Source organism: Pseudomonas sp. GW821-FHT09C10 (genome assembly GCF_059418085.1).
Genome location: NZ_JBWKPE010000004.1, coordinates 286,400 through 344,070 on the forward strand (window position 1 = coordinate 286,400; position 57,671 = coordinate 344,070).

Annotated in this window: 50 protein-coding genes (2 of these 50 running past the window's edge); 20 read left to right on the forward strand and 30 right to left on the reverse strand. The window is 60.9% G+C overall.

The window, feature by feature from the left end; translation table 11 throughout:
• Positions 1-373 carry the beginning of an N-acetylmuramoyl-L-alanine amidase gene (locus AC07OT_RS10585; RefSeq protein WP_495108029.1) on the reverse strand. Its footprint begins 845 nt before the window's first position, so the window shows 373 of its 1,218 coding nt (coding positions 1-373); the start codon lies at positions 371-373; the stop codon falls past the left edge of the window.
• A 128-nt stretch (positions 374-501) separates the two neighbouring features.
• On the opposite strand from AC07OT_RS10585, the gene folE2 reads away from it, so the two are divergent.
• Genes folE2 through AC07OT_RS10620 form a run of 7 tightly spaced genes read left to right on the forward strand, consistent with a single transcriptional unit; the run spans position 502 to position 6,121 of the window.
• Entirely contained in the window at positions 502-1,392 is an 891-nt protein-coding gene (gene folE2 / locus AC07OT_RS10590; protein WP_495100784.1) for a GTP cyclohydrolase FolE2, read from the forward strand.
• Positions 1,389-2,057, forward strand: a complete 669-nt coding sequence (locus tag AC07OT_RS10595; protein WP_495108030.1) for a metal ABC transporter ATP-binding protein — start codon at positions 1,389-1,391, stop codon at positions 2,055-2,057. Before folE2 ends, AC07OT_RS10595 begins: the two co-directional genes overlap by 4 nt.
• Positions 2,057-2,923 (forward strand): metal ABC transporter permease, encoded by an 867-nt coding sequence (locus tag AC07OT_RS10600; protein ID WP_027608205.1) that lies wholly within the window; start codon positions 2,057-2,059, stop codon positions 2,921-2,923. The genes AC07OT_RS10595 and AC07OT_RS10600 overlap by 1 nt, the downstream gene beginning before the upstream one ends.
• An 11-nt stretch (positions 2,924-2,934) precedes the next feature.
• The gene (locus AC07OT_RS10605; protein WP_108573487.1) at positions 2,935-3,813 is read left to right on the forward strand and encodes a metal ABC transporter substrate-binding protein; all 879 of its coding nucleotides are present in this window, start codon (positions 2,935-2,937) and stop codon (positions 3,811-3,813) included.
• Complete coding sequence (gene hisI / locus AC07OT_RS10610; RefSeq protein ID WP_495100782.1) at positions 3,810-4,223, forward strand: phosphoribosyl-AMP cyclohydrolase; 414 nt, start codon at positions 3,810-3,812, stop codon at positions 4,221-4,223. Before AC07OT_RS10605 ends, hisI begins: the two co-directional genes overlap by 4 nt.
• Entirely contained in the window at positions 4,220-4,780 is a 561-nt protein-coding gene (locus AC07OT_RS10615) for a gamma carbonic anhydrase family protein (RefSeq protein WP_027608202.1), read from the forward strand. The genes hisI and AC07OT_RS10615 overlap by 4 nt, the downstream gene beginning before the upstream one ends.
• A 3-nt stretch (positions 4,781-4,783) precedes the next feature.
• On the forward strand, positions 4,784-6,121 hold the full coding sequence (locus AC07OT_RS10620; RefSeq protein WP_495108031.1) for a dihydroorotase: 1,338 nt from the start codon (positions 4,784-4,786) through the stop codon (positions 6,119-6,121).
• Here AC07OT_RS10620 and AC07OT_RS10625 read toward each other — a convergent pair.
• Complete coding sequence (locus AC07OT_RS10625) at positions 6,118-6,639, reverse strand: DUF3617 domain-containing protein (protein WP_495108032.1); 522 nt, start codon at positions 6,637-6,639, stop codon at positions 6,118-6,120. The two genes, AC07OT_RS10620 and AC07OT_RS10625, sit on opposite strands and share 4 nt — an antisense overlap.
• A 130-nt stretch (positions 6,640-6,769) precedes the next feature.
• Here AC07OT_RS10625 and cls point away from each other — a divergent pair, with 130 nt between their 5' ends.
• On the forward strand, positions 6,770-8,209 hold the full coding sequence (cls, locus tag AC07OT_RS10630; protein ID WP_495108033.1) for a cardiolipin synthase: 1,440 nt from the start codon (positions 6,770-6,772) through the stop codon (positions 8,207-8,209).
• A 77-nt stretch (positions 8,210-8,286) separates the two neighbouring features.
• On the opposite strand, the gene cfaB is transcribed toward cls, so the two are convergent.
• From cfaB to hflK (AC07OT_RS10670), 8 genes are all read right to left on the reverse strand, one after another.
• Complete coding sequence (gene cfaB / locus AC07OT_RS10635) at positions 8,287-9,471, reverse strand: C17 cyclopropane fatty acid synthase CfaB (RefSeq protein ID WP_495108034.1); 1,185 nt, start codon at positions 9,469-9,471, stop codon at positions 8,287-8,289.
• An 87-nt stretch (positions 9,472-9,558) separates the two neighbouring features.
• Positions 9,559-10,347, reverse strand: coding sequence for an HvfC/BufC family peptide modification chaperone (locus AC07OT_RS10640; protein ID WP_495108035.1), 789 nt, complete (start codon positions 10,345-10,347; stop codon positions 9,559-9,561).
• Positions 10,338-11,183: an MNIO family bufferin maturase gene (bufB, locus tag AC07OT_RS10645; RefSeq protein ID WP_495108036.1), complete on the reverse strand. Its 846-nt coding sequence runs from the start codon at positions 11,181-11,183 to the stop codon at positions 10,338-10,340. Before bufB ends, AC07OT_RS10640 begins: the two co-directional genes overlap by 10 nt.
• Before the next feature lie 60 nt (positions 11,184-11,243).
• Positions 11,244-11,495, reverse strand: a complete 252-nt coding sequence (gene bufA2 / locus AC07OT_RS10650) for a BufA2 family periplasmic bufferin-type metallophore (protein WP_027608195.1) — start codon at positions 11,493-11,495, stop codon at positions 11,244-11,246.
• A 116-nt stretch (positions 11,496-11,611) separates the two neighbouring features.
• Positions 11,612-13,498 carry a cation-translocating P-type ATPase gene (locus AC07OT_RS10655; RefSeq protein ID WP_092355971.1) on the reverse strand — a complete coding sequence of 629 codons (1,887 nt, stop codon included), beginning with the start codon at positions 13,496-13,498 and terminating at the stop codon, positions 11,612-11,614.
• On the reverse strand, positions 13,495-14,529 hold the full coding sequence (gene hflK, locus AC07OT_RS10660) for a protease modulator HflK (RefSeq protein ID WP_495108037.1): 1,035 nt from the start codon (positions 14,527-14,529) through the stop codon (positions 13,495-13,497). The genes AC07OT_RS10655 and hflK (AC07OT_RS10660) overlap by 4 nt, the downstream gene beginning before the upstream one ends.
• Positions 14,526-15,512 carry a protease modulator HflC gene (gene hflC, locus AC07OT_RS10665; protein ID WP_027608192.1) on the reverse strand — a complete coding sequence of 329 codons (987 nt, stop codon included), beginning with the start codon at positions 15,510-15,512 and terminating at the stop codon, positions 14,526-14,528. Before hflC ends, hflK (AC07OT_RS10660) begins: the two co-directional genes overlap by 4 nt.
• A gap of 12 nt (positions 15,513-15,524) precedes the next feature.
• A complete protein-coding gene (gene hflK, locus AC07OT_RS10670; protein WP_495108038.1) occupies positions 15,525-17,429 on the reverse strand; it encodes a protease modulator HflK in 1,905 nt (634 codons plus the stop codon).
• A gap of 318 nt (positions 17,430-17,747) precedes the next feature.
• Between hflK (AC07OT_RS10670) and AC07OT_RS10675 the strand changes: the two genes are divergently transcribed.
• From AC07OT_RS10675 to pbpC, 9 genes are all read left to right on the forward strand, one after another.
• Complete coding sequence (locus tag AC07OT_RS10675) at positions 17,748-18,371, forward strand: CDP-alcohol phosphatidyltransferase family protein (RefSeq protein WP_495100778.1); 624 nt, start codon at positions 17,748-17,750, stop codon at positions 18,369-18,371.
• Positions 18,372-18,381: 10 nt separating this feature from the next.
• The gene (locus AC07OT_RS10680; RefSeq protein WP_495108039.1) at positions 18,382-20,136 is read left to right on the forward strand and encodes a bifunctional alpha/beta hydrolase/class I SAM-dependent methyltransferase; all 1,755 of its coding nucleotides are present in this window, start codon (positions 18,382-18,384) and stop codon (positions 20,134-20,136) included.
• Positions 20,137-20,138: 2 nt separating this feature from the next.
• On the forward strand, positions 20,139-21,437 hold the full coding sequence (locus tag AC07OT_RS10685; protein WP_495108040.1) for a phosphatase PAP2/dual specificity phosphatase family protein: 1,299 nt from the start codon (positions 20,139-20,141) through the stop codon (positions 21,435-21,437).
• Positions 21,427-21,870 (forward strand): hypothetical protein, encoded by a 444-nt coding sequence (locus tag AC07OT_RS10690; protein WP_495108041.1) that lies wholly within the window; start codon positions 21,427-21,429, stop codon positions 21,868-21,870. Before AC07OT_RS10685 ends, AC07OT_RS10690 begins: the two co-directional genes overlap by 11 nt.
• 9 nt (positions 21,871-21,879) lie before the next feature.
• Positions 21,880-22,500 carry a lysophospholipid acyltransferase family protein gene (locus AC07OT_RS10695; protein ID WP_027608186.1) on the forward strand — a complete coding sequence of 207 codons (621 nt, stop codon included), beginning with the start codon at positions 21,880-21,882 and terminating at the stop codon, positions 22,498-22,500.
• A gap of 1 nt (position 22,501) precedes the next feature.
• Positions 22,502-23,434, forward strand: a complete 933-nt coding sequence (locus tag AC07OT_RS10700; RefSeq protein ID WP_017528659.1) for a phosphatidate cytidylyltransferase — start codon at positions 22,502-22,504, stop codon at positions 23,432-23,434.
• Positions 23,435-23,948: 514 nt separating this feature from the next.
• Complete coding sequence (locus tag AC07OT_RS10705; RefSeq protein WP_065937920.1) at positions 23,949-24,149, forward strand: DUF3077 domain-containing protein; 201 nt, start codon at positions 23,949-23,951, stop codon at positions 24,147-24,149.
• A gap of 93 nt (positions 24,150-24,242) precedes the next feature.
• Positions 24,243-30,047 (forward strand): alpha-2-macroglobulin, encoded by a 5,805-nt coding sequence (locus tag AC07OT_RS10710; RefSeq protein ID WP_495108042.1) that lies wholly within the window; start codon positions 24,243-24,245, stop codon positions 30,045-30,047.
• The gene (pbpC, locus tag AC07OT_RS10715; protein WP_495108043.1) at positions 30,028-32,325 is read left to right on the forward strand and encodes a penicillin-binding protein 1C; all 2,298 of its coding nucleotides are present in this window, start codon (positions 30,028-30,030) and stop codon (positions 32,323-32,325) included. The genes AC07OT_RS10710 and pbpC overlap by 20 nt, the downstream gene beginning before the upstream one ends.
• A 22-nt stretch (positions 32,326-32,347) precedes the next feature.
• Here the strand turns inward: pbpC and AC07OT_RS10720 are convergent, their stop codons facing one another.
• From AC07OT_RS10720 to mnmG, 18 genes are all read right to left on the reverse strand, one after another.
• Positions 32,348-33,550 (reverse strand): Fic family protein, encoded by a 1,203-nt coding sequence (locus AC07OT_RS10720; RefSeq protein ID WP_495108044.1) that lies wholly within the window; start codon positions 33,548-33,550, stop codon positions 32,348-32,350.
• Positions 33,551-33,682: 132 nt separating this feature from the next.
• Positions 33,683-34,045 carry an avidin-fold protein gene (locus AC07OT_RS10725; RefSeq protein WP_495108045.1) on the reverse strand — a complete coding sequence of 121 codons (363 nt, stop codon included), beginning with the start codon at positions 34,043-34,045 and terminating at the stop codon, positions 33,683-33,685.
• Between the two features lie 58 nt (positions 34,046-34,103).
• The gene (gene glmS, locus AC07OT_RS10730; protein WP_027608179.1) at positions 34,104-35,936 is read right to left on the reverse strand and encodes a glutamine--fructose-6-phosphate transaminase (isomerizing); all 1,833 of its coding nucleotides are present in this window, start codon (positions 35,934-35,936) and stop codon (positions 34,104-34,106) included.
• Between the two features lie 10 nt (positions 35,937-35,946).
• Positions 35,947-36,714: a DeoR/GlpR family DNA-binding transcription regulator gene (locus tag AC07OT_RS10735; RefSeq protein WP_027608178.1), complete on the reverse strand. Its 768-nt coding sequence runs from the start codon at positions 36,712-36,714 to the stop codon at positions 35,947-35,949.
• Between the two features lie 228 nt (positions 36,715-36,942).
• Positions 36,943-38,310, reverse strand: coding sequence for a bifunctional UDP-N-acetylglucosamine diphosphorylase/glucosamine-1-phosphate N-acetyltransferase GlmU (gene glmU, locus AC07OT_RS10740; protein WP_495108046.1), 1,368 nt, complete (start codon positions 38,308-38,310; stop codon positions 36,943-36,945).
• A 122-nt stretch (positions 38,311-38,432) separates the two neighbouring features.
• Complete coding sequence (locus tag AC07OT_RS10745) at positions 38,433-38,849, reverse strand: F0F1 ATP synthase subunit epsilon (protein WP_003177061.1); 417 nt, start codon at positions 38,847-38,849, stop codon at positions 38,433-38,435.
• 44 nt (positions 38,850-38,893) lie between these two features.
• On the reverse strand, positions 38,894-40,270 hold the full coding sequence (gene atpD, locus AC07OT_RS10750) for a F0F1 ATP synthase subunit beta (protein WP_003177062.1): 1,377 nt from the start codon (positions 40,268-40,270) through the stop codon (positions 38,894-38,896).
• A gap of 27 nt (positions 40,271-40,297) precedes the next feature.
• The gene (atpG, locus tag AC07OT_RS10755; RefSeq protein ID WP_003195829.1) at positions 40,298-41,158 is read right to left on the reverse strand and encodes a F0F1 ATP synthase subunit gamma; all 861 of its coding nucleotides are present in this window, start codon (positions 41,156-41,158) and stop codon (positions 40,298-40,300) included.
• A gap of 50 nt (positions 41,159-41,208) precedes the next feature.
• Entirely contained in the window at positions 41,209-42,753 is a 1,545-nt protein-coding gene (gene atpA, locus AC07OT_RS10760) for a F0F1 ATP synthase subunit alpha (RefSeq protein ID WP_003177064.1), read from the reverse strand.
• A 21-nt stretch (positions 42,754-42,774) separates the two neighbouring features.
• A complete protein-coding gene (locus AC07OT_RS10765; RefSeq protein ID WP_027608176.1) occupies positions 42,775-43,311 on the reverse strand; it encodes a F0F1 ATP synthase subunit delta in 537 nt (178 codons plus the stop codon).
• 12 nt (positions 43,312-43,323) lie between these two features.
• Positions 43,324-43,794: a F0F1 ATP synthase subunit B gene (locus AC07OT_RS10770; protein ID WP_008439543.1), complete on the reverse strand. Its 471-nt coding sequence runs from the start codon at positions 43,792-43,794 to the stop codon at positions 43,324-43,326.
• 55 nt (positions 43,795-43,849) lie between these two features.
• Complete coding sequence (gene atpE / locus AC07OT_RS10775; RefSeq protein WP_002555987.1) at positions 43,850-44,107, reverse strand: F0F1 ATP synthase subunit C; 258 nt, start codon at positions 44,105-44,107, stop codon at positions 43,850-43,852.
• A 133-nt stretch (positions 44,108-44,240) separates the two neighbouring features.
• Positions 44,241-45,110, reverse strand: coding sequence for a F0F1 ATP synthase subunit A (gene atpB, locus AC07OT_RS10780; protein WP_017736231.1), 870 nt, complete (start codon positions 45,108-45,110; stop codon positions 44,241-44,243).
• 16 nt (positions 45,111-45,126) lie between these two features.
• The gene (locus AC07OT_RS10785; protein WP_010565865.1) at positions 45,127-45,534 is read right to left on the reverse strand and encodes a F0F1 ATP synthase subunit I; all 408 of its coding nucleotides are present in this window, start codon (positions 45,532-45,534) and stop codon (positions 45,127-45,129) included.
• A 148-nt stretch (positions 45,535-45,682) separates the two neighbouring features.
• Positions 45,683-46,555: a ParB/RepB/Spo0J family partition protein gene (locus tag AC07OT_RS10790; RefSeq protein ID WP_015886650.1), complete on the reverse strand. Its 873-nt coding sequence runs from the start codon at positions 46,553-46,555 to the stop codon at positions 45,683-45,685.
• 9 nt (positions 46,556-46,564) lie between these two features.
• Positions 46,565-47,362, reverse strand: coding sequence for a ParA family protein (locus AC07OT_RS10795; protein WP_016978715.1), 798 nt, complete (start codon positions 47,360-47,362; stop codon positions 46,565-46,567).
• 18 nt (positions 47,363-47,380) lie between these two features.
• Positions 47,381-48,025 carry a 16S rRNA (guanine(527)-N(7))-methyltransferase RsmG gene (rsmG, locus tag AC07OT_RS10800; protein ID WP_495108047.1) on the reverse strand — a complete coding sequence of 215 codons (645 nt, stop codon included), beginning with the start codon at positions 48,023-48,025 and terminating at the stop codon, positions 47,381-47,383.
• Complete coding sequence (gene mnmG / locus AC07OT_RS10805) at positions 48,022-49,914, reverse strand: tRNA uridine-5-carboxymethylaminomethyl(34) synthesis enzyme MnmG (protein WP_495108048.1); 1,893 nt, start codon at positions 49,912-49,914, stop codon at positions 48,022-48,024. The genes rsmG and mnmG overlap by 4 nt, the downstream gene beginning before the upstream one ends.
• A gap of 563 nt (positions 49,915-50,477) precedes the next feature.
• On the opposite strand from mnmG, the gene AC07OT_RS10810 reads away from it, so the two are divergent.
• The 3 genes from AC07OT_RS10810 to AC07OT_RS10820 all read left to right on the forward strand — a co-directional run bounded on the left by AC07OT_RS10810 (position 50,478) and on the right by AC07OT_RS10820 (position 54,459).
• On the forward strand, positions 50,478-50,984 hold the full coding sequence (locus tag AC07OT_RS10810) for a sigma-70 family RNA polymerase sigma factor (RefSeq protein ID WP_495108049.1): 507 nt from the start codon (positions 50,478-50,480) through the stop codon (positions 50,982-50,984).
• Positions 50,984-51,928, forward strand: a complete 945-nt coding sequence (locus AC07OT_RS10815; RefSeq protein ID WP_495108050.1) for a FecR domain-containing protein — start codon at positions 50,984-50,986, stop codon at positions 51,926-51,928. Before AC07OT_RS10810 ends, AC07OT_RS10815 begins: the two co-directional genes overlap by 1 nt.
• A gap of 92 nt (positions 51,929-52,020) precedes the next feature.
• The gene (locus AC07OT_RS10820) at positions 52,021-54,459 is read left to right on the forward strand and encodes a TonB-dependent siderophore receptor (protein WP_495108051.1); all 2,439 of its coding nucleotides are present in this window, start codon (positions 52,021-52,023) and stop codon (positions 54,457-54,459) included.
• Positions 54,460-54,520: 61 nt separating this feature from the next.
• Here AC07OT_RS10820 and mnmE read toward each other — a convergent pair whose 3' ends face one another.
• Both mnmE and yidC read right to left on the reverse strand, forming a co-directional pair.
• Positions 54,521-55,891, reverse strand: a complete 1,371-nt coding sequence (mnmE, locus tag AC07OT_RS10825) for a tRNA uridine-5-carboxymethylaminomethyl(34) synthesis GTPase MnmE (RefSeq protein WP_495108052.1) — start codon at positions 55,889-55,891, stop codon at positions 54,521-54,523.
• A gap of 79 nt (positions 55,892-55,970) precedes the next feature.
• A protein-coding gene (gene yidC, locus AC07OT_RS10830; protein WP_027608166.1) for a membrane protein insertase YidC crosses the window boundary here: on the reverse strand, positions 55,971-57,671 show its 3' portion. Its footprint extends 3 nt past the window's final position; only the last 1,701 of its 1,704 coding nucleotides appear in the window; its start codon lies beyond the right edge, outside the window; the stop codon is at positions 55,971-55,973.

Genomic DNA, 57,671 nt, shown 5'->3' on the forward strand with positions numbered 1-57,671 from the left:
GGCGATGGCCCTGCCCGTCCTGAGGCGGCAATACAAAGCTGTTGAGCTGCATCGGCGCGGCCAGGTCGAGCACGATGCGCGTATCCGCCTTGCCGAAATGCCCCGATCGAATCGAGGTGATCCCGCTGTTCTTCAGCTCAAGTTGAGAAAAGTCACCACTGAGGCCTGCGCCGCTCAGGTCGATGATCAGGCGTTCCGGAGCAGTCAGGGAGAAGGTCTTGTATTGCACTGGGCCGCTAAGATCAAACACCAGGCGCAGCTTGTCGTCCGAGCGCCATAGGCGTGCATTGCGGATCTGGGTCGCGTGGGCGGCGAACGGCAAAGCAAACAAAGGGCTGGCCAGGAGCAGGTTGAGGAGCTGACGTCTGTGCATGACAAATACCGCAAATGGAGGAGCGTCCGTACTCCACATGAGTGAAAAAAGGCCGGGGCAGAAAATTCATCGTCGACTCTATTGTTATACTATAACATGTCGAATTATTTCCAACGATGGACCTGCTTATGAATGCGCTGACTCTGCCGGATATTGCCGCGCAGGCTTCACGCCAAGCCTTGCCACTCGACTGGGTGGGCATGTGCGGCATCGCCCTGCCGATCCTCATTGACGGCCAACGCCTGAGCGCCAGCGCCGATGCCGGCGTCAGCCTGGACGACGGCACCGCCCGTGGCATTCATATGTCACGCCTGTACCTGGCACTGGAGATGCTCGAACAGCAGCCCGTTACGCCTGCACTTCTGCGCAATGTACTGCAGCGGTTTCTCGACAGTCATGAAGATTTATCTAAGAACGCCTACCTGCGTCTGCACACGAATTTGCTGCTGAAACGCCCAGCACTGGTCAGCCCACTGGCCGGCTGGAAGGCCTACCCGGTGAGCATCGAAGCGCGCCTTGAAAACCAGATGTTCCACGTGGAACTAAAAATTGACGTTACCTATTCTTCAACCTGCCCCTGTTCCGCCGCCCTCGCCAGGCAGTTGATTCAGCAGCAATTTCTCCAAGACTTCGGTAACACGCCGTTGCAGCATGAAGACGTGCTGTCCTGGCTCGGCAGCGCCAACGGTATCGTCGCCACGCCCCACAGCCAGCGCAGCAGCGCGCAGTTGCACGTGCACCTGCAAGGCGAGCATCTGGCGCTGACCGAGCTGATCAACGCTGCCGAAGCCGCACTCGGCACCGCCGTACAAACCGCCGTAAAACGCGCGGACGAACAAGCCTTCGCCTTGGCCAACGGGCAGAACCTGATGTTCTGCGAAGACGCCGCCCGCCGCCTTAACCTCGCCTTGAAACGCTCGGATGCGGTCAAAGCCTTCCACCTCAAAGTGATCCACGCCGAAAGCCTGCACGCGCACGATGCCGTGGCTGAAAGCCGCTGGACGAGAAACCCTGCATGATCACCTGCACCGCTTTACGCTGGGGCGCCCCTGGCCAACCGCTCACTCCCGCCGTGGATTTCACCCTGGAAAAAGGCAGCCTCACCGGCGTGATCGGCCCCAACGGCTGCGGCAAAAGCAGCCTGCTCAAAGTCATCGCCGGCCTGCAAAAACCGTTGGCGGGCAAAGTGACCGTGGATGTTCCACGCCGAGGTGGCCTGTCGTTCCTGCCCCAGCAACAGCACCTTGATCGTCAGTTCCCCATCAGCCTGCAAGAACTGGTCGCCGCCGGTTTCTGGGGCACGCGCCTCACCCCGCAGCAAAGAAGCGAGCGCCTGCAAAAAGTGTTGGACGACTGGTGCCTCAGTGGCCTGGAACAGCGCCCGCTGATGGCGTTGTCAGGCGGCCAACTACAACGCGCATTGCTCGCTCGCATGAGCCTTGCCGAGTCGCCAGTGTTACTGCTTGACGAGCCCCATGCCGCTCTGGACGAAGAAGGCCAGGCGCTGTGCTGGAGCCATATCCACGCCTGGCACGCCGAAGGCCGGACGTTGGTGGTGGTGTGCCATGACTTGGCCTCCGTACGCCAACACACCCAGCAAGTGGTGCAAATCAAAAGCAGTGGCTGTGTATTCGGTTCCAGCAAAGAGTTGATCCGCCCGCAGCCGCACATGCAGGTGGCCTGATGCACTTCGCCGCCCACCTGTGGATGCCCTTCCTCGACTTCGTCTTCATGCGTCGCGCCCTGATCGGGGGGCTGGTGCTCGCCTGCAGCACCGCTCCGCTCGGCGTATTTCTGATCCTGCGCCGCATGAGCCTGATCGGTGACGCCGTCGCCCACGGCATATTGCCCGGCGCCGCTCTGGGCTTCTGGTTCGCGGGCTTGAGCCTGCCCGCGCTGACCATCGGCGGCCTGGGCGCTGGCCTGGGCATGGCCGGCCTGTCGGCGTGGATCACCCGCCGCACCGGCCTGCGCGAAGATGCCAGCCTGGCGGCCATCTACCCCATCTCCCTCGCCGCCGGCGTGTTGATCCTGGGGCTGGCCGGCAAGCGCCTGGACCTGCTGCACCTGCTGTTCGGCTCGGCCCTGGCCGTCGACGAAACTACCCTGACCGGCATGCTCTGGGTTTCCGGGTTCAGCCTGATCGCCATGGCGCTGATCTACAAACCGCTGCTGCTGGACACCCTCGACCCGCTGTTCCTGCAAACCGTCAGCCGCCTTGGCCCACTGGCCCACGGCTTGTTCCTGACCCTGGTGGTCCTGAACCTGGTGATTGGCTTCCAGGCCATCGGCGCCTTGATGGTGGTGGGTTTGATGATGCTGCCGGCCATCGCTTCACGCTTTTGGAGCCGGCGCCTGCCGGTGTTGATCGCGGTATCGGCGGTGCTGGGATGCCTGTCGGTGTGGTTGGGTTTATTGCTGTCGTTCTACTTCTCGCTGCCCAGCGGCCCGGCGATTGTGCTGGTGGCTGGCGGTGGGTACCTGCTGTCCGTGGTCTTCGGTCCGGTGCACGGCTTGCTGCGCCGCCCGCCTTTGCTTACATCCCAATGAGGTGTTTCCCGATGCGCGCTCTACTCGTGCTGTTCAGTCTGCTGCTGCCGTTGTCGATGGCCCAGGCCGCCGACAAACTCCAGGTGGTTACCAGCTTCAGTATTCTCGATGACATCACCCACCAGATCGGTGGCGATCACATCCAGATCAGCAACATGGTCGGCCCCGACGCCGATGCCCATACCTACGAGCCAACCCCGGACGACGCCAAGGCGCTGCTCAAGGCCAAGCTGATCATCAAGAACGGCCTGGGCTTCGAGCCGTGGCTGGACCGTCTGGTGACCAGCACCGAAACCAAGGCCACGGTGGTCACCGCCAGCAAAGGTGTGATTTCCCACACCATGGAGGAAGACGGCGAAACCATCCCCGACCCGCACGCCTGGCACAACCTGGCCAACGCCGAAATCTATGTGAACAACATCACCAAGGCGCTGGTGGCTGCCGACCCGGCCAACAAGGCCGACTACCTGCGCAACAGCCAGGCCTACCTGAAAGAAATCTACCGCCTGCTGGCCGAAGCCAAGACCAAGTTCGGCGCGCTGCCACCGGGTAACCGTCGCATCGTCACCTCCCATGACGCCTTCGGTTACCTGGGCCAGGCCTATGGCATCCAGTTCCTCGCACCGCAAGGCCTGTCCACCGAACGTGAACCTTCGGCCGCCGAAGTCGCCGCGCTCATCACCCAGATCCGCAAGGACAAGGTCAAGGCCGTATTCATGGAAAACATCAAGGACTCGCGCCTGCTCAAGCAGATCGCCGATGAAAGCGGCGCGCAGATTGGCGGCACGCTGTACTCCGACGCCCTGGCCGCAGAAGGGCCGGCGAGCACCTTCACCGGGCTGTTCGAGTACAACCTCAACACCCTGTGCGCAGCATTGAGCAAGCCATGACCCTGAGCATGCTCGAACTGGAAGGGGCTGCCGTCGGCAGCCGCTTTCCACTCGCCGCCGTGCTCGACGCCCTGCCGTGGAACAGCGACGGCCTGATCGCCGCCATCGCCCAGCAACACGGCAGCGGCGAAGTGCTGATGCTGGCCTGGATGAATCGCCAGGCCCTCAACGAAACACTGGCTACCGGGCAGGTTTGTTATTGGTCGCGCTCGCGCCGACAGCTGTGGCGCAAAGGCGAAAGCTCCGGCTACTGGCAACAGTTGGTGGAAGCGCGCCTGGATTGTGATGGCGACGCAGTACTGCTGATCGTCGACCAGCAAGGCCCGGCCTGCCACACCGGCCGCCCCACCTGTTTCTACAACGCCATCGACGGCGCCTACGTTCACATCATGACGGAGCCAGTTGCATGATCCGCAAGAACCCTTCCGGCGATCTGCCGGTGATTGCCGAATCGGCCTACGTCGACAAGACCGCGATCATCTGCGGCAAAGTCATCATCGGCGAGAACGTGTTTGTCGGCCCCTACGCCGTGATCCGCGCCGACGAAGTCGACGCCGGCGGCGCCATGGACCCGATCACCATCGGCGCCAATTCCAACATCCAGGACGGCGTGGTCATCCACTCCAAGTCCGGCGCCGCCGTGACCATCGGCGAATTCACATCCATCGCCCACCGCTCCATCGTCCACGGCCCCTGCACCGTCGGCGACCGGGTGTTCATCGGTTTCAACAGCGTGCTGTTCAACTGCGCCGTCGGCGATGGCTGCGTGGTACGCCATAACTCGGTGGTCGACGGCCGTGATTTGCCCGCCGCCTTCTACGTACCCTCCACCACCCGCATCGGGCCGAATACCGACCTGTCGCAATTCCCGCCGGTGAGTGTCAGCGCCTCGGAGTTTTCCGAAGACGTGGCACGTACCAACGTCGACCTAGTGCGCGGTTACAAAGCCCTGCAAAACGAGTTCTAAGCCATGAGCCGCCTGCTGATCCGCAACGCCCGCCTGGTGAACGAAGGCGAGGAATTCGACGCCGACGTGCTGGTCGCCAATGGCCGTATCGAAAAGATCGCCAGCAGCATCGGCGGGAACGCCGCGCCCGTGTCCATCGACGCCCAAGGCCAGTGGTTGCTGCCGGGCATGATTGACGACCAGGTGCACTTTCGCGACCCCGGCGCGCCGGACAAGGGCAGCTTCTACAGCGAGTCCCGCGCAGCGGTAGCCGGCGGCATCACCAGCGTCATGGACATGCCCAACACCAACCCGGCCACGCTGAACCTGGAAGCCCTGGCCGATAAAAAGCGCCGCGCGGCCCTGCACTCGGTGGCCAACTACGGCTTTCACTTCGGGGTCAGCAACGACAACCTCGACACCGTCGCCGCCCTCGACCCGCGCGAAGTGGCCGGGGTCAAAGTGTTCATGGGCGCTTCTACCGGCAATATGCTGGTGGACGACCCACGGATCCTGGAACGGCTGTTTGCCGAAGTGCCGACCATTCTGCTGGCCCACTGCGAACACACGCCGAGCATCCAAGCCAACGAGCAGCGCATGCGTGAGCGCTTTGGTGACAGGATCCCCGCCGTCGCCCACCCGCTGATCCGCGATGCCGAAGCCTGCTATCGCTCATCCTCCTTCGCGGTGGAATTGGCCAAGCGTCACGGCACACGCCTACATGTACTGCACCTGACCAGCGCCCGCGAGTTGGCATTGTTCGAAGACAAACCCCTGGCACAAAAACGCATTACTGCTGAGGTCTGCGTGCATCACCTGCTGTTCGATGACCGTGACTATCACCGCCTCGGCCACCAGATCAAATGCAACCCGGCGATCAAGACCCGCGCCGACCGCGACGCCCTGCGCCAGGCCTTGCTGAGTGATCGTCTGGATGTGATTGGCACCGACCATGCGCCGCATACCTGGGCGCAAAAACAGTTGGGGTATCGTGAAGCGCCCGCGGGTCTGCCCCTGGTGCAACACGCGCTGCCGGCGTTGTTGGAGTTGGTGGCCGATGAGCTGCTGCCCCTGACCACCCTGGTGGCCAAGACCAGCCACCGTGTCGCCGACCTGTTTGCCATCCCGGACCGAGGTTACCTGCGCGAAGGGTATTGGGCCGACCTGGTGCTGATCAAACCGGAGCCCGAAGGAAAACCGGTCAGGGACGAGCCGATTCTTGCCCGCTGCGGCTGGACGCCGTTCGCCGAACGCAGCTTTCGCCACAGCGTGAGCACCACCCTGGTCTCCGGCCACCTGGCCTGGCACAACGGCCAGGTGGTCGACAGCTGCCAGGGTTTACCGCTGTACTTTCTGCGTTAAGCGCGAGGCTTGACCGTACCGCAATCGGTGCCCAGCCATTGGGCGTGGGTATCCAGGCTGCCCTTCTGCTGAACGCCGGTGGCATTGAAGGTGCCGTTGACGGTGGTGGTGAACTCTTTCTGGCTCTGGAAGGTAGCGACGCCGGTGCCCTGGGCTTTCGGGCAACTGAAACGGAATTTCCACTGGTTACCGGTCTTGTCGGTCACTTCCTGCCTGCAGCCCGATTGCGGGTCGGTCAGGGGGATCGAATCAGAGGCGACTTGTGCCGGGGTGAGACACACCTGCACGCCTTTGCCGGCCATGGTGATGCCTTGTTTTTCCAGCATGGCGCGCTGTTCGGGGGTCATCTGTTGCTTGAGCTGACCGAGGATCAGCGACAGGTCCGGCAGGTCCTGGTTATCGACTTTCATATTGCTGGTGGTCAATTCCCACAAGCCCGGCGCCAGCATCTGCGCCTGCGCTGCCACCGGCAACGACAAACCAACAACCATGGCCAAACCAAGCAGACGAGCATTCATCGGGTAACTCCTGGGCAATTGTGGGCGTTAGACGCCGCAAAAGTGCCAGTGTTGCACGGCAAATAAAATAGCGACATTCGCAGCCGTTCATGGTCTGTTAGGCATTGGATTGTCTGGAGTACCGTCGTCCATGGATTTCTTTGGCCCGCACCTGCTCGCCTACTTCATCGCCACGCTGCACTTGCTCGGGACTCTCGCCGCGATCCACGCGGTGCTGACCGTCAGGACCGCTCAAGGCTCGATCGCCTGGGCCCTGTCACTGATGTTCATGCCCTATCTCACCCTGATCCCCTACCTGATCTTTGGCCGCAGCACCTTTGACGCGTATATCCAGGCCCGTCGCCAGGCCAACCAGGAAATGCACACCGCGATCACCGAGCTGAACTGGCGCCCCTGGGTCGAGGAGGCTCTCGCCGCGCGCAACTCCAGTGCCTACGCGTCGTTGCGTGCCATGCCCAAGCTGGGCCGCATGCCGTGCCTGGCAAACAATGAAGTGCACTTGCTGATCAACGGCGAGGCCACTTTCAGTGCAATCTTCGACGCCATTCGCAATGCCAAAACCGCCGTGCTGTTCCAGTTCTTCATCATTCATGACGATGAACTCGGTCGTCAGTTACAGGCGCTGTTGAAGGAAAAGGCTGCCCAAGGCGTGGGCATCTACGTCATGTACGACCGCATCGGCAGCCATGCCCTGCCCCATCAGTACGTGCAATCGCTGCGCGACGCCGGGGTGCAGGTCAAGGCATTCGCCACCCGGAGCGGTTGGCTCAACCGTTTCCAGGTCAACTTCCGCAACCACCGCAAGATCGTGGTGGTGGACGGTGTCACCGGGTTTGTCGGTGGGCACAATGTGGGCGATGAATACCTGGGCAAAAAACCGCCATTGGCGCCATGGCGCGATACCCATGTGCAAGTTACCGGCCCGGTGGTGGCGTGTTTGCAGGAGTCGTTTGCCGAGGACTGGTTCTGGGCCGCGCGCGAGCTGCCGCCGCTGATCCTGCCGGACGCCTACCCCGAAGACGGCGTGCTCTGCCAATTGCTCGCCAGCGGCCCGGCCGATCCCTATGAAACCTGTTCGCTGTTTTTCGTCGAGGCCATCCATGCGGCCACCGAGCGCGTGTGGATCACCAGCCCATATTTCATCCCCGACGAAGCGGTGTTCGCCGCCCTGCGCCTGGCGGTCCTGCGGGGCGTGGACGTGCGCCTGTTGCTGCCATCGCGGCCCGACCACCGCATCGTGTACGCCGCGTCCAGCCTGTATGCGATCGAGGCGGTGCGCGCTGGTGTCCAGGTGTTCCGCTATACGCCGGGCTTTCTGCATCAGAAGGTGGTGCTGGTGGACAACGAGATCAGCGCCATCGGCAGTGCGAACATGGACAACCGTTCATTCCGGCTGAATTTCGAAGTGATGTTGCTGACGGTCGACGAAGCCTTCGCCAAGCAGGTGGAACAGATGCTGCTGGACGACTTCGCCCAGGCCCATGAAGTGAGCCAGGAAGAAAGCCGCGAGACCCGCCGCCTGCAGCAACTGGGCATGCGGGTGGCGCGCTTGATCTCACCGATTCTCTAACGGCCGATGCGGTAAAAAATGTGGGAGGGAGCAAGCCCCCTCCCACATTTAGATCTCCACCTTTCTGGAACATCAGCTCAGCGATAAATGTCTTCCCGCGTCCACGGCAGTTCATGACTGCCATCCGCGTGAGGCTTCACCGCGAGGATCTGGTGCAGGTTGATCCAGCCCCGCGCAAACGCATAGGCACACCCGGCCAGGTACAGCCGCCAGATGCGCAACGCCTGCTCCGGCACCAGCTTCGCCGCCGCTTCCAGGTTGTCTTCCAGGCGCTCGCTCCAATGGTCCAGGGTCCGCGCGTAATGCAGGCGCAGGCTTTCGACGTCGACCACTTCAAGCCCGACTTCGCTGATCTCGGCAGTCATCATCGCCAGGTGCGGCAGTTCGCCGTTGGGGAACACATAACGCTCGATAAACTCCCCGGCGCCACGGCCCACGGGCCGGCCGTCGGTGTGCTTGGCGGTAATGCCATGGTTCATCACCAGGCCGCCTTCGCGCACGGCACCAAACAGGGTCTTGCAGTATTGCGCCAGGTTGGCGTGGCCGACGTGTTCGAACATACCCACGCTCACCACTTTGTCGAAACGACCATCCTGGGGCAGATCGCGGTAGTCGAGCAGTTGCAGGTCGATCTGGTCTTCCAGGCCCTCGGCTTTGACCCGCTCCTTGGCCAATGCCAGCTGTTCCTTGCTCAGGGTGATACCAAACACTTTCACCCCGAACTCACGCGCCGCAAAACGTGCCAGCCCGCCCCAGCCACAGCCTACGTCGAGCAGGTACTCGCCGGGCTGCAAGCGCAGTTTGCGGCACAGGTGGCGGAATTTGTCTTGCTGGGCCTGGTCGATGGATTCGCTGCCGGTTTCGAAATAACCGCAGGAGTACGCCATGTCCTGGTCCAGCCATAGCTGGTAGAACGCGTTGGACAGGTCGTAATGGTAGGAAATAGCCGCGGCGTCGGTGGCCTTGTCGTGGATCGATCGCACCGGCAGACTCGCGCCGTCGTCCTCGACCAAGGCATGACTCAGCTCATCACACACCCGGATCACTTCGCTGATGGAACCTTCCAGCTCCAGTTTGCCCTCGACGAAGGCTCCGCCCAACGAGTCGAGTGTGGGATGGGTCAGTTGGGGCACGACCGTGGGGTCCTTCACCACGATGGTCACACTGGGCTCGGGGCCCAAGTTGAATTCATGGCCATCCCAGAGTCGAAGACGCAGCGGCAGCTGAAGATTCTGTAAGGCCGGTGGAAGTTGCGCGAGCATGAGTAGTCCCCCCTTGTTTCAGACGTCTGGAATGAGGGTAGACCATCCCGAGAAAAAGTAGGAGGCTATCGATTTGATAGCGTTCTTCTATGGGGCTCGGCGCTGGAGCAAACCGTCCTGGATCCACTGTTTCAGCCATGTCACCGCTTGCAGTGGTGCACCCTCTCCATAAGTGACTGCCAGTTGCGCACACAGTTCTGCGAAGCGCCAACCGGTCGTCACCATCCCCGCCAGCGCAAACGCCTCGGCCGGTTCCAGGCTGCGATAACGGCACACATTCTGATCGCGCCATACCAGGCAGATCTGTGCGAAGTCCAAGGTGTGACTGTCGGGGAAATCCGCGCCATCCTTGCTGGCACGCCAGATGGCCACGGTGTTGAAGTGGCAAAGTCGCTGCTGTACGGATGGTGTCAGGGAGACCTGCAAACCGGGCCAATCCTCGGGCGGCAGCACCGCCATATCATCCTGGGTCAGCGGCTCACCCTGCGGCGCATCGAACGCCAGGGTGAAGGCCCACTCCAACTGGGCCAGTTCAACCAGCGGCGCACTTTGCTCGGCCACCAGGTGCTCGTGGATAAACGCCGGAAACCGTTCCCCCAGCCAGCGCAGGCTGTAGTGGGACGACGGATAGCGACGCACATAGGCTTGCGTCAGCAGCGCAAACTCATCATCCCCCAGCCAATACCGGATGGCGCTGAAGTCGTGCCGCAACACCTCCAGCAACCGTGCCAGATAAGCGTTGTGGTAGATCGCCAGGCCGGTGTCTACATCCAGCGTCGGCCCACCCAATAACGTGGCGGCAAAGCCATTGGTGGTATCTGGCGTCTGCGCTGACAAGTGCTGTTCAAAGGCCAACTGCCAGTCGGTCAGGCGCATAACGACCTCCGGGCCAAGGCTGCGGCGCCCAGCTTGCGGGCCTTTTCCAGCTCGGTGAGGAGCTCTTCGAACGGCGGGAAATGGTCATCGCGCTCCAACAGCGTCGAGACCGGGCCCAAATGCTCCAGGGTCTGTTGATACAACGCCCACACCGGGTCGCACACCGGATGGTCGTGGGTATCGACCACGTAGTCGCCGTAATCCATATGCCCTGCCAGATGCAGTTGGCGGATGCTGTCGGGCGGCAGGTTGCGGATAAAGGTCCAGGCATCGAAGCCATGGTTGCGCGCACTGACATACACATTGTTAACGTCCAGTAGCAACTGGCAGCCCGACAGGTGGGCCAGGGCATTGAGGAATTCCCATTCGGTGAATTCATCCGCCTTGGCACGCACATAACTGGAGACGTTTTCCAGCACCAGCGGGCGCTGCAACACATCCTGCACTTGGCGAACGCGAGCAGCTACGTAGTAGAGGCTTTCTTCGGTGTAAGGCAGGGGCAGCAGGTCATGCAACTGGTGCGCGCTGCCACGGCTCCAGCACAAATGATCGGAAATCCACGCGGGCTGGATGCGCTCCGCGAGCTGCTTGAGGTGTTTCAGGTAGTCCATGTCGACGGGGTGGGGGCCGCCGATGGACAGGGACACACCGTGCATCACCAACGGGTAACGCTCGGCTATCGCATCCAGGTAGTACAAGGCTTTACCGCCCTGCACCAGATAGTTCTCGGAGATCACTTCGAACCAATCCACGGCCGGCGCTTGTTCAAGGATCTGCTGGTAGTACTCACTGCGTAAACCCAGGCCGTAACCCAGACTTGGAAGGGACGCGGACATGACTCGCTCCTGGGCAAAGTGTCCGCAGCGGTGGGGGCTGCCGCTGCGGTTGTTTGCCGGTTATTCGCCGACTTTGCCGCCCGCTGCGTCACAGGCGGCTTTGGTCATGGCCTTGAAGCCGTGGCCCTTGCACACCGCCTGGCCTTTGCAGGCGTTTTCAGCGGTTTTGCAGTCGTTCATGCCTTTGCAGGACGTCACGCCGTAGCAATGCACTTGCGCATCGGCGGCTTGTACCTGGGTCGCAACACCAGCAAACATGGTGGCGGCGGCCATCGCCAGGGCAGCACCAGCAGCAGCGGATTTAATCTTCATTCTCGTATTCCTCATGATCGGTAGTGGCGTCGGTCTGAACGGATTGCCCAGTCTCGACACAGCACTAGAGTGAGGCCCCTTATCGGCGTTACAGCCGTGTGAAAATATTTCTGAAATTAATCCTCAAGCTTCGACAGCGGCTCCTGAAACCGCAGCAAACGCCCGGCATTGCCCAGTACCAGCAAGGTGCTGAGGTTATGCAGCACCGCCGCAATCATCGCCCCCGCAGCACCCAACCAGCCAAAGGCGGCAAATACCACGATGGCCAAGGTCCAGCCCAGGCCTATGACCACGTTGACCTGCAACGTACGCCGGCACTGGCGACTCAAGCGCACACAGGTGCCCAGGCGCCGCAGGTCGCTGCCGATCAACACCACATCCGCCGAGGCCAGCGCAATGTCCGCCCCGCCCGCGCCCATGGCCACCCCAACCACGCCAGCCTTGAGCGCCAGGGAATCGTTGATCCCATCACCGACCACCATGGGCCGGAAGCCGCTGCCGATTTCCCCCAGCACGCGGTTGAGCTTGTCTTCCGGCAACGCCTGGGCTTCGACATCGCTGATGCCCACGTCCAGCGCCAGGCTGTCGGCCACGCTTTGACGGTCGCCAGTCAGCAGCAGTTGGCGACCCAGGCCCAAATCCCGCAACTCTTGCAGGGCCTGGCGCGCCTCCGGCTTGACACTGTCGGCCAGCAGCAGCCAGGCCAGAAACTGCCCGTTCAGGGCCAGCCCGGCAATCGGGCCGTCATGGTTCGGCACCGTCGTCGTGACAATACCCAATTGCTCGAACAACTCGGGACGGCCCAACGCCGCTTCGCCCTGCTCGGTCTGTGCCACCACGCCCAGGCCCTGGCGCTCGCGAATATCCGTGAGCGCCAGCAGTTGCGCCTGAGTCGCCAACCCCGCCAACGCACGGCTGACCGGGTGGCTACTGGCCGAACCGAGGCTGGCCGCCAGGTTGAGCAGCGCCTGGCGGTCGGTCGACGAGGTCTCGATGGACTGCAAACGCAGGGTGCCAAAAGTCAGGGTGCCGGTCTTGTCCACCACCAGCGAGGTCAGGTCCGCCAACTCTTCGAGGAACGCCGAGCTGCGAATCAGGATCCCATGCCGGGCCGCCACGGCGATCCCGGCAATCGCCGTTGCCGGTGCCGACAGCACCAGGGCGCAGGGGCACGCCGCCACCAGCACCGCGAGCATCGCCTGGGCGTCATTGGTCACAAACCAGGTCACTGCCGCCAGCAGCAACACCAACACCATATAGCTGCCCGCGTAACGCTCCAGCAGCCGCGTGATCGGCGGCTTGGAACGTTCGGCGTTCTGCATCAGCGCGATGACTTTGCCCAGGGTCGACTCGTTGCCGGTGCGCGTCACTTGCAGGCGCAACAGCCCATCAAGGTTGATCGCCCCGCCAAACACCTGCACACCCACACTGGCTTCCAACGGCACCGACTCACCGGTGATCGGCGCCGTGTCCAGGCTCGCCTGGCCCGACAGCACCACGCCATCGGCGGGCACCCGATCACCGGCGCGCACCTCGACGATATCGCCGGTGCTCAGCGTGCCGTTATCCACTTCGATGATGCTGCCGTCGGCCTGCACCCGCCGCGCATGGCTGCGGGTCAGTTTGCCCAGGGCATGAATCGCCTCCTGGGAGCCGATCACGCTGCGCTCTTCCAATACGTGGCCGAAGATCATGATGATCGGCAGCAGCGCGGCGGTCAGCAGATCGCCGGTGGCCCAGGCGCCGAGCATCGCCAGGGCGATCAGTTGGTCGGTAATGCCATGCAGGCTGGGAAAACGCAGGCTGTACCAGGCCGAGCGCATCACCGGCACCGCCACCAGCAACGAGGCGACACCGAGCAGCAACTGGCTGACGCCCGTCTGGTCCGGCGCCAGCCAGCGCCATACCAGGCCCAGCGTCAGCAAGCCCAGGGCGAGCATGGCCAGGGTCAATTGTCGGGCAGCGCTGCGCTGTTCGGCGGAGGTCAGCATGGGTGCGCTCATTGTTCGGCTCCCTGGATGATCAAGCGGGAGTCGTCTTTAGGATCGACCGTGGTCACCGAACCGGCCTGGCCGAGAATCTTCGGCATACGCTCGCGGTACAGGCGCAACAGCAAGCCCGGGTCCTTGACCTGGGCCAGGCTGGCGACCGTGGCCGTTTGCGCCTGGGCATTGGCCAGGCGTTCACTGGCCTGGGCGTGGGCAACCTGCACCAGGCGGTCGGCCTGCTGGTTGGCGGTCTGGGTGAGTTTTTCCGCTTCGGTCCGGGCGTTTGCCACGGCTTTGTCGGCTTGTTGACTGGCGGTGAGTACGGCGTTGAATGCGTTCACCGCCGGGCCCGGCAGGCTCGATTGCACATCGACCCGCGTCACCTCGATGCCCAGCCCCAGACCGGTGGCGGCCAACTCGGCCAGGCGCTTGTTGATGCCTTGCACCAAGTCACCCCGCAGCCGCTCGCGACGCTCGGCGGCGCCGTTGTCGGTACCGATCAATTCGGGGCGCGCCACCAGGATCGTGTCCAGATCGCGCGCCGCCGTCAGCGCCACGGCGCTGCGGGTCACCAGGCGATCCAGGGCCGGCAGCACATGCGCGCCCTGCAATACAAAGGCGTAGGGTTCGGTAACCTTGAAGAACACCCGCACATCCAACTGCACCACTCCGGCATCGCCGGTCAGCAAATAGCCGGAGCCGGCCAGGGCGTCGCTCAAGGGCGTGGCGAAACTGGCCACGCGATCAGCCTGCACCGCCGCATCGGAACGCAACAGGTTCTCCACCCGACGCTCGATCACCCGGTCGGCCGCCGGCAATAACACCACCTGCTCGAACGGCTGCGGCCAGGCCAGCAGCAGCCCGGCATTCTGGATGCGGTCGAGGGCGCCGAAGTGCAGCACCACCGCACGGTTCTGCGGGTCGATCTGCCGCACATTGGAAAACGCCCACGCCAATGCCGCCAACACCGTCACCGCGTACAACGCCAGGAACGTCAGGCGCCCGGCCTGGATCCAGGGGCTGTCCGGGCTGTCACGCTCGGTCATGGCTGAACGTCCTTGGGTCCGTCCACCAACGCGCGAAAGGGCGCGGCGTCGGTGCGCAGGATGATTTTGGTGCCAGGGGTCACGACCGTGCCCAGGGTATCCAGGGAGCGCAGCAGGTTATACAGCTGCGGATTGCCGGCGTAGGCACGCCCATAAATCTGCGCGGCTTCGACCCGTGACTGGGCTTCGATGTCGGCGGCTTTCACCGTGGCATCGGCCTGCACGATGCGCGCGTCACGCTCAGCCGCGGAGCGAATCTGCGCGGCCTCGCGCTTGCCCACGGCCGTGCGTTCGGTGGCGATGGTTTCACGCTCGGCACGCATGCGGTCGACGGTGGCGGTGAGCGTGACCGACGGCAACGTCAGGCGCTCGATCCCCACCTGCGCCACGCGCACGCCATAGGTGGTGAGCAATTGTTGATCAATCTGCTGGCGCAGCTGCGCCTCGAAATCGGCAATGCGCACCTGGCTGGCGTCAGTGTTGATCAAGCTCGACAGGTCAAAGCTGGCCGCCGTGGTTTCCAGCGCCGAGCCGACAAAGGTGCGGATCTGCCGCGCCGCCTCATCCGGCTGGTTCTGCACGGCGCGCATAAAGCGCTGCACATTGTCGGCATCGCCCTGCACCTGCCACGCCACATAGGCCTGCACGATAATCCGCAGGCCGTCGCGCGTGCCCACATCCTGCAAGCCGCTGGAGGTGGTGCGCAGGCGCAAGTCCACCGGGATCGCCGCTTCGAACGGCGCCGGCCAGCGCCAGCCCAGGCCCGGTTCCAGCAACACCCGCGACGGGTTGCCGAAGCGGGTAATCACCGTGGCTTCGCCGGAGCGCACCTGCACCAGGCTCGCCGCCGCCACCGCGAACAGCACCAGCAACACCGCCCAGGCCATACGCCGCCAAGGGAAAGGACCCGCCGCCTGTTCATCACCGTGATGAGGGTGATGGTGGCCGTGGTGGTGACCATGATCGTGAGAATGAGCGCTCAACAGACAGACTCCTTATTGAACGGCTTTACGCGGCAGCGAAGGGTCGGCCGGCAAAGTAAAAGAACGCAGATCAATCGTCGGCGCGCCATCGGCGCCCAGGCGGTGATCCAGAATAAGCAGCTTGGCGTGGGCCAGGCCCAGGCTGAGTTGGCCCAGGTACTGTTCCAGCACAAAGGCCCGGCCGGCCGCGGCGTAGGCCTTTTGTTCGGCGGTAAAGCGCAGGTCGGTGGCTTGGGCGCCAGCATTCACTTCGCGGGCGGTGGCCAAGGCCTGGTCGCGGGCGGTGCTGGCTTGCAGCAAGGCCTGGTTGGTGTGTTCGCTGGCGGCGCCGCGCTCGCGGGAGATCAGGGCCTGGGCGCCGATCTGCGCGGCTTGCACGCCGTGGTAGGCATTGGCGGCGCCGGCCGGTGGGTGGATGGCTTCCACGACAGTGGCGAGGATTTCCACGCCGCTGTCGAGTGCCTGCAAGTCTGCCTGCACGGCGCGGCCGATTTCGTCGGCCAGGCGGGTGCGTTGTTCGCCGAGCAATTCGTCGAGGGTACGCGAGGCAAAGTCGTGCACCAGGATGCGGCTGGCGGTGCTGCGGATCAGGGTCGGCACATCCGCGCTGTTATAGGTGGCGGCGAGCGCGGCCTGGTCGGTGAGGCCGATGCGGTAAACGAAGCGCACATCCATGTTGACGATCTGGAAGCTCTGTTTATCGCCGCTGCTGCTGGCGATCACCTGGGATTTGTCATTCACATGGCTGGCGTCCCACAGCCGATTGGCAATCAGCGGTGCCGGGCCTTCGGCAGGCGCCAGCTCCGGTGCGGCGGCCTCGCTGACGCTGGTGGCCAACTCATGCACCACGCCGTTCTCCACGTTGATCACGCGGCCCAAAGGCCACGGCAAGCCGGCATGCAGGCCAGGGCCGAACACCTCGACGGGCTTGCCAAAGCGCTCATAAATCCCACGGCCTTGCAGGGGCACTTCATGCACGCCGGTCAGCGCCCAGCCGACCGCCAGCACCACCAGCAGCACCGGCAAAAACGCCCGGCGCATGTAGGTAAACGCCCAGATCTGGCGCAGGTCGATGCCGAAACGGTTGTGTAATTCGTGCTGCAACGCCAGCAACGGTTGTGGCGGCCAGCGCAGCAACCCGGCGATGAAACTCTGCGCCATCAGGCGTGGTTCAAGGCGCGGCTGGCGCGGGCTGAACAGCGACAGCACACCTCTTAATAGAAACTCCACCGCCACCAGCGCCGGCAACAGCCCCACCAGCACCGCCAGGCGCAACGGCCAGACCGACTCGGCCCCGGCAAACAGCAGGCAAATGGCACTGACCACCAGGCAGATAATCGCCACCCGACTCAACTGCGCCAGTTGCGCGGCTTCCGGCCACTGGGCCGTGGTTTCCTGAGCCAGGCGCCGTTCGAACACCAGCAAGGCAAACGCCAGCGCCAACGCCAATGCCGCCCCCACGCTGGCCGCTTGGCCGACAGGCGCCGAGGGCAGGCCCAGGTTCCAGAATTCGATGATGCTGACCAGCGCCAGCAGCGACCAGCCGCCGAGCCACAAGACCGGGGCGCCGATCTGCCGGCCAAAGCGTTCCACAAGGCGCGCGTAGCGACCCGTTTCTTCAACGGGCAATTCGGCCGCCGGCGCCTCCAGCGCCTGGGCCCGCCAATCGGCCACCCACCACGCCGACTGCAGCCCTGCCACCAGCACCAGCAGGGCCGATGCGCAGTTGATTAACACCACCGGCCAGATCAACAACGGTGCAAACAGCGCGACAAACAACGCCAGCAACCAACCGACTACGGCCAGTACTGTCAGGCTGATACCGGCTTGCCGCAATCGGCGGGCATGGAACAGCCCTTGCTGAAAACGCGGCAGGCCTTCCACCGAAGCGCCGTCCGCCTCTAGATCCACTTGCATCCACTCACGCCCGCTTGTACACAATTCGTTACGATATAACACGCGGCGTGAAATTTTTGTTCGTTAAACAGGGTTTTTGAACATGGCAAAAATCTCCTGTGGAAGGGGGCTTGCTCCCGATGGCGATGGGTCAGCCGGCACATGCATCAACCGGTAGACCGCTATCGGGGGCAAGCCCCCTCCCACATTTGTCCCTCAGTGCTTTCCAGATCGTGACTAAACCCCCATAAACACGCGCCATCACTGGTATAGGCCATGAATAATCGGCACACTCCAGGCAGTTTTTCGCGGGCTCTCGGACAAGGAAGCGTCACCCCCATGATTTCGATCTATCAGCTCAAACCGCGGTTTCAGAACCTGCTGCGTCCCCTCGTGCAGCGCCTCTATGACAATGGCACCACGGCCAACCAGATCACCGTGCTGGCCGGGGTCATTTCCCTGCTGGTCGGCCTGTTGATCGCCAGCTTCGCCCAGCACCTGTGGCTGTTTGCGCTGATCCCGCTGTGGATGATCCTGCGTATGGCCCTCAACGCCATCGACGGCATGCTCGCCCGGGAATTCGGCCAGCAGTCGCGCCTGGGCGCCTACCTCAATGAATTGTGCGACGTGATTGCCGACAGTGCGTTGATCCTGCCCTTCGCGCTGATCCCCGGCGTGAGCCTGGTGCCCGTGCTGCTGGTGGCGCTGCTGGCGGTGTTCAGCGAATACGCCGGGGTGCTGGGGCCGATGGTCGGCGCGTCACGGCGCTATGACGGGCCGATGGGCAAGAGTGACCGCGCGTTTGTCCTCGGCGTGCTGGCCATCGGTGTGGCGCTGGGCTGGCTCGGCGCTGGCTGGGTCGACACGGTGATGTGGCTGGTCGCCGCCCTGCTCGCCTACACCCTGGTCAACCGGGTGCGCCAGGGTTTGAAAGAAGAACAACCTATCTCCCCTTCTGCATAAGGATTTTGCAATGCGCGAACAGCAAGAGCACACCTTCAGTACCCATGACGGCGTCGAGCTTTTCTACCGTCATTGGCCGGCCAGCGCGCCGGCGGGCGGCGAGCCGCGCAAGGCGATCCTGCTGTTCCATCGCGGCCATGAGCACTCGGGGCGTATCGCGCACCTGGTGGATGAACTGGACTTGCCGCAGTTCGACTTCTTCGCCTGGGACGCCCGCGGTCACGGCCAATCGCCCGGCGAACGCGGCGACAGCCCGAGCTTCGCCACCAGCGCCCGTGATGTGCAGACCTTCCGCGACCATATCGGCGCCACTTATGGCATCGAGGAAGAAGACTGTGCCGTGATTGCCCAAAGTGTCGGCGCGGTGATCGCAGCCACCTGGGTGCATGACTACGCGCCGAAAATCCGCGCCCTGGTGCTCGCGTCCCCGGCGTTCAAGGTCAAGCTGTACGTGCCCTTTGCCCGGCCGGGCCTGGCGCTCATGCGCAGGTTTCGCGGCAACTTCTTCGTCAACAGCTACGTCAAGGCCAAGTTCCTCAGCCATGACCCGGAGCGCGTGGCGTCCTACGACAGCGACCCGCTGATCACCAAGGCCATCTCGGTGAACGTGCTGCTGGGCCTGTACGAAGCCGCCGACCGGGTTGTCGCCGATGCCCAGGCGATCCAGGTGCCGACCCAACTGCTGGTCTCGGGCGCCGACTTTGTGGTGCACCGCAAACCCCAGCAGCAATTCTTCGACCGCCTTGGCAGCCTGAAAAAAGAACTGCATATCCTCCCCGGTTTTTTCCACGACACCCTCGGCGAGCGTGACCGCGCGGTGGCCGTGAGCAGCGCCAGGCGCTTTATCCTGCAGAACTTCGCGCACCCGCTGGACCGTGCGTCCCTGCTGGACGCCGACAAACTGGGCGCCACCTGCGCCGAATCCGAATCCCTCGCTGCGCCCTTGCCACGCAATTCCCTGCGCGACCTGTACTGGCGCCTGACCCGCGCCAGCATGGGCCTGGGCAAGAACCTGTCGGACGGTGTAAAGCTGGGCTTCGACACCGGCTTCGACTCCGGCAGCACCCTGGACTACGTGTACCGCAACACGCCCACCGGCAAAGGCGGGCTGGGCCGCATGATCGACACCAACTACCTCAACTCCATCGGCTGGCGCGGTATTCGCCAGCGCAAGTTGAACGTCGAGGAACTGCTGCGCCTGGCCATGGCCAAGCTGAGGGATGAACAGCGCGAAGTACGCATCGTCGACATCGCCGCCGGCCACGGCCGCTACATTCTTGAAGCCTTGCAGGGCGTGTCGCCGCTGCCGGAATCGATCCTGCTGCGCGACTACAGCGACATCAACGTGCGCGACGGTGGCGCGCTGATTCGTGAGAAGGGCCTGGGAGATATCGCGCAGTTCGTCAAAGGCGATGCGTTTGACCGCTTGGATTTGGCGGCCCTGCAACCCAAGCCGACGCTGGCGGTGGTGTCCGGGTTGTATGAGTTGTTTGCCGATAACGCCATGGTCGGCGGTTCGTTGGCCGGCCTGGCCGAAGCCGTGGAGCCCGGCGGTTACCTGGTCTACACCGGCCAGCCATGGCACCCGCAACTGGAACTGATCGCCCGCGCACTGACCAGCCATCGCCAGGGCCAGGCCTGGGTGATGCGCCGTCGCAGCCAGGCAGAAATGGACCAGTTGGTTGAAGCTGCAGGCTTTCGCAAGATCACCCAGCGTGTGGATGAGTGGGGCATCTTTACCGTGTCCCTGGCCCAGAAGATCTGACCATGCGCGAACCCGGTCTATTGAAACCAGCGGTGCTGTGGCTGCTGCTGTTGGCGCCGCTGTTTTTCAGCACCTACGGCTTCGCCACTTGGGTCACCAGCCAGCGCAGCGATGTCGGCACCCTGGTGTTCGGCTGGGAAACCCATATGCCGTTCTGGGCCTGGACCATCGTGCCCTATTGGTCCATCGACCTGCTTTACGGGTTCTCCCTGCTGCTGCCCAACAGCCGCCATGAGCTGAAGCAACACGCGCTGCGCCTGCTCAGCGCGCAGGTCATCGCCGTAAGTTGCTTCCTGATCTGGCCGCTGCGCTTCACCTTCAAGCGGCCGGAACTGGATGGCGTGTTCGGCTGGCTGTTTGCCGTGCTGGCGGGGTTCGACAAACCCTTCAACCAGGCGCCCTCGCTGCATATCGCGCTGCTGGTGATCCTGTGGGTCATGTATCAGCGCCACACCCAAGGGTTATGGCGCTGGCTGGTGCATGGCTGGTTCGCCTTGATCGGTATTTCGGTGCTGACCACTTATCAACATCACTTTATCGACTTACCCACAGGCGCCCTCGCCGGCTGGCTATGCGTGTGGCTGTGGCCGGTGGAACACCCAAGCCCCTTGCTGAATGCACGCCTTACCCGGGATTCGAAGCGCTGGCGCTTGGGCCTGCGCTACGGCCTGGGGGCGTTGGCACTGGCAGTTCTCGCGTTTTCCCTGGGCGGCGGCTGGTTATGGCTGCTCTGGCCGGCGGTGTCCCTGGGCCTGATCAAGGCCAATTACCTGGTGCTCGGCGCTGCGGGCTTTCAAAAACGCACCGATGGCCGGCTTACACCTGCTGCGCGTTGGCTGTACGCACCCTACCTGGCCGCGGCGTGGATAAATTCGCGCCTGTGGACACGCAAACATCCACAGCCGGACCTGATTGTGGATAACGTCTGGCTGGGGCGGATTCCCAGTGCGAAAGAGCAGGGTCCATTCAGCGCCATCGTCGACCTCTGTGCCGAATTGCCGATTAATCCACAGGGCCGTGCGTATCAAAGCATCCCGGTGCTGGACCTGATCGCCCCGACACCCGCCGACTGCCAGCAAGCCGCCGAGGCCATCGAGCGCCTGCGTGCAAGCGGCCCGGTGCTGGTGTGCTGCGCCCTTGGCTACTCACGCAGCGCCACCGCCATCGCCGCCTGGCTGCTGCACAGTGGGCGCGCTGCCACGGTGGACCAAGCGCTGGCTATTATTCGTACAGCGCGGGCCCATGTGGTCCTGCATCCTGCTCATCGTCAAGCGTTGGAGGGTTTGCCCCATGCCCGCTGATATGGAACTCCAGGTGGTCGCCAGCCTGCTGCGCCGTGGCCGTTCGCTGGATCAGTTATCCACAGGCCTGACCGTCGCCGGGGTGTTATTCGGCCTGGCCCAGTTGCTGATGGCGAGTGTTTCAACCATCTGCCTGCTGCTCAGCCTGTGGATGATTATCCTCGGGCTGCTGCAAAAGTACTGGGCGCTGCGGGTGGCCTTTGACGCCGACCTGTTCGCCCTGCTGGCCTGCGACATCGAGCGCACGGCGGACCTCGATCAAGCCCTGCAAACCCTTGGCCTGCAATCGCCCAAGCGGGCCGGCCGGCCCTGGGCCGAGCGCCGTCGCGGCGCCCTCAAATTGCTGCGCAAACAAGCCTGGCTGCTGGGCGCGCAAGCGCTGCTGACCCTCGCCGTGATCCTCGCCAGCCCCTGGCTGCCTTTCGCCGCATAAGGAACCCCCATGTTCGAACCCGTGGTCGCCACGCTGATTACCTCCATGGCCCGCACCGTCACCGGCGCCCGCAGCCTGTGGCTGGGTTGCGCGCCAGTGCCGGTGCAACGTATCTATTTCGCCAACCACAGCAGCCACGGCGACTTCGTGCTTCTGTGGGCCTCACTGCCACAGAACCTGCGCAAATTCACGCGCCCGGTGGCCGGCAGCGATTACTGGAATAAAAGCGCCCTGCGACGCTACATCATCAACCGCGTGTTCAATGGCGTGCTGATCGACCGCGAGCGCAAGGACCCTGTGGATAACCCCCTGCAGCCCATGCTCGCCGCGCTGGAAGGCGGCGACTCGCTGATCATCTTTCCCGAGGGCACGCGCAACCTGGAGGACGGCTTGCTGCCGTTCAAAAGCGGCATCTACCATCTGGCCAAAAGTTACCCACAGGCCGAATTGATTCCGGTGTGGATCGCCAACCTGAACCGGGTCATGCCCAAGGGCCGCGTGTTGCCGCTGCCTTTGCTGTGCACCACCAGCTTCGGCGCCCCCTTGCAATTGGAAGAAGGCGAAGACAAAGCCGCGTTCCTTGCCCGAACCCGCGACGCCCTGCTCGCCCTCGCCCCGGAGCACTCCTGAGATGGATAGCCAAACCCTGATGTTATTTGGCGGCATCGGCGCGATCCTGGTGCTCGCTTCGCTGATCGGCCTGATCCTCAAACTGCGCACCCGTGGCACGCCTAATGCGGTGATCGACAACCTCAACGCCCGCATCAACGCCTGGTGGGTGATGGTGGTGGTCATTGGTATCGCCTTCTGGCTTGGTACCGGTGCGGTGATCCTGCTGTTCTATGCAGTGTCGTTCTACGCCCTGCGCGAATTCCTGACCCTCACGCCCACCCGGCGCAGCGACTACCCAGCCCTGGTGGCCGCGTTCTACCTGGCGTTGCCGTTGCAATACCTGCTGATCTACTCGGACTGGTACGGGCTGTTCTCGATCTTTATCCCGGTGTATGTGTTCCTGCTGCTGCCGATCCTCGCCTCCCTCGGCGGCGACAGTACGCACTTCCTGGAACGCGCCTCCAAAGTGCAATGGGGGCTGATGATCGCAGTGTTCTGCGTGTCGTTCGTGCCCGCCCTGCTGACCCTCGACATCCCCGGCTACGAAGGCCGCAACCTGCTGCTGATCGCGTACCTGGTGATCGTGGTGCAACTCTCGGACGTGCTGCAGTACGTGTGCGGCAAGCTGTTCGGCAAACACAAGATCGCGCCCAACCTGTCGCCGTCGAAAACCGTGGAAGGCTTTGTCGGCGGGATTCTGTTGTCCTCCCTGATCGGTGCGGCGCTGTGGTGGACCACGCCGTTCAACCCTTGGCAGTCGTTCCTGATCGCACTGCTGATCAACCTGCTCGGCTTCGCCGGCGGCATCGTGATGTCGGCGATCAAGCGCGACCGGGGGGTGAAGGACTGGGGGCATATGATCGAAGGCCACGGCGGCATGCTGGATCGCCTGGATTCGGTGTGTTTTGCGGCACCGATTTTCTTCCACCTCGTGCGCTACTGGTGGACCTGACCCCCCCCCTCTCAAGCCCAATGAAGATCAAACTGTGGGAGGGGGCTTGCCCCCGATGGCGGTGTGCCAGTCGCTGAAAGTTTCGACTGATCCACAGTCATCGGGAGTAAGTCGAATCGTCGCACTGCCCCTCCCACATTGGTTTTCTGGTGTTTTCGAGGTTTAAGCAAAGTCTGAAACCGCTGCTCCTACCTCTCGCTTCTCTTTATTTCGCAGGACATTTCCGAGAGAATCCCAGCCGCTTGTGCCCTGCCTTTTCGGTGGCTAGTCTGCGTTCGTCACTGCCAATTCAGTGACCGGGTTTAGTCGCTCGGGAAAGATTTACATTGGGCGCACAAGCGCCATCTCAAGCATGGCGTTTTTTTCTGCCAACGCTTTATGGTGGCTGTGCGCAGGGCACCTTCGGGTGCGCCGGGTTCCCAATGTTCCGGTCGACTAACCTGCGTACAGCTGCCACCCCATCGTTTAGTCGCGACTCGTGGCAGCTCCAATTACCTACATTGGAGTTACCGCAATGAGCAAAGTAAAACCCGGTCCGCCCCATCCCTTTTTCATCCCCCACCCCGAAATCAGCTTCGAAGACGCACTGGTCTACGCCTCAGACCTGCTCCACTGTGCCGAACAGTTGCGCGACTCGCCCAAAGCCGCCGGACACCTCATGGAAATGGCCAAAGTGATGGTAGACCGCTCGCTAGAATGCATGGGCCCCCGCTGACTCGGTAAACATCCCCGCTGTGCGGCGTATCGGCGTCATCTTTTGTATCAAAGACCCTGTAAGATACGCCGCACTTAGCCAGGGATGCTCACCATGTTCGATTCGCTCAAAGCCATCAGCCGTCGTGTTGTCGGTGTGTTTCTGACTGTGGTGGGGGCCGTTTTCGGCCAATGGCATCCGCCGCTATGGCTGCGCGCCATCGGCCGTGGCCTGGCGAACCTGGGTAACAAAGCCCGCGCTTATCCGCGCCAGGCCGGTGCCGGCGTACTGGGCCTGGTGCTGCTGGCGGCCGCTGGCTTCTATGGCTGGCACTGGTACTCCAACCTGCCGCAGCCCCACACCGTGGGCTATTCGCTGCACAAACCCAACCTGACGGACTACACCCAGCAACCGCCGGTTGTGGATAACTTGCAAGTGCGTTTTGCCGAATCGGTGGCCCCGCTGGCCGCCATTGGCAAGCCGGTCACCGAAGGCATCACCCTCAAACCCAATGTGGCCGGGAGCTGGCGTTGGTCCGATGACCGCACGCTGCTGTTCGTACCGGAGAAAGACTGGCCCATCGAAGCGGGCTACACCCTTGATCTGGCCAGGAAAGGTTTGCTGGCCGATGGCGTACTGCTCAGCCAGTACAGCAGCCAGTTCTCCACCCAGCCATTCCGCGCGACCCTGACACACAACGAGTTGTATCAAGACCCGTCGAACCCGACGCTGAAACAACTGGTGGCGACCTTCCATTTTTCCCACCCGGTCGATGAAGACAGCCTGCGCAAGCGCGTTTCGGTCACTCTCGGCAAAGGCCTGGCCTACCGCGACGCCCAGTTGCCCAACCGCCCGGACATCAGCTTCGACGAGACCAGGCTGAACGCCTACGTGCGCTCCGCCGCCCTGGCCACACCGCTGGAAAGCACGCCGGTCAGCGCCAAGCTGGATGAAGGCATCAAGGCCCGCGACGGCGGCAACGCCAGCACCGCGCCGCTGGTGGCGGAAGTCACCGTGCCTGGCCGCTATCGCCTGACCTTTACCGGCGCCGAAGTGGCCTTTGTGGATAACGAACGCGGCGAGCCTGAGCCGGTGCTGATGTTCAGCAGCTCCAGTGCCGTGGCCGATGACACCATTGCCGGTAAGGTCCAGGCCTGGCTGTTGCCGGAAAAGGCCCAGGACGACACCCGTCCCTATAACAGCAACGACATCGACGATGCCCTGCTGGCCCGCAGTACCAAGGTCACGCTGACCCACGTGCCCAGCGTCGAACCGCTGAACACCCTGCACGCCTTCAAGTTCAAGGCCCCGGCCGGCCGTGCGCTGTATGTGCGCGTGCCCGCCAACCTGGAAGCCATCGGCGGCTACCTGGCGAAAAACCCTACAGCCTCGCTGATCAGCATGCCGGCTTATCCGCGCACCTTGCAGTTCCTGTCCGACGGCGCGTTGCTCAGCCTTAACGGCGAAAAACGCCTGGGCTTCATGGCCCGTGGTGTACCTGGCGCCCATGTGGAAATCGCGCGCTTGCTGCCCAACCAATTGCAGCACCTGGTGGACCAGAGCAGCGGCAGCTTTGCCCGGCCCAATTTCGGCAACGAGTATTTCGACCGCATGGTTGAACGCCAGTCCCTGGATATTGCGCTGTCGTCCTCGGACCCGGCGAAAACTGTGTATGACAACGTCGATCTGAGCCACTACCTCACCGCCAACGGTGGCCGTCGCGGCATTTTCGTGCTCAAGCTCAGCCCTCAGGATGAGCCGGCCGAGCGCACGTTCGACTATTCGCGCAGCACCACCTCTGACCTGCGCTTTATCGTGGTCACCGACCTCGGCATCATCGCCAAGCGCTCCAGCGATGGCAGCCATGACGTGTATGTGCAATCCATCGGCAACGGTTCGCCGGTGTCCGACGCCCAGGTCGACATCATCGGCCGCAACGGTCTGCCGGTAAGCAGCGGCCACACCGACGGCGAAGGCCACGTGCATTTCGCCAAGCTGGATGAACTGCGCCGTGAGAAGACGCCGCTGATGTATGTGGTCACCCGCGGCAATGACCAGTCGTTCCTGCCGATCGCCCGTCAGTCCCAGCAGTTGGATTTGTCGCGCTTCGACGTAGGCGGTTTGGAAGAAGACGGCGCGATTGATCGCCTCAGTGCCTACCTGTTCACCGATCGTGGCCTCTACCGCCCTGGCGAAACCGCGCACTTGGGCATGATCGTGCGCAGCGGCAACTGGAAAGGCGCCCTGCAAGGCCTGCCCGTGGAGCTGCAGATCACCGACCCGCGCGGCCTGGAAGTGATTCGCCAGCCGCTGAAGCTGTCCGCCAGCGGTTTTGAAACCTTTGATTTCCCCAGCAGCGAAGTCGCCCCCGCCGGTGACTACACCGCGACCTTGCAGTTGATTGGCCAGAAACAGACCCGCACCGACCTCGGCAGTGTCAGCTTCAAGGTCCGCGATTTCGAACCGGACCGCATGAAGGTCAGCCTGAGCCTGCACGACACCCCGGTACAGGGCTGGATTCCACCGGACCAGGTGGTGGCCAAGGTCACCGCGATGCACCTGTTCGGCGCCCCGGCGGCCGGCCGTCGTGTCACCGCGAAGATGTCCCTGAGCCCGACGCTCGCGGCATTCGAGCGTTACCCCGACTACCGTTTCCGCCTCAACGATTCCCTGGAAGAGGCCAGCACCGAAGACCTGGCCGAAACCACCGTCGACGACAACGGCCAGGCCATACTCGACCTCAACCTGCAACGCTTCGCCAACAGCACCTATCGCTTGCAAGTGATGACCCAGGTGTTCGAGGCCGAAGGGGGCCGTAACGTGGCGGCGCAAAGTGCCTTGCTGGTGTCGTCCGCGCCCTACCTTGTGGGTGTGAAAAGTCAGGACTCGCTGTCGTACGTCGCCAAGGACGCCCCGCGCCAGGTGCACTGGCTGGCCGTCGCGCCAGACCTCACTCCGCTGGCGGTGGATGGCCTGACCAGCGAAGTGGTCGAGCATCGCTACGTGTCGGTACTGGTGAAACAGTCCAACGGCACCTACAAGTACGAGTCGCGCATCAAGAACATCAGCCAGCCGGCCTCGCCGCTGGTGATGACCAAGGACGGCGCCAGGCAGACCCTGAACACCGCCACCCCAGGGGATTTCACCCTGCAAGTGAAGGACGCCAACGGCAACCTGCTCAACCAGATCGACTACAGCGTGGCCGGACGCGGGAATACCTCGCGCTCCCTGGAACGCAACGCCGAGCTGCAACTGCGCCTGGATAAACGCAGCTACGCCACCGGCGATGAGATCGCGATCAGCATCCGCGCGCCTTACACCGGTGCGGGCCTGATCACCATCGAGCGGGACAAGGTCTACACCCAGCAGTGGTTCAAGGCCGACAGTACCAACAGCGTGCAACATATCCGCGTGCCTGCGGGGCTTGAGGGCAATGCCTACGTCAACGTGCAGTTTGTGCGCGACATCGGCTCGTCCGAGGTCTACATGAGCCCGCTGTCCTACGGGGTGGTGCCGTTCAGCATCAACCTGGATGCGCGGCGCATGGCGTTGAAGGTCGAGGGCCCGGCGAAAATCGAGCCGGGGCAGACGCTGGACATCAAGATCAACGCCGACCGCCCCGGCCGTGCTGTGGTGTATGCAGTGGACGAAGGCATCTTGCAGGTAGCGCGCTACCAGACGCCGGACCCGCTGGGCTTCTTCTTCCAGAAACGTGCGCTGGAAGTCGGCACCAGTCAGATCCTTGACCTGATCCTGCCGGAATTCAGCCGCCTGCTCAGTGGGGCGGCGCCCGGTGGCGATACGGAAGGCGCCCTGGCCAATCACCTCAACCCGTTCAAGCGTAAACATCAGCCGCCAGTGGCCTGGTGGTCAGGGCTGGTGGACTTGCCCGCCGGTGAAACTGTGCTGCATTACCAAGTGCCGGACAGCTTCAACGGCAAGCTGCACCTGTTCGCGGTGGCTGTGGACGCCGACAGCGTGGGCGTCAGCGAGGCCAATACCGAGGTCCGTGGCCCGATCGTCATCACGCCGAACGTGCCGGCTTTCGTGGCGCCGGGTGATGTGTTCAACGTCAGCGCCGGGGTATTCAGCAACCTCGAGGCGGCAGCGGACGTGAAGTTTGAAGTGCAGACCAGCGACGGCCTGGTGGTGCAGGGCGACAAAGCCAGCACCTTGTCCCTGCAACCGCGCAAAGAGGGCACCGCCGAGTTCAAGATCAAGGTCGGCGAAACCCTCGGTTCGGCGGATTTGCGCTTTGTCGCCGTGTTGCCGGATGGCAAGCGGATCCAGGTGGCGGAAACCACCTCGATCCGTCCCCTGAGCGAGCATCGCGTGGCCCTGAGCCTGGGCCGTTTCGACAGCGCCAGCAAAGAGCTCAAGCCCACCCGTGAACTGTTCAGCCAGTTGCGCGACGTGCAACTGGGTGTGGCTGCCTCGCCGCTGGTATGGGCCAACGGCCTCAAGCATTACCTGGATGACTACGGTTATGCCTGCACCGAGCAATTGGTGTCCAAGGCCATGCCGGCGTTGATCTGGGGCGGTACCGCACCCGAGGCAGAACAGGCCTTCAGCAGCGCGGTGCGTATGTTGCGCCAGCGCCAGAACCAGGCCGGCGGCTTTGGTTTGTGGGCCGCCAACCCGGATGTGGCGCCCTACGCCAGCCTGTACGCCACCGATTTCCTGATCGAAGCCAAGGAGCGCGGGCTGCCGGTGCCGGAAGACCTGCTGGTGCGCGCCAACAGCTATCTGACGGACCTGGCCAACGGCCCGAGCGAAGGCCTGTCGGAATTGCGCAACCGCGCCTACGCCAGTTACCTGCTGAGTCGTCAGGGGATTCTGGTGAGCGGCGCCTTGAGCGATATCCGCGAACGTTACGAGAGCTACTTCAAGGACAGCTGGCAGAACGACCTGGGCGCCGCCTACCTGGCGACCAGCTACAAACTGCTCAAGCAGGATCGCCAGGCCGACACCGTGTTCCGCAAGATCCCTTGGCGTTCGCTTGTGGATAAGTGGGACAGCGACGGCCTGTATTACGACCCGCTGGTCCACGATGCCGAGCACCTGCATCTGCTCGCTCGCCATTTCCCCGAGTTGCTGGACGATGTCCCTACCGCCCTGCTGGATAAACTCGGCAAGCGCCTCAACGAACAGCGCTACAACTCGCTGTCGGCAGCGCTGTTGCTGCGTGCCTTGGACAACTACGGCCAGCGCGCGCAAAGCGATATGACCCTCAAGGCCACCGCCTGGCTGGGCGACAAGCAGCAACAACTGCTGGAAATGGCCGGCCAGCCACCGCGCGCGGCGGTACCGGGCGCCACGCAAAAACTGCTGATGGAAAAATCCGACGGCCCGGCGGCGTTCTACATGCTCAGCGAAGCCGGTTTCGATAAGGGAGCCAAGCTCAAGCCGATCAACAACGGGCTGGAGATCATCCACGAATACCTCGACCTCAAAGGCGAGCCGGTGAGCACAGTGGCGGTGGGCGATGAGTTCCTGGTGCGCTTGCGTCTGCGTGCCACCGACCGTGACCAGGTGCAGCAAGTGGCCGTGGTCGACCTGCTGCCCGGTGGCGTCGAGCCTGTGTATAACTTGCCGCCGGAGCCGGAAGCCGCCAGCAGCGAGGACAGTGAAGGCGAAGCGTCCGAATACGTAGAAGAAAGCGAACAAGAAGCCGATGCCTGGCAAGCGCCCATCGGCGAAACCGAGCTGAGCAACTGGCAGCCGGACTATGTGGATGTGCGTGATGATCGGGTGGTGTTGTACGGCACGGCACTGCGCGACGTAGGCACCTTCGTCTATCGCGTGCGCGCCACCAACGCCGGCACGTTCAATACGCCACCGGCCTACGCCGAAGGCATGTACGAAACCACCCTGCAAGGGCGCGGCAAAGTAGGCCAGCTTGAAATTACCAAGCCTTAAACACCTGGCGCCGCTGCTGGCAGCGGCGCTGGTGCTGGCGGGGCTGCGGCTATGGCCCCACGCTCCGCTGGAACAGGCTGTGACGTCGTCACGGGTGGTGCTGGCCGATGACGGTTCGCTGCTGCGCATGACCCTGGCGGATGACGGCCAATACCGCTTATGGCTGCCGCTGGAGCGCATCTCGCCGTCACTGGTGGAGGCCTTGCTGCTCAAGGAAGACCGCAATTTCCATTGGCACCCGGGGATCAATCCCCCGGCGTTGCTGCGCGCGGCCCTGGCCACCTACAGCGGCGGCCAACGCCAGGGCGGCTCGACCTTGAGCATGCAACTGGCGCGACGCCTGTGGGATCTCAACACCCGCCAGGTACCCGGCAAATTGCAGCAGATGGCGTTGGCCTTGTGGCTGGAAGCGCGCTACAGCAAGCACGACATCCTCGAGGCGTACCTGAACCTGGCGCCCATGGGCGGCAATATCGAAGGCGCCGAAGCGGCCAGTCGCATCTACTTCGGCAAGGCGGCGGCGCAGTTGTCTTTGTCCGAAGCCTTGGCGCTGGCGGTGATTCCCCAGCAGCCGGGGCGGCGCGCACGCTTCGGGCCGTCACTGCAAAACGCGCGACTGCGCTTGATGAATGACTGGCGCGAAACCTATCCACAAGACCCGCGTAACGCCAGTTTGCTCGAGCTGCCCCTGGAAGCCCGCAACCGCCAGCAGATCCCGTTTCTGGCGCCGCATCTGAGCGAGCAGCTGTTGGCCTCCCAGCCCGGCAACGAACTCAACAGCACCCTCAACCTGCCCCTGCAGCAACTGCTCGAACGCCTGATCAGCGGCTTTATCGCCGAGCGGCGCAGCACCGGTGTGGAAAATGCCACGGCCATCCTGATCGACAGCCGCGACCAGAGCGTCAAGGCGCTGGTGGGCTCGGCGGATTACTTATCCACAGGCATCCACGGCCAGGTCAACGGCGTGTTGTCACGCCGTTCGCCGGGGTCGACCCTCAAGCCGTTTCTCTACGGGCTGGCGCTGGATCAAGGGGTGATCCACCCCATGAGTATCCTCAAGGATTTGCCCAGTAACTTCGGCTACTTCCAGCCGGAAAATTTCGACGGCAGTTTTGTCGGGCCTCTGACCGCACGGGATGCGTTGATCCGTAGCCGGAATATCCCGGCGGTGTGGCTGGCCAGCCAGGTGAAGTCGCCGTCGTTGTATGGGTTGCTGCAACGCGCCGGGGTCAAGGGCCTACGCGGTGAAAGCCATTACGGCTTGGCCCTGGCCCTCGGTGGCGGTGAGATGACACCCGAGGAACTGGCGCGGCTGTACGTGATGCTGGCGGGCGACGGCCATCTGCGGCCGTTGCGCTATCTGCAGGAGCAGCCCCAGGCTACCGGCCCGCAGCTCCTCACCCCGCAGGCGGCCTTTATGGTGCGCGACATGCTGCGTCGTAACCCACGCCCGGATGGCCTGCCCGCGCGGCACTGGCGCACCGCCTGGAAAACCGGCACGTCCTGGGGGTTCCATGATGCATGGAGCGCGGGCCTGGTCGGCCCATACGTGCTGGTGGTGTGGGTGGGCAACTTCGATGGTCGCCCCAACCCGGCGTTTATCGGTGCCAAGACCGCCGCGCCGCTGTTCTTCCGTATCGCCGACGCCCTGCCCCTGGCCTTGCCCAACGTCGTGATCAAGGCCGACAAACCACCCGCCGGCCTGGTGCGCATCGACGTCTGCGCCGCCTCGGGCGAGTTGCCCAACCGCTGGTGCCCGCAAACCCGCAAGACCTGGTACATCCCCGGCGTGTCACCGATTCGCGTGTCCAACCTGCACCGCCCGGTACTGATCGACACCCGCACCGGCAAAGCCGCGTGCCCGCCGTTCGAGGCGCAATACACCCGCGAGGAAGTCTTCGAATTCTGGCCCAGCGACATCCAACGCCTGTACCGCGCCGCCGGCCTGCCCCGCCGCACGCCACCCAACGTGATGAAAAACTGCCAGCCCAACCGCATCAGCGACCAGAGCGAAGCCCCGCAGATTCGCTCGCCGCTGACTCAAGTGAGCTATCAGTTGCGCCTGTCCCAACCCCAGGAAAGCATCCCGCTGAACGCGAATGCGGCCAGCGATGCGGCGATGCTGTACTGGTTTGCTGATCAAACCTTGATCGGCCAAGGCCCGCCGCAAGCCACATTGAACTGGCGGCCGGGCAAGTCGGGGGAGTATCGGCTGCGGGTCAGTGATGATCAGGGGCGCAGTGCGAGTCGGGGGTTGAGGGTGGAGTTTGTGCCGTGATAAGCCGCCTCTGACCCCTGGCTCAGTAAAAGCGCCGATGAAGATCAGGGAATATCATCTGCGCGAACCATACGGGTAGGCCGGGAAAAATCGAGCGTGACTTGGCAGACGGCGCTTCAACTACGCCCAAATCAATTAACTTTTTAAGCTGATCACTTGCTACGCGATCATGCAGCCCAGAAAAGATTTTGAAGTCCGCTCGGGCAATCTCACCTTGAGTTAGCAGGATATGGATGGCCTTGGCCATTTCCGGCTTCACTCCAGCCCCAATGAATCGCTCCTCAAGCCCAATCACTCTCTCAAGCCGCTGACGCAGACTTACCAGGCCCATCGCTTGTTCTACATACTCCATCTGATCAATGCAGACTTGCAGCATGAACTCTACAAATTCGAACAACCCACCTTGAGTCAGCTGACCACGACCGTCGAGATCACCGCGACGCGGCTGGTCCGCTGCACGCAAGCGTCCATAGTACTCATCCTGTTTTCGTGCCAGCCCCCGAGAAAGTGACCAAAGTGGGGACGCTAGCCCAAGGCGCATCAACTGCAAGTGCGTAATCATGCGCACGACTCGGCCATTGCCATCTTCAAATGGGTGAATAAACGCAAGACGATGGTGATAAGCAAGAGCGCTGAGAATTCGCGACGTCAGATCAGGTTGCCCCCCATATACCTGTTGAAGGCGGGTGAGCATGGGGGCGACGGATTCCCAGGCAGGCGCTGCATGATCACCCACCAAGACATTGCGTTGTGCACTATCACGCAATTGACCCGGCACCATTAAGCGCCCATCACTCAGCCGCAAGTCGTCGTCGCTGGCACCTGTAAAAAGGCGGCGATGAATGACAGAAATGAATTCAGGAGCAAAGAACACGCTCCAAGGCGCGTCAATTGATTTCGGCCGACGTACTGTTCGCTCCAGTAACGCCTGAACGCCGATGTGACTTTCGGCCAGCTCACGCAGTTCTTTGGAGTCGCGCCTGGGTACTCGTGTAGATAACGTAGCAGGCTCGGTGAATTGGCCTTCAATCAGGTTGCTGTAGTAACTATTGGTGATCCGCATCAGGCCGCCGATGCGAATAGCGGTGTTTTCGGGGAGCAAACCCGTGAGTTTTCCGGCACGAAACGATAGCGTCTCTGCCGTACGTAAAATCGACGCAGGAAAACCTGGAGATGGCCAGACAGGTTCCAACCAGTGATTCCCGAAGATGAACTTCTGCGTCATTTTCCTCACCATTTTTCCGATTTTTTTTCGAATCTGTTTTCCTTTAAGGTCCAATAGTAGCGGGATAAATCCAAGATTTTATACAACTATCTGCTAAACATTTTTCTGATTTTTTTTCTGATTCTTTTTAGCCTATACAACCAGCTCCACGTAGTTCGACTCCCCGCCTCCCGTCGCCCCCGACAACCAACCCCACACGAAACTCAGCGTGGTACGCCCGGCAGCATCGACACCGATGATGCCCCGCGACCAGCCGGCCAGCAGCTCACCTTCCAGCGTCAGGCACTGATACAGCAGCTCGATAGCGTCCGGGCCTGTGACGCGGCCGACCTGCGTACCCAGGCGAATTCGGCCGCCTTGGTAGGTACCGGAAATGGCATCGCCCTCGACAAGGTAATGAAACACCGTGCCCGCGCCGGAGAGCCCGTGGGTGTTATTGGCGACGGTGAATCGGCGGTTGTGCAAACGCTCGTGGATCTGCGAGGGGGTGCTCATCGAAGGCGCGTCCTTTCGGGTACCTGGAGACCCGGGCGGGCCTCCAGGGTGGAGCGGGTTACTCCACCGTCACCGACTTCGCCAGGTTGCGCGGCTGGTCGACGTCGGTGCCTTTGAGCACGGCGACGTAGTACGACAGCAGTTGCAGCGGGATGGTGTAGAGGATCGGCGACAGGGTGTCGTGGATGTGCGGCATGTTGATGACGTGGGTGCCTTCGCCGTTGGTCATGCCGGCTTTTTCGTCGGCGAACACGATCAGTTGGCCGCCACGGGCGCGGACTTCCTGCAGGTTGGACTTGAGCTTCTCCAGCAGTTCGTTGTTCGGCGCGACGGTGACCACCGGCATGTCGTCGTCCACCAGGGCCAACGGGCCGTGTTTGAGCTCACCGGCCGGGTAGGCTTCGGCGTGGATGTACGAAATTTCCTTGAGCTTCAGCGAGCCTTCCATCGCCACCGGGTACTGCGCGCCACGGCCGAGGAACAGGGTGTGGTTCTTGTCGGCAAACAACTCGGCGACTTTTTCCACGGTGCTGTCCATGGCCAAGGCTTCGCCCAGGCGGGTCGGCAGGCGGCGCAGTTCTTCCACCAGGGTGGCTTCGACGCCGGCAGCCAAGGTGCCGCGAACCTGGCCCAGGGACAGGGTCAGCAGCAACAGGCCGACCAACTGGGTGGTGAAGGCTTTGGTGGACGCCACGCCGATTTCGCGACCGGCCTGGGTCAGCAGGGTCAGGTCGGACTCACGCACCAGGGAGCTGATGCTGACGTTGCAGATCGCCAGGCTGGCGAGGAAGCCCAACTCCTTGGCGTTGCGCAGCGCGGCCAGGGTGTCAGCGGTTTCGCCGGACTGGGAAATGGTCACGAACAGGGTGTCGGGCTGCACCACCACCTTGCGGTAGCGGAACTCACTGGCGACTTCGACCTGGCACGGGATGCCGGCCAGTTCTTCCAGCCAGTAACGGGCAACCATGCCGGCGTGGTAGCTGGTGCCGCAGGCCACAATCTGCACATTGCGCACTTTGGCGAACAGCTCGGCGGCTTGCGGGCCGAAGGCGTTGACCAGCACTTGCTTGTCGCCAAGGCGGCCTTCCAGGGTGCGCTGCACCACGGCCGGTTGTTCGTGGATTTCCTTGAGCATGAAGTGGCGGAACTCGCCTTTGTCGGCGGCCTCGGCACCGTCGCGGTATTGCACCGCTTCGCGTTCGACGGAATTACCGTTCACGTCCCAGATCGCCACGCTTTCACGGCGAATGTCGGCAATATCGCCCTCCTCCAGGTACATGAAGCGGTCGGTCACCTGGCGCAGGGCCAATTGGTCGGAGGCGAGGAAGTTCTCACCCAGGCCCAGGCCGATCACCAGCGGGCTGCCACTGCGGGCGGCAACCACACGGTCCGGTTGGCTGGCGCTGACCACGGCCAGACCATAGGCGCCGTGCAGTTCCTTGACCGTGGCCTTGAGGGCGGCGGTCAGGTCGCTGTGGTCCTTGAGCTTGTGGTTGAGCAGGTGGGCGATGACTTCGGTGTCGGTGTCCGAGGTGAACACGTAGCCCATGCTCTTGAGCTGTTCGCGCAGCACTTCGTGGTTTTCGATGATGCCGTTGTGCACCACGGCCAAGTCACCGGAGAAGTGCGGGTGGGCGTTGCGCTCGCACGGTGCGCCGTGGGTGGCCCAGCGGGTGTGGGCAATCCCCAGGCGACCTACCAGCGGCTCGCCGGCCAACGCCTGCTCCAACTCGCTGACCTTGCCTGGGCGGCGCATGCGCTCAAGCTTGCCGGCGTTGGTGAAGACGGCCACACCCGCGCTGTCGTAGCCGCGGTATTCCAGGCGCTTGAGGCCTTCGAGCAGGATGGCAGTAACGTTACGTTCGGCGACTGCGCCAACAATTCCACACATGGTGCTTCTCCTAGATGATTGCCGCGCATATCAGCGTAATGCCGCGGGCTTGGATCTGGTCGCGGGCCTCAAGCGGCAGGCGATCATCGGTAATAAGGGTATGGACGCTGCTCCAGGGCAGTTCCAGGTTGGGAATCTTGCGGCCGATCTTGTCGGATTCGACCATCACCACCACTTCACGGGCGACCTCGGCCATCACACGGCTCAGGCCCAGTAATTCGTTGAAGGTGGTGGTGCCACGTTGCAGATCGATGCCGTCGGCGCCGATGAACAGTTGATCAAAGTCGTAGGAACGCAACACCTGCTCGGCGACCTGGCCCTGGAACGAGTCCGAATGCGGGTCCCAGGTGCCGCCGGTCATCAACAGCACCGGTTCGTGTTCCAGTTCGCTCAAGGCGCTGGCCACGTGCAGGGAGTTGGTCATGACCACCAAGCCGGGCTGGTGGCCCAGTTCCGGGATCATGGCCGCAGTGGTGCTGCCGCTGTCGATGATGATGCGGGCGTGTTCACGCAAACGCATCACCGCAGCACGGGCGATCGCACGTTTGTAGGCCGAGACCGGTTGGGCGGGGTCGCCCACCAGTTCCTGAGGCATGGTGATCGCGCCACCGTAGCGACGCAGCAACAGGCCGTTACTTTCGAGCGCGGCCAAGTCCTTGCGGATAGTGACTTCCGAGGTTTCGAAACGCTTGGCCAATTCGTCCACGCTGACTTCGCCCTGTTCGTTGAGCAAGGTCAGGATGTTGTGGCGTCGTTGGGGTGTATTTCGTTTCGACATGGTGATGATAAGTTTCGTTTCGAAAGATAACGAAGGCAATCAAAACCTATTGGGAAGATATCGTCAAGCGTCGGAAACAGATTTTTCAAGCAACACACGACAAATGTGGGAGGGGGCTTGCCCCCGATTGCAGTAGATCAGTCGACTAAAACCTTGACTGAAAATCCGCCATCGGGGGCAAACCCCCTCCCACATTTGGATAGCATTGCTGATGAGGCTGTGGATAACTCAGCTTTTCTTGATTTTGACCGGGCGTTTCCAGCCGTCGATATTGCGTTGGCGGGCACGGGCTACGGCCAGTTGGGACTTATCCACATCCTGATTGATGGTTGAGCCTGCGGCAGTGTTCGAACCATCACCGATAGTCACAGGTGCAATCAGCGAGTTATTCGAGCCGATGAAGACGTCCTCACCAATCGTCGTCTGGTACTTGTTGGCACCGTCGTAGTTGCAGGTGATCGCGCCAGCACCGATGTTACTGCGCGCACCGATCACCGCATCACCCAGATAGGCCAAGTGGCCGGCCTTTGCATCGTCGCCCATGCGTGCGTTTTTCAGTTCGACGAAATTGCCGACGTGCGCCCTGGCGCCCATCACAGTGCCCGGACGCAACCGCGCAAACGGACCGGCATCGCTGCCCTCGCCCATTACGGCGCCGTCGATATGGCTGTTGGCCTTGATCACCACGCCCCTGCGCAGGGTGCTGTCCTTGATCACGCAGTTCGGGCCAATGACCACGTCGTCTTCGATGATCACGCGACCTTCGAGGATCACGTTGATGTCGATCAGCACATCGCGGCCCACGGTGACCTCACCGCGTACGTCAAAACGCGCAGGGTCGCGCAGGGTCACGCCCTGGGCCATCAGGCGGCGGCCTTCACGCAGTTGGTAGTGACGCTCGAGCTCTGCAAGCTGCTTGCGATCATTGGCGCCCTGCACTTCCATCGGGTCGTGGGGCTGTTCGGTGGCGACCAGCAGGCCATCACTCACGGCCATCTCGATCACATCGGTGAGGTAGTACTCGCCCTGGGCGTTGTTGTTGGACAGGCGGCTCATCCAGTCGGCGAGCTTATTGGCAGGCACCGCAAGGATGCCGGTGTTGCCTTCGGTGATAGCCCGCTGGGCTTCACTGGCGTCCTTGTGCTCGACGATCGCCGCGACCTTGCCGTCGGCACCGCGCACGATGCGCCCGTAACCGGTGGGGTCATCCAGCTCAACGGTGAGCAGGCCCATCTGGCCGGGCACCACATGCTTGAGCAGGCGTTGCAGGGTTTCCACTTCGATCAGCGGCACGTCGCCGTAGAGGATCAGCACGGTGTCGGCGGTAATGAACGGCACAGCTTGCGCGGTGGCGTGGCCGGTGCCCAGTTGTTTGTCCTGTAATACGAAATTCAGGTCATCCGCCGCCAGGCGCTCGCGCACCACATCAGCACCGTGGCCGATCACCACGTGGATACGTTGCGGGTCCAGTTGACGAGCGCTGTGGATAACATGCCCAAGCATGGAATTGCCCGCGACCGGGTGCAGCACCTTGGGCAGGGCCGAACGCATGCGGGTGCCCTGGCCTGCGGCGAGAATGACGATTTCAAGAGACATGAATGGCTACCAATCCTGGGCGGTCCGGCTTCAGACCAAAGATGTGTTTTGCTAAAAAAGAAAAAGGGTAGCCGAGGCTACCCTTTTTAATCAATCGCGCATAAGCATCACGGCGTCGCCGCTTACTTCTTGCGGATCTGCTGGAGCGTGCGCAGCTGAGCTGCAGCCTCGGCCAGACGTACAGCAGCAGCGCTGTAGTCGAAGTCCGCACCCTTTTCGTTCAGGGCCTTCTCGGCAGCCTTGACGGCTTCCTGAGCGGAGGCTTCATCCAGGTCGCCAGCACGTTGCACGGTGTCGGCAAGTACCTTGACCATGTTCGGCTGAACCTCAAGGAAACCACCGGAGATGTAGAACACCTCCTTTTCCCCGCCTTGCTTGGTCAGAGTGATCGGACCTGGCTTCAAGCTGGTGATCAATGGCGCGTGGCCCATGGCAATACCCAGGTCACCGAGTTCGCCGTGTGCAATCACCATTTCTACCAGACCGGAGAAGATTTCCCCTTCCGCGCTGACGATATCGCAATGGACTGTCATAGCCATCTGATTGCCTCAACCTGATGAGCGCCCGTTTCCGGGCGCCTGGATTACAGTTTCTTGGCTTTCTCGATCGCTTCTTCGATGCCGCCGACCATGTAGAACGCTTGTTCTGGCAGGTGGTCGTAGTCACCGTTGAGGATGCCTTTGAAGCCAGCAATGGTGTCTTTCAGGGAAACGTATTTACCCGAAGCACCGGTGAAGACTTCAGCCACGAAGAACGGCTGCGACAAGAAGCGCTGGATCTTACGAGCACGGTTTACCAACTGCTTGTCGGCTTCCGACAGCTCGTCCATACCCAGGATCGCAATGATGTCCTTCAGTTCTTTGTAACGCTGCAGCACGTACTGAACGCCGCGAGCGGTGTCGTAGTGCTCCTGGCCGATCACGTTCGGGTCCAGCTGGCGCGAAGTCGAGTCGAGTGGATCGACCGCTGGGTAGATACCCAGGGAAGCGATGTCACGGGACAGAACGACGGTGGCGTCCAAGTGGGCGAAGGTGGTCGCAGGCGATGGGTCGGTCAAGTCATCCGCAGGTACGTATACCGCTTGGATCGAAGTGATCGAACCTTCCTTGGTCGAAGTGATACGTTCTTGCAGAACGCCCATCTCTTCAGCCAGGGTCGGCTGGTAACCTACTGCGGAAGGCATACGGCCCAGCAGTGCGGATACTTCAGTACCGGCCAGGGTGTAACGGTAGATGTTGTCGACGAACAGCAGAACGTCGTTACCTTCGTCACGGAACTTCTCGGCCATGGTCAGGCCAGTCAGTGCTACGCGCAGACGGTTTCCCGGCGGCTCGTTCATCTGACCGTAGACCAGTGCCACTTTGTCCAGAACGTTGGAGTCCTTCATCTCGTGGTAGAAGTCGTTACCCTCACGAGTACGCTCACCCACACCGGCGAACACGGAATAACCGCTGTGCTCGATGGCGATGTTACGGATCAGTTCCATCATGTTTACGGTCTTGCCTACACCGGCACCACCGAACAGACCGACTTTACCGCCCTTGGCGAACGGGCAAACCAGGTCGATAACCTTGATGCCGGTTTCCAGCAGGTCGTTGCCGCCAGCTTGTTCCGCGAACGAAGGTGCTGGACGGTGAATGCCCCAGCGCTCTTCGGTGTCGATCGGGCCAGCTTCGTCAATCGGGTTGCCCAGTACGTCCATGATCCGGCCCAGGGTCGCTTTACCGACCGGTACGGAGATGGCAGCGCCGGAGTCGATAACGTCCAGACCGCGCTTCAAGCCTTCGGTGGAACCCATCGCAATGGTACGAACTACGCCGTCGCCCAGCTGCTGCTGAACTTCCAGAGTAGTTTCCGCGCCTTGTACTTTCAGCGCGTTGTAGATGCTCGGTACGCTGTCGCGTGGAAATTCCACGTCGATAACGGCGCCGATGATTTGAACGATACGTCCGCTACTCATAGCTGGATCCTCTGAATATTTGAACCGTTAAACCGCGGCAGCGCCGCCGACGATTTCCGAGATCTCTTGGGTGATCGCAGCCTGACGCGCCTTGTTGTAGATCAGCTGCAAATCGCTGATCAGATCACCGGCGTTATCGGTAGCGTTTTTCATCGCGATCATCCGCGCCGCTTGTTCAGCTGCGTTGTTCTCGACCACCGCCTGGTACACCTGCGACTCCACGTAGCGCACCATCAAGCCGTCAAGCAGCTCTTTGGCGTCTGGTTCGTAGAGGTAGTCCCAGTGGTGCTTGAGTTCCTGATCCGGAGTCGCCACCAGTGGAATCAATTGCTCCACGGTTGGCTGCTGGGTCATGGTGTTGATGAATTTGTTGGATACCACGGAGAGGCGGTCAATCCGGCCTTCCAGGTACGCATCCAGCATCACCTTCACACTGCCGATCAAATCATTGATCGACGGCTCTTCACCCAGGTGGCTGATAGCTGCAACGACGTTACCGCCGAAGTTGCGGAAAAAGGCCGCCCCCTTGCTACCAACAACACACAGATCGATCTCGACGCCGTTTTCGCGGTTTACCGCCATGTCCTTGACCAGGGCCTTGAACAGGTTGGTATTCAAACCACCGCACAAACCACGGTCACTGCTCACTACCACATAACCCACACGCTTGACGGCGCGTTCGATCATGAAGGGGTGGCGGTATTCCGGGTTGGCGTTGGCCAGATGCCCAATTACCTGGCGGATACGCTCCGCATAAGGACGGCTAGCAGCCATGCGCATTTGTGCCTTGCGCATTTTGCTGACCGCCACTTTTTCCATGGCGCTGGTAATTTTTTGCGTGCTTTTGATGCTCGCAATCTTACTGCGAATCTCTTTTGCGCCTGCCATGTAACACCTATCAGGTTAGCAAGCGGGAGCCTTGCGGCTCCCGCTGCGGCTTACCAGGTTTGGGTGGCCTTGAACTTCTCGATACCGGCTTTCATGCCAGCGTCGATATCGTCATTGAAGTCACCCTTCACGTTGATCTTCGCCATCAATTCGGCGTGATCGCGGTTGAAGTAAGCAATCAGCGCTTGTTCAAAGCTGCCGACCTTGGCGATTTCAACGTCGGTCAGGAACCCACGCTCAGCGGCATACAGCGACAACGCCATGTCAGCGATCGACATTGGGGCGTATTGCTTCTGCTTCATCAGCTCGGTAACGCGCTGACCATGCTCAAGTTGCTTACGGGTCGCTTCGTCCAGGTCAGAAGCGAACTGGGCGAATGCCGCCAGTTCACGGTACTGAGCCAGAGCGGTACGGATACCACCGGAGAGCTTCTTGATGATCTTGGTCTGAGCGGCACCACCCACACGGGATACCGAAACACCGGCGTTCACTGCAGGGCGGATGCCCGAGTTGAACATGGCCGATTCCAGGAAGATCTGACCGTCGGTGATGGAAATCACGTTGGTCGGAACGAACGCGGAAACGTCGCCAGCCTGGGTTTCGATGATCGGCAGTGCGGTCAGGGAACCGGTTTTGCCGGTCACTGCGCCGTTGGTGAACTTCTCTACGTACTCTTCCGAAACGCGGGATGCACGCTCCAGCAGACGGGAGTGGAGATAGAACACGTCGCCTGGGTAGGCTTCACGGCCTGGTGGACGGCGCAGCAGCAGGGAAATCTGGCGGTAAGCCACTGCCTGCTTGGACAGATCGTCATAAACGATCAGCGCGTCTTCACCGCGGTCGCGGAAGAATTCACCCATGGTGCAACCGGAGTACGGTGCCAGGAATTGCAGCGCAGGAGATTCCGAAGCACTGGCAGCCACGATGATCGTGTTGGCCAGGGCGCCGTTTTCTTCCAGCTTGCGAACGACGTTGGCGATGGTCGATTGCTTCTGACCGATCGCTACGTAGACGCAGAAAATGCCGCTGTTCTTCTGGTTGATGATCGCGTCGATCGCCAGAGCGGTTTTACCGATCTGACGGTCACCGATGATCAGCTCACGCTGGCCACGGCCGACTGGGATCATGGCATCGACAGCCTTGTAGCCAGTCTGTACAGGCTGGTCTACCGACTTACGCCAGATCACGCCTGGAGCAACTTTCTCGACCGCGTCGGTCTCGGTGTTGCCCAGTGGACCTTTACCGTCAACAGGGTTACCCAGTGCGTCGACTACGCGACCCAGCAATTCCTTACCAACCGGAACCTCCAGGATGCGGCCAGTGCACTTGGCGCTCATGCCTTCAGCCAGACTGGTGTACGCGCCCAATACAACGGCACCTACGGAGTCTTGCTCCAGGTTGAGGGCCATACCGTAGACGCCGCCCGGAAACTCGATCATCTCGCCGTACATAACGTCGGCCAGACCGTGAATCCGCACGATGCCGTCAGATACGCTGACGACAGTGCCTTCGTTACGGGCTTGGGAGGTCACATCGAGCTTGTCGATGCGGCCCTTGATAATTTCACTTATTTCGGAAGGATTGAGTTGCTGCATTGCTCTGCTGCCCCTTCAAACTCAAGATTTCAATGCTTCGGCAAGATTCGCGAGTTTGCCGCGAATCGAGCCATCGATAACCAGGTCGCCGGCGCGAATGACAACACCCCCAATAAGGGATGGGTCTTCCGCAACTTGCAGGCGCACTTCCCGGTCGAGTCGTGCACTGAGAACCTTGGCGAGTTTGTCTTGCTGTTCTTGGTTCAATGCAAAAGCACTGGTCACTTCAACGTCTACCGATTTCTCTTGCTCGGCCTTGTACAGGTCGAACAGAGCGGCAATCTCCGGCAAAAGCAGGAGACGGTCGTTTTCGGCGATGACATTGATGAAGTTCTGCACTTTCACATCAAACTTGTCGCCGCACACTTCAATAAAAGTGGCGGCCTTGTCTGCGCTCGTCAGTCGCGGGGCCTTGAGCACGCGCTGCATGGTGCCGTCTTGCGACACTGCTGCAGCCAGGCCGAGCATGGCTGACCAAGAGGCCAGCTGCTGGTGGGCCTGGGCGTGCTCGAAGGCTGCCTTAGCGTAAGGTCGGGCCAACGTGGTCAATTCTGCCATGATCGCCCTCGCTTAAATTTCAGCAGCCAGTTTGTTAACCAGCTCCGCGTGCGCGTTTTGATCGATTGTGGCACCCAGGATCTTCTCAGCACCGCCGACGGCCAGAGCACCCAATTGGGCACGCAGCGCATCTTTGACACCGTTCAGTTCCTGCTCGATCTCGGCTTGAGCCTGAACCTTCACACGGTCAGCGTCGATACGGGCTTTTTCAACAGCCTCTTCAACAATCTGGTTACCGCGTTTCTTGGCTTGCTCAATGATTTCGGCTGCTTGAGCTTTCGCTTCGCGCAGTTGCTGACCCGCTTTATCTTGGGCCAGCTCCAGGTCGCGAGCTGCTCGTGCGGCAGCGTCCAGTCCATCCGCGATCTTCTTTTGACGTTCGTGCAAAGCCGCGATGACCGGAGGCCATACGAACTTCATGCAGAAAACGACAAAAATCAAGAACGCTAAGGACTGACCAATAATGGTTGCATTAATGTTCACGCCAATACCTCGCTCATTCGTTGCACAACACACCAATCACTCGAAAAACGAGTGATTAACCGGCGAGTTGACCAACGAAGGGGTTCGCGAAGGTGAAGAACAGAGCGATACCAACGCCGATCATGGTCACGGCGTCGAGCAGGCCGGCAACGATGAACATTTTAACTTGCAGCATTGGAACCATTTCTGGCTGACGCGCTGCGCCTTCCAGGAACTTGCCGCCCAGCAGGCCGAAACCAATGGCAGTACCCAGGGCGCCCAGGCCGATCAACAGTGCAACAGCGATAGCGGTTAGACCAACTACAGTTTCCATCTTTCCTCCCGACTTTTACGTCGTATGGTTTAGGTTTTTTAGATTTTAAAGCGGTAAAACAAATCGTTTCATAGCCCTGGTGGGCCACCTTCCCGTTTCACCAGGAAGGACATCAGGCTAGTCGAGACTGGCCTTAATGGTTCTCTTCGTGCGCCATCGACAGGTAGACGATGGTCAGCATCATGAAGATGAAGGCCTGCAGGGTGATGATCAGGATGTGGAACACAGCCCACGCCCACTGCAGAACAATGCCCAGGCCGCTAAGCCAGAGCAGGCCGCTGCCGAACATCACAGCGATCAGAATGAACACCAGCTCGCCGGCATACATGTTGCCGAACAGTCGCAGGGCCAGGGAGATCGGCTTGGCGATCAGGGTGACGAATTCCAGCAGGAAGTTCACCGGGATCAGCAGGGCTTGAACGAAGATGTTCTTGCTGCCGAACGGGTGCAGGGTCAGTTCGCCGATGAAGCCGCCGATGCCCTTGATCTTGATGCTGTAGAAAATGATCAACGCAAATACCGACAGGGCCATGCCCAGGGTAGCGTTCGGGTCAGTGGTCGATACGGCACGGAATGGAATGTGCGGGTCGCCGGAAATCGCCATGGCCAACTGAGGAATCCAATCAACCGGGATCAGGTCGACGGCGTTCATCAGGAACACCCAGACGAAGATGGTCAGTGCCAGCGGTGCAATCACCGGGCTACGGCCGTGGAAGCTGTCTTTCACGCTGCCATCGACGAATTCGACCAGTACTTCAACGAAGTTCTGCAAAGCACCTGGTTGACCGGAAGTCGCCTTCTTTGCCGCCATGCGGAAAATCAGGACGAAGATCAGACCCAAAGCGACCGACCAGCCCAGAGTATCCAGGTGGAAAGCCCAGAAGCCCATTTCTTTGGCTTCTGCTGCGGAGTGGGCAAAGCCCCAGCCGCCGTTGGGAAGCTGACCGAAGGTCAGGTTCTGCAAGTGGTGCTGGATATAGCCCGAAGCGGTTGTTTCTGCCATGGTTGCCTCAAACGCCCTAAGGTTTCGAAAGTCTTGTTTTCATCAGCAGGGGAGCGAACCAGCTGACCAGTTGGGTCAACACGAAGACGCCGAATACAGCCAGCGGCGCCAATGGCTTCACACCTGCAAAGGTCAGTGCAAACAGCACTGCCGTCAAAATCAGTTTCCCCGCCTCGCCGGCATAAAAAGACCGGACGATAGCCTGGGCTGCTCGGGCGCCGGAAAACCGAAAGGCCCTGTGAGCAAAATACATATTGGGCAGCAAGGCTATCAGGCCTCCGCAGAGTCCTGAATATCCGGCTACGACTCCATGCCAGTACCAAAGCGCCAATGCGGCGATCAGCAAAATGACAAATTGAGCCAATAAAACCGGAAAAACAGCCAAGCGATGGAAGGGCAACGTGTTTGGCGTGCGGGTTTCCATCACTCTTGCTCCTCAATAGTCGGCTGCCGGAAATCAATAACTTGGCATAATTTGTGCCGACAAAATGCGCGCAGAGTATAGGGGCGGTTCTGCCCCTATTCAACTGCCGGGTAGTGATTTCCGATCACGCGCTACATAAGCAAATGTTTCAGCGGATGTGGGCAAGGACGCCCTGAAGCTCATCAAGGGAGTTATATCCGATGACCAATTGCCCTTTGCCTTTCTTGCCGTGGCGAATTTGTACCGCAGAGCCCAGGCGTTCGGCCAGGCGCTGCTCGAGACGCGCGATATCCGGATCAGGTTTGGCCGTTTCGACCGGTGCAGGTTTGCCGCTGAGCCACTGGCGAACCAGGGCCTCGGTCTGACGAACGGTGAGCCCTCGTGCGACAACGTGTCGCGCCCCTTCAACCTGTTGATTTTCCGGCAAACCGAGCAAAGCACGGGCGTGGCCCATCTCGAGGTCGCCATGGGACAACATGGTCTTGATGACTTCCGGCAGCGCAATCAGGCGCAGCAAGTTGGACACGGTGACACGGGATTTACCCACGGCCTCGGCCACTTGTTGCTGGGTCAGCTGGAATTCCTGCTGCAAACGCTGCAAGGCGATCGCTTCCTCGATGGGATTGAGGTCTTCACGCTGGATATTCTCGATCAACGCCATGGCGATGGCGGTTTCATCCGGTACATCGCGCACCATCGCCGGGATGGTGTCCTTGCCCGCCTGCTGGCTGGCGCGCCAGCGGCGTTCACCGGCGATGATTTCAAAGCGGCCGCCGCCGATCGGGCGCACCACAATCGGCTGCATCACGCCCTGGGCCTTGATCGAATTGGCCAGTTCTTCCAGGGCCTGGGGGTCCATGTCCCGGCGTGGCTGGTATTTGCCGCGCTGGATCAGGTCCAGGGGCAGGTGCTGCAGCTCGCGTTCGTCAGCCTGCACCGCTTGTTCTTCAAGCGATGTGACGGTCGGACCACTCAGCAGTGCATCCAGTCCACGTCCGAGACCTCGTTTCTTGACGGCCATGGGGATTCCTTAAGTTGGCTGGGCTGCAGCGGTGCGTGAGTTGCGGCGTTGACGACGAACCATCTCGCCGGCCAATGCCAGGTAGGCAATGGCACCACGGGATGATTTGTCGTACGCCAGCGCGGGCATGCCGTAGCTTGGCGCTTCGGCCAGGCGGATGTTGCGTGGAATCACGGTGTCGTACAGCTGGTCGCCAAAGTGTTCCTTGAGCTGCGCCGACACATCGTTCATCAGGCTCAGGCGCGGGTCGAACATGGTCCGCAGCAGGCCTTCGATCTGCAGGTTCGGGTTGAGCAGCTCGGCGATACGCTTGATGTTATCCACAAGGTCGCTCAACCCTTCCAGCGCGTAGTACTCGCACTGCATGGGGATAATCACCCCATCGGCAGCCACCAATGCGTTAAGCGTCAGCATCGACAGCGACGGTGGGCAGTCGATCAAAATGTAGTCGTAGTTCTCGCGGATCGGTGCCAACGCGCTGCGCAGACGGCTTTCCTTCATCTGCATTTCCAGCAGCACCACTTCCGCCGCGGTCAAATCGCGGTTGGCCGGCAGCAGTTGATAACCGCCATGCTCGGAGTAGTGCATGGCCTGGGCCAGGTCGCACTCGCCAATCAGCAAGTCGTAGACCGAGTTTTCCAGGCCGTGTTTATCCACACCGCTACCCATGGTGGCGTTGCCCTGTGGATCGAGATCGATCAACAGCACCCGGCGCTTGGTGGCAACCAGGGATGCTGCGAGGTTGATGCAGGTGGTGGTTTTGCCCACGCCACCTTTCTGGTTCGCTATCGCGAATACCTTAGCCATTCTTGCTTGTGTTCCCAATCATGCCGTGCGGCGCAGTATCAGCAGATGGCGTTGGCCTTGGCAACCGGGTACGGCCAAGGCGTGTTCGCTATCGAGGTGGAAGTCTGCCGGCAATGCTAACAGCTCATCGCTTGGATGGACGCCCTTCATTGCCAGCCAGCGGGTGTCGCGGTCGCCCAGGTGACGAGTCCAGTTGCTGAAGTTCTCCATGCTGCTGAACGCCCGGGAAACAATTCCGTTGAAGGGCAACTCAGGCGTGAAGGCTTCGACGCGACTGTGGATAACGTGCAGGTTATCCAGCTTGAGTTCGAGTTTGACCTGGGTCAGGAAGCGGGTTTTCTTGCCGTTGCTGTCCAGGCAGGTCACTTGCGACTCAGGAAACAGGATAGCCAGCGGGATGCCAGGCATACCGCCACCACTGCCGACATCGAGCCAACGACCGTTTTCGATAAACGGCATCACGCTCAGACTGTCGAGCAAGTGACGGGAAACCATTTCGTCCGGATCACGCACGGCCGTCAGGTTGTAAGCCTTGTTCCATTTGATCAACAGGGCCAGGTAACCCAGCAGCAAATCGTGCTGGGCCTGGGTCAAGTCCACGCCCAATTGGCGCGCACCTGTGGATAACTCTTCGGCGTGTTGCGAGGTGACCAACGAACTCAAGCGCTTTGCTCCAACTGACGGCCCGCGCCGCGTTTTTTCAAATGAATCATCAACAGCGAAATGGCTGCCGGGGTGACGCCGGGGATACGTGAAGCCTGCCCGAGGGTCTCGGGGCGAGTTATCCCCAGTTTGCTTTGGATTTCTTTCGACAATCCGGAAATACCGGTGTAGTCGATATCCACAGGCAGCCTGGTGTCTTCGCTGGCGCGCAGACGAGCGATCTCGTCCTGCTGGCGGTCAATGTAACCGGCGTACTTGGTCTTGATTTCGACCTGCTCGGCAACCTGTGGATCATCGGCGCCGCCGCCGGTTACTTCGACCAGACCGGCGTAGTCGATTTCCGGACGGGACAGCAGGTTCAGCAGGTTGTATTCATGAGTCAGCGGCGTGCCGAATTTTTCCGCAATCGCGTCGCCCTGCTCGGTCCCGGGGCGAACCCAGGTACTTTTCAGGCGCTGCTCTTCAAGCTCGATGCTTTCGCGTTTTTTGCAGAAAGCCGCCCAGCGCGCATCGTCGACCAGGCCCAGTTCACGGCCTTTTTCGGTCAGGCGCAGGTCGGCGTTGTCTTCTCGCAGGATCAGGCGGTATTCCGCTCGGGAAGTGAACATCCGATACGGTTCCTGGGTTCCCAGGGTAATCAGGTCGTCGACCAACACGCCGATATACGCTTCATCGCGACGCGGGCACCAGCTGTCTTTGCCTTGTGCACGCAATGCGGCGTTGGTCCCGGCCAGCAAACCCTGGGCGCCGGCTTCTTCGTAGCCGGTGGTGCCGTTGATTTGCCCGGCGAAGAACAGGCCGCCGATAACCTTGGTTTCCAGGCTGTACTTCAAATCACGCGGGTCGAAGTAGTCGTATTCGATGGCGTAGCCCGGACGCACGATGTGTGCGTTTTCCATGCCGCGAATCGATTGCACGATCTGGATTTGCACATCGAACGGCAGGGAAGTGGAAATCCCGTTCGGGTACAGCTCGTGGGTAGTCAGGCCTTCGGGCTCGATGAAGACCTGGTGGCTTTCCTTGTCGGCAAAGCGGTGGATCTTGTCTTCGATCGACGGGCAGTAACGCGGGCCAATACCTTCGATCACTCCGGAGTACATCGGCGAACGGTCGAGGTTCGCGGCAATGATTTCGTGAGTGCGCGCATTGGTATGGGTAATCCAGCAGCTCACCTGTTTGGGGTGTTGCTCCTTGGAACCCATGAACGACATTACCGGAATCGGAGTATCGCCCGCTTGTTCGGTCATCACCGAGAAATCCACGGAACGCCCGTCGATACGCGGCGGGGTCCCGGTTTTCAGGCGACCGACGCGCAGCGGCAATTCGCGCAGGCGTTTTGCCAGGGCAATTGACGGCGGATCACCGGCGCGGCCACCCGAATAGTTCTGCATGCCGATGTGGATAAGTCCGCCGAGGAACGTACCGGTGGTCAACACCACGGATTCTGCGAAGAAACGCAGGCCCATTTGGGTGACAACACCGCGAACCACGCCCTGTTCGACAATCAAGTCATCGGCGGCTTGTTGAAATATCCACAGGTTGGGCTGGTTTTCCAGGGTTTCGCGGACCGCGGCTTTGTACAGGATGCGGTCTGCCTGGGCCCGAGTGGCACGCACGGCCGGGCCTTTGCGGCTGTTGAGCACGCGAAATTGAATACCACCCTTGTCGGTAGCCTCGGCCATCACGCCACCGAGGGCGTCGATTTCCTTGACCAGATGGCTTTTGCCGATCCCACCAATGGCGGGGTTGCAACTCATGGCGCCGAGGGTTTCCACGTTATGCGTCAGCAACAGGGTTTTTACGCCCATGCGTGCTGACGCCAGTGCTGCCTCGGTACCGGCATGACCGCCGCCGATGACGATCACTTCAAAACGGGAAGGGAAATCCACCACGCACCTCGTGCCTGCTTATGTAGGTAATCAGGAATTGTTTGTTGAAAGGGTTTTGGAGCTTTGGCGGCAAGTATAGGGACTTCGCCCTTCCTAAAGAACCCTTTGCACAAAATTTAACCAGCTGTGGATGAATCACAGACAATAGAAATTAAAAGAGAGAAATTTATTAAATCTTTGTTTTTATGTTTATTTCTACTGGGCACCGTTTCTGTGGATAGATCTCTACAGGCCTTTATTTTCAATGTGTACAGCGATTCAAAAGTCTGTGGTCATGTGCCAATGAGGCCCTTGGATAAGTGCTTTAAGCCTGTGGATTAAACAGGTGGTTATCCACAGAGGGGTTTTTACTCAGGTTTCGAGCCCTGTTATCAACTGGGCACAGGGGCGGTTATTCACAGGGCTTAATCCACAGAAATCCGTGCAATGGTGTGAGTTTCGCCCGCGGCGAAGCCCACCGAATCTTTCTATTCGGGGTGAGTACGTCAAAAAGAGATCTATTGTGAGAAAACAGCCAGGCAGTTAATAATAGCGATTATCATTAACCTGCCTTGTCATGCCCTATGTCCCCTTCTTCACACACGGCTGCGGTTCAGAACATCTACGAGCAGCACCATTCCTGGTTGCACGGGTGGCTCAAAGGTAAGTTGCATAACACCTGCGATGCAGCCGATGTGGCGCACGATACGTTCGTGCGCATTCTGGTTGGGCGGCATGCGGCGCAGATCATTGAACCGCGTGACTACCTGGCGACCATCGCCAGGGGCCTGGTGATTGATCGTTATCGCCGGCATGCCATCGAGCAGGCCTACAAGCAAACCTTGGCCGAACGGCCTGAATCCACGGCCATCAGTGAAGAAGACAAAGCCATCATCATCGAGACGCTGGTGGCTGTGGATAAAGCCCTGTCCGGACTCGGTGGGCGAACGCGACGGATCTTCCTGTTGTCGCAGATCGAGGGGCTGACTTATCAACAGATCGCCGATCAACTGCAGGTGTCGCTGACCACGGTGAAGAAGCACATGATCCGTGCATTGACTGAATGCTCGCTGATCATGGCCAGCCTGTAATGGCCGCCCCCGATCGCAAGACCTTCGAGGCCGCTGCTAACTGGTATGTACAGTTTCAATCCCAAACCCCTACGGCCGCTGAACGCCTTGCCTGGCAACAATGGCTCAACGGTGATCCGTCCCATCAGGCGGCGTGGAACCAGATGGAGCAATTGCAGCGCAGTCTCGGTGCCCTTCCCCAGGATTTCACCCGCCGGGCATTGTCGACCACGCAACAACGTCGTCAGGTATTGAAGTGGATGCTGGTAATGGGCGGTACCGGGTACCTGGGCTGGAATGTCCAGCAACACACCTCCCTGGGCAATGTCTGGGCCGACTACCGGACGTCCGTGGGTGAACGCCGGCGTATCGCGTTGGCTGACGGCACACGGATTGATCTGAATACCAGCACGACGATTGACGTGATCTTCGACGGGCGCCAACGTTTGATCCGGCTGCGTGAAGGTGAAGTACTTATCCACACCGGCAAGCTGGGCGGGCACACGCCCTTTTATGTCGAAACCCGCCAAGGCCGAGTCCAGGCATTGGGTACTCGGTTTACAGTGCGCCAGTTGCCAGATTCCACGCGTGTCGGTGTTCTGGAGGATCGCGTAAGTGTGGCCCCTGGTGATCGACCCAACCATGCGCGACTGCTCGGTGCCGGTGAAAGCGCTGACTTTGATCGTCAAAACGTAGGGCTTGGCCACACGTATAGCGGGTCCCAGGCTGCCTGGGTCGATGGCCAGCTGATCGTATTGGATGCTCGCCTCGGGGATGTGATCGAAGACCTTGCCCGCTACCGTCCCGGCGTCCTGAAATGCGACTTGGCTAGTGCACGCCTACGTGTTTCCGGGACTTTCCGCCTCGACTCCACCGATGCGGTACTGGCGAATCTGCAGGCAACCTTGCCCATTCAGGTGAAATACTTCACGCGCTATTGGGTTTCGGTGAAGCGAATCGCTTGATCGCAAAAAATATCCTCACAAGGGGTTATCTTTTTTTTACCTGGCACGGCCCTAAAGGTAATCACGACGCCACCTTCAGGGCTTACCCACCTATGCGCCTTCGCACCAAGCTCCGCCAGCGACTTTCCTACCACGGTATGACGTGCAGCCTGCTGCTCGGCATGGCAGCCACAGCCGGTGTTTTGCTATCCAGTGACGCCATGGCCGCCAGCGCGGTGCAGCATTACGCCATTGCGGCCGGTCCCCTGGACAATGCCTTGAGCCAATTTGCCGCCAGGGCGAATGTGATTCTGTCTTTCTCGCCCCAGCAAACCGTGCGCTTGAACACAACCGGGCTGGAAGGTGACTATTCGGTTGAGCAAGGCTTTGCGCTGTTGCTGCAGAACTCGGGGTTACAAGCGGTAGTCCAGGCGCCTGGCAGCTATGTCCTGCAGGCCATTCCTACAGGGCAACTCACGCTCGCGCCCACCACGGTCAGCACTTATCAACAGGCTGGGTTCAATCAAGAGATTGCCGGGGATGTGGGCTACAAAGCGCAAAACAGCCGTATCGGCACCAAGACCAGCACACCTCTGTCGGAAACACCGCGTTCGGTGTCGGTCGTCACCGGCCAGCGCATCAAGGACCAGAAGTCGCAGACCCTGACTGAAGTATTGGGCTACGTGCCAGGTATCTTCGCGCCCCCCTTTGCTGCTGGCGACGGTCTCGCGGGTGACTTGTTCTTCATCCGCGGTTTCAATGCCACGGATTACGGCTACGGCCTGCTGCGAGATGGCCTGCGCGTACAAGGCAATCGGTACGACACCACCAGTGAGCCCTATGGCCTGGAGCGGGTCGAAATTTTCCGTGGGCCCTCTTCCCTGCTGTACGGTGAAAACGCGCCTGGCGGCTTAGTGAACCTGGTGAGCAAACATCCGACTGCCACGCCGCAGGGTGAAGTGCAGCTCGGTTATGGCTCGAATAATCGGCGTCAGTTGGGTGTGGATATCTCTGGTCCACTCAACGACAACGGCAGCATCCTTGGCCGGGTGGTGATGCTCGGCCGCAAGTCCGATACGCAGACTGACCATGTTCCTGATGATCGCCTGTATATAGCGCCTTCACTGACCCTGAATTTCGACGACTTCAACACGCTCACTCTGTTGGCCAATTACCAAAAGGACCACACCAATCTCGAACTCGGCCTACCCGCCGCGGGGACCTTGCTTACAAATCCGAACGGAAAGCTGTCCAAGCACACCATGCTCGGCGACCCGGACTGGAATACGTTCGAACGTGAAGCCTGGAGCAGCGGCTACGAATTCAGCCACAGCTTCAATGATGAGTGGCAGTTCCGCCAGAACTCGCGGTACATGCAATCGCGCATCAACCGTCACGAAACCTGGCCGGGCACGTTGAACAATGGCGGTTTCGGCACCCAATTGAACATGACGGCCTACGACCGCTACAACAAGTCGATGGTCTACTCCCTGGATAACCAGTTGGAAGGCAAATTCCAGGTAGGGGACCTGGAAAATACGGTGCTGTTCGGCGCCAGTTATGACCGCACTTCGTTCAACCAGGATTGGGACGCAGGCTTCGCCGGCACCATCAATGTGTATAACCCCGTGTACCTGCGTGAGCCGCTTACCCCGGTGGCTGTGCAAAACACCTTGCTCGAGCAGCAGATGAAGGGTGTTTATGCACAAATCCAGAGCAAGTATGACCACTGGTTGTTCCTGCTGGGCGGCCGCCAGGACTGGGTCGACAGTGATTTCCGCGACAAGGTCAACAAGGCCAGCAACACCGGCTCCGAAGACCGCAAGTTTACCTACCAGGGCGGGGTGATGTACCAGTTCGACAACGGCCTGACACCGTACGTCAGCTACTCCACCGCATTTGTGCCTGTACAGCAGATCTCCAACGCCGGCTCACCGTTGAAGCCGATCACCAGCAGTCAGTACGAAGTGGGTGTGAAGTACGAACCGGTCGGCTGGGATACAGCGATGACCCTGTCGGTGTATGACTTGCGCAAGGAAGATGACACCTACCTCGACGCCACCACCAACAGCTACCGCCAGGTGGGCGAAAGCCGGGCCAAAGGGGCCGAGGTCGAGGTGAACAGCAACATTACGCCCAACCTGAATGTGACCGCAGCCTACACCTACACTGACGCGCGTATTACCAAGGACTCGGCTACCTCGCTGGTTGAGGGTCATCAGATGACGGGGGTTCCGCGTAACCAGGCCTCGGTGTGGGGCAAGTACCGCTTCCTCGATGGCCAACTCAAGGGCTTGTCCCTGGGCGGCGGTGTGCGCTATTTCGACAGTACGTTTTCTTACACCCAGCCAAGCCTGTACGGAAAGCTGGATGCTGGGAGCGTCACTCTGGTGGACGCAGCCGTCGGCTATCAGATCGACAAGCACTGGTCAGTGGACGTCAACGCCAAGAACCTATTCGACAAGGAGTATGTTTCCGGCTGCAACGACGCGGGCCGCTGCTACTGGGGTGACAGTCGTACACTGCTTGGGACTGTTTCGTACAACTGGTGATGGACGAAGGCCTGAAGAATCAAAAATATTCTTCAGGCCGCTATCGTTGGCAAGCCAACTCCTACTTGCCGATACAGAAGCTGGAGAAGATCCGTCCCAACAAATCATCGGAACTGAATGCGCCGGTGATTTCTCCCAACAGCTGCTGCGCCTGACGAAGATCCTCAGCCAGCAGCTCCCCCGCCCCCGCCAAGGTCAACTGCGCCCGGCCGTGCTCCAATGCCGCGCTTGCATGGCGCAGCGCCTCCAGGTGCCTGCGGCGCGCACTGAAGCTGCTTTCCGACGTCTGCTCGTAACCCATGCAGGCCTTGAGATGCTCGCGCAGCAATTCCAGGCCCTCACCCGCAGACTTGGCGCTCAGGCTGATAGTGACGTGGCCATCAGCGCTGGTTTCCATCGTAATGGCTTCACCCGTCAGGTCGGCTTTGTTACGAATCAAGGTGACTTTGGCCGGGTCCGGCCGTTGTTCGAGGAATTCCGGCCACAATGCAAAAGGATCCACAGCCTCCGGGGCGGTAGCGTCCACCACCAGCAGTACCCGGTCCGCTTCGCCGATGGCTTTGAGCGCGCGTTCCACGCCGATCTTTTCCACCTGGTCATCGGTATCGCGTAAACCGGCGGTGTCGACGACGTGCAACGGCATGCCATCGATGTGGATATGTTCGCGCAGGATATCCCGGGTGGTGCCGGCGATCTCGGTGACAATGGCTGCTTCACGCCCCGCCAGCGCATTGAGCAGGCTGGATTTGCCGGCATTGGGACGCCCGGCGATCACGACGGTCATGCCGTCTCGCAGCAACGCGCCCTGCCCGGCTTCCCGCAGGACTGTGGATAATTCATCACGGACCTTATCCAGCATCGCCAATACATGGCCATCGGCAAGGAAGTCGATTTCCTCTTCAGGAAAATCAATCGCCGCCTCGACGTAGATGCGCAGGCTGATCAACTGTTCGGTCAAGTTATGCACACGCAGGGAAAAAGCGCCCTGCAGAGAGCGCAGCGCATTGCGTGCAGCTTGTGCAGAACTGGCCTCGATCAAATCGGCAATCGCCTCGGCCTGTGCCAGGTCGAGCTTGTCGTTGAGGAATGCCCGCTCACTGAACTCACCCGGGCGAGCCAGGCGGCAACCCAACTGCAGGCAGCGTTGCAGCAACATATCCAGAACGATCGGGCCGCCGTGCCCCTGCAATTCCAGCACGTCTTCACCCGTGAAGGAGTTGGGTCCCGGGAAATACAGGGCCAAGCCTTCGTCCAGTACCTCCTCATCAGAGCCGAGGAAAGGGCCGTAATGGGCATAGCGCGGCTTCAACTCGCGCCCGCTGATGGCCTTCGCGGCAATGCCGGCGAGCGGTCCGGAAATACGAACGATACCGACACCGCCGCGACCCTGAGCGGTAGCGACAGCAGCGATGGTTTCACGAGGAGCGCTCATCAGCAGGTTCCAGAATAAAAGTGACGGAAAGCAAAACGCCCCACTAGGGGGCGTCTTGAGTGGTTATCCACAGAGTAAATTACGCCTCGGCTTTTTTGGTAGCCGCTTCGATTTTACGTGTGATGTACCACTGTTGAGAGATCGACAACACGTTGTTGACCACCCAGTACAGAACCAGGCCAGCCGGGAACCACAGGAAGAAGAAGGTGAAGATGATTGGCATCATTTTCATCACCTTGGCCTGCATCGGATCCGGCGGCGTCGGGTTCAGGCGCTGCTGGATAAACATGGTCGCGCCCATGATGATCGGCAGGATAAAGAACGGGTCTTTGATCGACAGGTCAGTTATCCACAGCATGAACGGTGCCTGCCGCATTTCCACGCTTTCCAGGAGTACCCAGTACAGCGACAGGAATACCGGCATCTGTACCAGAATCGGCAAGCATCCACCCAGCGGGTTGATCTTCTCTTTCTTGTACAGCTCCATCATGGCCTGCGACATTTTCTGCCGGTCATCACCATGTTGTTCTTTCAGCGCGGCCAGTTTAGGGGCCACGGCACGCATGCGCGCCATCGACTTGTAGCTGGCGGCCGACAGTGGGAAGAAGATCCCCTTGATCAGCATGGTCAGGAAGATGATCGACCAGCCCCAGTTACCGACGATGCTGTGGATATGTTGCAGCAGCCAGAAGATCGGCTGGGCAATGAACCACAGGATGCCGTAATCCACAGTCAGTTCCAGACCTGGGGATAACTCTTTCAGCACGGCCTGGCTTTTCGGGCCGGCGTACAGGGTAGCGCTGGTTTCAGCCTTGGCGCCTGGAGCAACGGTCATCGCCGGGCCGGTGTAGCCGATGATGTAGTTGCCTTTGCTGTCCTTGCGCGCCAGTACTGCATTATTCTGGCCGGGCTGAGGAATCCACGCGGTCACGAAGTAGTGTTGCAGCCAGGCTACCCAGCCACCGTTCACGTTATAGGTGATCGGCGCCTTGGTTTTGTCTTCGGCCACTTTATCCATGTCTTTCATGGATACTTTTTTGTACGGCTCCGAACTTGTCCACAGGGCGGCGCCCAGGTAAGTCGCGGTACCGGTCGCAGTGCTGGACGATGGATCGGAACTGGCATCACGCTTGAGCTGCGCAAACATTGCGCCGGTCCAAGGCTGGGCGCTCTGGTTGTCGATCAAATAGGTGACAACGATGTCGTACAGGCCACGCTTGAGTGTGAAGCGCTTGATGTAGTTGACGCCGTCCTTGCTGAACTTCAAGTCCACGACCAGTTGGTCTTGGCCATCTGCCAGTTGATAGCTCTTCTTCTCCGCAGAGAAAATCGGACGACCGGTTGCACTCGCATCAGGGCCGTTGGTGCCGATTAGGCCACTTTGTGCCTGGTAAACACGTTCACCACCGTTATCGAACAACTGGAATGGGATTTCCGGGTGATCCTGACGACGCGGATACAGCGGAAGTGTCAGCTTGGCAACATCGCCACCTTGCGGGTCGATAGCCAGGTCCAACACATCCGTCTTGATCTGGATGAGGTCGGTGCTTGCGGCAACTGCAACTTCGGCAGGTGCTTTTGTTTCGCCCGCTGCCCGTGGAATGTCATCACTGGCGGCAGTATTGGTGCCACTTACTGTATCGGGAAGCCCCGCTGGAACAGCATTGGCAGCAACATTCTGAGTCGGCAAGGCAGCCTGGCCATAGTCCTGGTTCCACTTAAGGACCATGACGTAGGACACGATTGCCAGGGCGACGATCAGGATCGTGCGTTTAATATC

Excerpts from the sequence above, each read along its gene's own strand:
- folE2 (WP_495100784.1), top strand. The coding sequence starts at position 502 with ATGAATGCGCTGACTCTGCCGGATATTGCCGCGCAGGCTTCACGCCAA.
- AC07OT_RS10595 (WP_495108030.1), top strand. The coding sequence starts at position 1,389 with ATGATCACCTGCACCGCTTTACGCTGGGGCGCCCCTGGCCAACCGCTC.
- AC07OT_RS10600 (WP_027608205.1), top strand. The coding sequence starts at position 2,057 with ATGCACTTCGCCGCCCACCTGTGGATGCCCTTCCTCGACTTCGTCTTC.
- AC07OT_RS10605 (WP_108573487.1), top strand. The coding sequence starts at position 2,935 with ATGCGCGCTCTACTCGTGCTGTTCAGTCTGCTGCTGCCGTTGTCGATG.
- hisI (WP_495100782.1), top strand. The coding sequence starts at position 3,810 with ATGACCCTGAGCATGCTCGAACTGGAAGGGGCTGCCGTCGGCAGCCGC.
- AC07OT_RS10615 (WP_027608202.1), top strand. The coding sequence starts at position 4,220 with ATGATCCGCAAGAACCCTTCCGGCGATCTGCCGGTGATTGCCGAATCG.
- AC07OT_RS10620 (WP_495108031.1), top strand. The coding sequence starts at position 4,784 with ATGAGCCGCCTGCTGATCCGCAACGCCCGCCTGGTGAACGAAGGCGAG.
- AC07OT_RS10625 (WP_495108032.1), bottom strand. The coding sequence starts at position 6,639 with ATGAATGCTCGTCTGCTTGGTTTGGCCATGGTTGTTGGTTTGTCGTTG.
- cls (WP_495108033.1), top strand. The coding sequence starts at position 6,770 with ATGGATTTCTTTGGCCCGCACCTGCTCGCCTACTTCATCGCCACGCTG.
- cfaB (WP_495108034.1), bottom strand. The coding sequence starts at position 9,471 with ATGCTCGCGCAACTTCCACCGGCCTTACAGAATCTTCAGCTGCCGCTG.
- AC07OT_RS10640 (WP_495108035.1), bottom strand. The coding sequence starts at position 10,347 with ATGCGCCTGACCGACTGGCAGTTGGCCTTTGAACAGCACTTGTCAGCG.
- bufB (WP_495108036.1), bottom strand. The coding sequence starts at position 11,183 with ATGTCCGCGTCCCTTCCAAGTCTGGGTTACGGCCTGGGTTTACGCAGT.
- bufA2 (WP_027608195.1), bottom strand. The coding sequence starts at position 11,495 with ATGAAGATTAAATCCGCTGCTGCTGGTGCTGCCCTGGCGATGGCCGCC.
- AC07OT_RS10655 (WP_092355971.1), bottom strand. The coding sequence starts at position 13,498 with ATGAGCGCACCCATGCTGACCTCCGCCGAACAGCGCAGCGCTGCCCGA.
- hflK (WP_495108037.1), bottom strand. The coding sequence starts at position 14,529 with ATGACCGAGCGTGACAGCCCGGACAGCCCCTGGATCCAGGCCGGGCGC.
- hflK (WP_495108038.1), bottom strand. The coding sequence starts at position 17,429 with ATGCAAGTGGATCTAGAGGCGGACGGCGCTTCGGTGGAAGGCCTGCCG.
- AC07OT_RS10675 (WP_495100778.1), top strand. The coding sequence starts at position 17,748 with ATGATTTCGATCTATCAGCTCAAACCGCGGTTTCAGAACCTGCTGCGT.
- AC07OT_RS10680 (WP_495108039.1), top strand. The coding sequence starts at position 18,382 with ATGCGCGAACAGCAAGAGCACACCTTCAGTACCCATGACGGCGTCGAG.
- AC07OT_RS10685 (WP_495108040.1), top strand. The coding sequence starts at position 20,139 with ATGCGCGAACCCGGTCTATTGAAACCAGCGGTGCTGTGGCTGCTGCTG.
- AC07OT_RS10690 (WP_495108041.1), top strand. The coding sequence starts at position 21,427 with ATGCCCGCTGATATGGAACTCCAGGTGGTCGCCAGCCTGCTGCGCCGT.
- AC07OT_RS10695 (WP_027608186.1), top strand. The coding sequence starts at position 21,880 with ATGTTCGAACCCGTGGTCGCCACGCTGATTACCTCCATGGCCCGCACC.
- AC07OT_RS10700 (WP_017528659.1), top strand. The coding sequence starts at position 22,502 with ATGGATAGCCAAACCCTGATGTTATTTGGCGGCATCGGCGCGATCCTG.
- AC07OT_RS10705 (WP_065937920.1), top strand. The coding sequence starts at position 23,949 with ATGAGCAAAGTAAAACCCGGTCCGCCCCATCCCTTTTTCATCCCCCAC.
- AC07OT_RS10710 (WP_495108042.1), top strand. The coding sequence starts at position 24,243 with ATGTTCGATTCGCTCAAAGCCATCAGCCGTCGTGTTGTCGGTGTGTTT.
- AC07OT_RS10720 (WP_495108044.1), bottom strand. The coding sequence starts at position 33,550 with ATGACGCAGAAGTTCATCTTCGGGAATCACTGGTTGGAACCTGTCTGG.
- AC07OT_RS10725 (WP_495108045.1), bottom strand. The coding sequence starts at position 34,045 with ATGAGCACCCCCTCGCAGATCCACGAGCGTTTGCACAACCGCCGATTC.
- glmS (WP_027608179.1), bottom strand. The coding sequence starts at position 35,936 with ATGTGTGGAATTGTTGGCGCAGTCGCCGAACGTAACGTTACTGCCATC.
- AC07OT_RS10735 (WP_027608178.1), bottom strand. The coding sequence starts at position 36,714 with ATGTCGAAACGAAATACACCCCAACGACGCCACAACATCCTGACCTTG.
- glmU (WP_495108046.1), bottom strand. The coding sequence starts at position 38,310 with ATGTCTCTTGAAATCGTCATTCTCGCCGCAGGCCAGGGCACCCGCATG.
- AC07OT_RS10745 (WP_003177061.1), bottom strand. The coding sequence starts at position 38,849 with ATGGCTATGACAGTCCATTGCGATATCGTCAGCGCGGAAGGGGAAATC.
- atpD (WP_003177062.1), bottom strand. The coding sequence starts at position 40,270 with ATGAGTAGCGGACGTATCGTTCAAATCATCGGCGCCGTTATCGACGTG.
- atpG (WP_003195829.1), bottom strand. The coding sequence starts at position 41,158 with ATGGCAGGCGCAAAAGAGATTCGCAGTAAGATTGCGAGCATCAAAAGC.
- atpA (WP_003177064.1), bottom strand. The coding sequence starts at position 42,753 with ATGCAGCAACTCAATCCTTCCGAAATAAGTGAAATTATCAAGGGCCGC.
- AC07OT_RS10765 (WP_027608176.1), bottom strand. The coding sequence starts at position 43,311 with ATGGCAGAATTGACCACGTTGGCCCGACCTTACGCTAAGGCAGCCTTC.
- atpE (WP_002555987.1), bottom strand. The coding sequence starts at position 44,107 with ATGGAAACTGTAGTTGGTCTAACCGCTATCGCTGTTGCACTGTTGATC.
- atpB (WP_017736231.1), bottom strand. The coding sequence starts at position 45,110 with ATGGCAGAAACAACCGCTTCGGGCTATATCCAGCACCACTTGCAGAAC.
- AC07OT_RS10785 (WP_010565865.1), bottom strand. The coding sequence starts at position 45,534 with ATGGAAACCCGCACGCCAAACACGTTGCCCTTCCATCGCTTGGCTGTT.
- AC07OT_RS10790 (WP_015886650.1), bottom strand. The coding sequence starts at position 46,555 with ATGGCCGTCAAGAAACGAGGTCTCGGACGTGGACTGGATGCACTGCTG.
- AC07OT_RS10795 (WP_016978715.1), bottom strand. The coding sequence starts at position 47,362 with ATGGCTAAGGTATTCGCGATAGCGAACCAGAAAGGTGGCGTGGGCAAA.
- AC07OT_RS10810 (WP_495108049.1), top strand. The coding sequence starts at position 50,478 with ATGTCCCCTTCTTCACACACGGCTGCGGTTCAGAACATCTACGAGCAG.
- AC07OT_RS10815 (WP_495108050.1), top strand. The coding sequence starts at position 50,984 with ATGGCCGCCCCCGATCGCAAGACCTTCGAGGCCGCTGCTAACTGGTAT.
- AC07OT_RS10820 (WP_495108051.1), top strand. The coding sequence starts at position 52,021 with ATGCGCCTTCGCACCAAGCTCCGCCAGCGACTTTCCTACCACGGTATG.
- mnmE (WP_495108052.1), bottom strand. The coding sequence starts at position 55,891 with ATGAGCGCTCCTCGTGAAACCATCGCTGCTGTCGCTACCGCTCAGGGT.